Origin of the sequence: Dyadobacter jiangsuensis, assembly GCF_003014695.1 — a bacterium.
Taxonomy (GTDB): domain Bacteria; phylum Bacteroidota; class Bacteroidia; order Cytophagales; family Spirosomataceae; genus Dyadobacter; species Dyadobacter jiangsuensis.
The window spans coordinates 1-49,886 of the sequence record NZ_PYAS01000028.1 but is presented as its reverse complement, the minus strand read 5'-3'; the positions used below and the strand labels follow the sequence as shown (position 1 = coordinate 49,886).

49 protein-coding genes and 1 rRNA gene are annotated in these 49,886 nt (G+C 49.0%); 20 read left to right on the top strand and 30 right to left on the bottom strand.

Annotation, left to right across the window (positions count from 1 at the left end):
- The 4 genes from rrf to CLV60_RS35175 form a co-directional block, all read left to right on the top strand.
- Window positions 1-95: ribosomal RNA gene (rrf, locus tag CLV60_RS32885) — 5S ribosomal RNA — on the top strand; the annotation flags it as partial.
- A 139-nt stretch (window positions 96-234) separates the two neighbouring features.
- A complete protein-coding gene (locus CLV60_RS32880) occupies window positions 235-594 on the top strand; it encodes an ISAon1 family transposase N-terminal region protein (RefSeq protein WP_106599638.1) in 360 nt (119 codons plus the stop codon).
- Window positions 590-1,483, top strand: a complete 894-nt coding sequence (locus CLV60_RS32875; RefSeq protein WP_445438698.1) for an ISAon1 family transposase — start codon at window positions 590-592, stop codon at window positions 1,481-1,483. The genes CLV60_RS32880 and CLV60_RS32875 overlap by 5 nt, the downstream gene beginning before the upstream one ends.
- Before the next feature lie 40 nt (window positions 1,484-1,523).
- A complete protein-coding gene (locus tag CLV60_RS35175; RefSeq protein WP_445438697.1) occupies window positions 1,524-1,604 on the top strand; it encodes a hypothetical protein in 81 nt (26 codons plus the stop codon).
- Between the two features lie 293 nt (window positions 1,605-1,897).
- Here the strand turns inward: CLV60_RS35175 and dxs are convergent, their stop codons facing one another.
- The 5 genes from dxs to nagB form a co-directional block, all read right to left on the bottom strand.
- Entirely contained in the window at window positions 1,898-3,841 is a 1,944-nt protein-coding gene (gene dxs, locus CLV60_RS32870; protein ID WP_106599637.1) for a 1-deoxy-D-xylulose-5-phosphate synthase, read from the bottom strand.
- A gap of 86 nt (window positions 3,842-3,927) precedes the next feature.
- A complete protein-coding gene (locus tag CLV60_RS32865; protein ID WP_106599636.1) occupies window positions 3,928-4,842 on the bottom strand; it encodes a rhomboid family intramembrane serine protease in 915 nt (304 codons plus the stop codon).
- 9 nt (window positions 4,843-4,851) lie between these two features.
- Entirely contained in the window at window positions 4,852-5,637 is a 786-nt protein-coding gene (locus tag CLV60_RS32860) for a rhomboid family intramembrane serine protease (protein ID WP_106599635.1), read from the bottom strand.
- A gap of 59 nt (window positions 5,638-5,696) precedes the next feature.
- Window positions 5,697-7,583 carry a DNA mismatch repair endonuclease MutL gene (gene mutL / locus CLV60_RS32855; protein ID WP_106599634.1) on the bottom strand — a complete coding sequence of 629 codons (1,887 nt, stop codon included), beginning with the start codon at window positions 7,581-7,583 and terminating at the stop codon, window positions 5,697-5,699.
- 502 nt (window positions 7,584-8,085) lie between these two features.
- On the bottom strand, window positions 8,086-10,026 hold the full coding sequence (gene nagB / locus CLV60_RS32850) for a glucosamine-6-phosphate deaminase (RefSeq protein WP_106599640.1): 1,941 nt from the start codon (window positions 10,024-10,026) through the stop codon (window positions 8,086-8,088).
- 353 nt (window positions 10,027-10,379) lie between these two features.
- On the opposite strand from nagB, the gene glyA reads away from it, so the two are divergent.
- The 5 genes from glyA (at window position 10,380) to serS (ending at window position 16,093) form a co-directional block, all read left to right on the top strand.
- Complete coding sequence (gene glyA, locus CLV60_RS32845; protein WP_015813262.1) at window positions 10,380-11,681, top strand: serine hydroxymethyltransferase; 1,302 nt, start codon at window positions 10,380-10,382, stop codon at window positions 11,679-11,681.
- 236 nt (window positions 11,682-11,917) lie between these two features.
- Window positions 11,918-12,619: a tetratricopeptide repeat protein gene (locus tag CLV60_RS32840; protein ID WP_106599633.1), complete on the top strand. Its 702-nt coding sequence runs from the start codon at window positions 11,918-11,920 to the stop codon at window positions 12,617-12,619.
- A 117-nt stretch (window positions 12,620-12,736) separates the two neighbouring features.
- Window positions 12,737-13,240 carry a 6,7-dimethyl-8-ribityllumazine synthase gene (gene ribH / locus CLV60_RS32835; protein WP_106599632.1) on the top strand — a complete coding sequence of 168 codons (504 nt, stop codon included), beginning with the start codon at window positions 12,737-12,739 and terminating at the stop codon, window positions 13,238-13,240.
- 189 nt (window positions 13,241-13,429) lie between these two features.
- A complete protein-coding gene (locus tag CLV60_RS32830; RefSeq protein ID WP_015813265.1) occupies window positions 13,430-14,788 on the top strand; it encodes an aspartate kinase in 1,359 nt (452 codons plus the stop codon).
- Window positions 14,789-14,800: 12 nt separating this feature from the next.
- Window positions 14,801-16,093 carry a serine--tRNA ligase gene (gene serS, locus CLV60_RS32825; protein WP_106599631.1) on the top strand — a complete coding sequence of 431 codons (1,293 nt, stop codon included), beginning with the start codon at window positions 14,801-14,803 and terminating at the stop codon, window positions 16,091-16,093.
- Window positions 16,094-16,124: 31 nt separating this feature from the next.
- Here the strand turns inward: serS and CLV60_RS32820 are convergent, their stop codons facing one another.
- From CLV60_RS32820 to CLV60_RS32810, 3 genes are all read right to left on the bottom strand, one after another.
- Window positions 16,125-17,468, bottom strand: a complete 1,344-nt coding sequence (locus tag CLV60_RS32820) for a MutS-related protein (RefSeq protein ID WP_106599630.1) — start codon at window positions 17,466-17,468, stop codon at window positions 16,125-16,127.
- A gap of 63 nt (window positions 17,469-17,531) precedes the next feature.
- Window positions 17,532-18,773: a hypothetical protein gene (locus CLV60_RS32815; protein WP_106599629.1), complete on the bottom strand. Its 1,242-nt coding sequence runs from the start codon at window positions 18,771-18,773 to the stop codon at window positions 17,532-17,534.
- The gene (locus tag CLV60_RS32810; protein ID WP_106599628.1) at window positions 18,770-20,041 is read right to left on the bottom strand and encodes a hypothetical protein; all 1,272 of its coding nucleotides are present in this window, start codon (window positions 20,039-20,041) and stop codon (window positions 18,770-18,772) included. The genes CLV60_RS32815 and CLV60_RS32810 overlap by 4 nt, the downstream gene beginning before the upstream one ends.
- A gap of 186 nt (window positions 20,042-20,227) precedes the next feature.
- Between CLV60_RS32810 and CLV60_RS32805 the strand changes: the two genes are divergently transcribed.
- Both CLV60_RS32805 and CLV60_RS32800 read left to right on the top strand, forming a co-directional pair.
- Window positions 20,228-21,367, top strand: a complete 1,140-nt coding sequence (locus CLV60_RS32805; protein WP_106599627.1) for an acyl-CoA dehydrogenase — start codon at window positions 20,228-20,230, stop codon at window positions 21,365-21,367.
- Between the two features lie 172 nt (window positions 21,368-21,539).
- Window positions 21,540-22,469, top strand: coding sequence for a helix-turn-helix domain-containing protein (locus CLV60_RS32800; protein ID WP_090376150.1), 930 nt, complete (start codon window positions 21,540-21,542; stop codon window positions 22,467-22,469).
- Between the two features lie 86 nt (window positions 22,470-22,555).
- Here CLV60_RS32800 and CLV60_RS32795 read toward each other — a convergent pair whose 3' ends face one another.
- The gene (locus tag CLV60_RS32795) at window positions 22,556-22,978 is read right to left on the bottom strand and encodes a nuclear transport factor 2 family protein (RefSeq protein ID WP_106599626.1); all 423 of its coding nucleotides are present in this window, start codon (window positions 22,976-22,978) and stop codon (window positions 22,556-22,558) included.
- Window positions 22,979-23,097: 119 nt separating this feature from the next.
- Here CLV60_RS32795 and CLV60_RS32790 point away from each other — a divergent pair, with 119 nt between their 5' ends.
- A complete protein-coding gene (locus CLV60_RS32790; protein WP_106599625.1) occupies window positions 23,098-23,487 on the top strand; it encodes a hypothetical protein in 390 nt (129 codons plus the stop codon).
- Between the two features lie 21 nt (window positions 23,488-23,508).
- Here CLV60_RS32790 and nadD read toward each other — a convergent pair whose 3' ends face one another.
- From nadD to CLV60_RS32755, 7 genes are all read right to left on the bottom strand, one after another.
- A complete protein-coding gene (nadD, locus tag CLV60_RS32785; RefSeq protein WP_106599624.1) occupies window positions 23,509-24,081 on the bottom strand; it encodes a nicotinate (nicotinamide) nucleotide adenylyltransferase in 573 nt (190 codons plus the stop codon).
- Window positions 24,082-24,096: 15 nt separating this feature from the next.
- Complete coding sequence (gmk, locus tag CLV60_RS32780; protein WP_106599623.1) at window positions 24,097-24,666, bottom strand: guanylate kinase; 570 nt, start codon at window positions 24,664-24,666, stop codon at window positions 24,097-24,099.
- A gap of 9 nt (window positions 24,667-24,675) precedes the next feature.
- A complete protein-coding gene (locus tag CLV60_RS32775) occupies window positions 24,676-24,879 on the bottom strand; it encodes a phosphohydrolase (protein WP_229211240.1) in 204 nt (67 codons plus the stop codon).
- Window positions 24,880-25,046: 167 nt separating this feature from the next.
- Window positions 25,047-25,646, bottom strand: coding sequence for a sigma-70 family RNA polymerase sigma factor (locus CLV60_RS32770; RefSeq protein ID WP_015813277.1), 600 nt, complete (start codon window positions 25,644-25,646; stop codon window positions 25,047-25,049).
- A 221-nt stretch (window positions 25,647-25,867) separates the two neighbouring features.
- On the bottom strand, window positions 25,868-26,371 hold the full coding sequence (locus CLV60_RS32765) for a hypothetical protein (protein WP_090376140.1): 504 nt from the start codon (window positions 26,369-26,371) through the stop codon (window positions 25,868-25,870).
- Entirely contained in the window at window positions 26,368-27,210 is an 843-nt protein-coding gene (gene mreC, locus CLV60_RS32760) for a rod shape-determining protein MreC (RefSeq protein WP_106599621.1), read from the bottom strand. Before mreC ends, CLV60_RS32765 begins: the two co-directional genes overlap by 4 nt.
- 101 nt (window positions 27,211-27,311) lie before the next feature.
- Window positions 27,312-28,337 carry a rod shape-determining protein gene (locus CLV60_RS32755; RefSeq protein ID WP_019946014.1) on the bottom strand — a complete coding sequence of 342 codons (1,026 nt, stop codon included), beginning with the start codon at window positions 28,335-28,337 and terminating at the stop codon, window positions 27,312-27,314.
- Window positions 28,338-28,573: 236 nt separating this feature from the next.
- Between CLV60_RS32755 and CLV60_RS32750 the strand changes: the two genes are divergently transcribed.
- From CLV60_RS32750 to CLV60_RS32740, 3 genes are read left to right on the top strand one after another with little or no spacing between them, the layout of a single operon-like run.
- Window positions 28,574-30,076, top strand: a complete 1,503-nt coding sequence (locus tag CLV60_RS32750; RefSeq protein ID WP_106599620.1) for a GH3 auxin-responsive promoter family protein — start codon at window positions 28,574-28,576, stop codon at window positions 30,074-30,076.
- Window positions 30,077-30,099: 23 nt separating this feature from the next.
- On the top strand, window positions 30,100-31,260 hold the full coding sequence (locus CLV60_RS32745) for a 1-deoxy-D-xylulose-5-phosphate reductoisomerase (RefSeq protein ID WP_106599619.1): 1,161 nt from the start codon (window positions 30,100-30,102) through the stop codon (window positions 31,258-31,260).
- The gene (locus CLV60_RS32740; RefSeq protein WP_106599618.1) at window positions 31,261-31,710 is read left to right on the top strand and encodes a hypothetical protein; all 450 of its coding nucleotides are present in this window, start codon (window positions 31,261-31,263) and stop codon (window positions 31,708-31,710) included.
- Between the two features lie 6 nt (window positions 31,711-31,716).
- On the opposite strand, the gene CLV60_RS32735 is transcribed toward CLV60_RS32740, so the two are convergent.
- The 5 genes from CLV60_RS32735 to CLV60_RS32715 all read right to left on the bottom strand — a co-directional run bounded on the left by CLV60_RS32735 (window position 31,717) and on the right by CLV60_RS32715 (window position 36,130).
- Window positions 31,717-32,481 (bottom strand): glycosyltransferase family 2 protein, encoded by a 765-nt coding sequence (locus CLV60_RS32735; protein ID WP_106599617.1) that lies wholly within the window; start codon window positions 32,479-32,481, stop codon window positions 31,717-31,719.
- A gap of 38 nt (window positions 32,482-32,519) precedes the next feature.
- The gene (locus tag CLV60_RS32730; protein ID WP_106599616.1) at window positions 32,520-33,350 is read right to left on the bottom strand and encodes a glycosyltransferase family 2 protein; all 831 of its coding nucleotides are present in this window, start codon (window positions 33,348-33,350) and stop codon (window positions 32,520-32,522) included.
- Between the two features lie 7 nt (window positions 33,351-33,357).
- Window positions 33,358-34,176: a phytanoyl-CoA dioxygenase family protein gene (locus CLV60_RS32725; RefSeq protein ID WP_106599615.1), complete on the bottom strand. Its 819-nt coding sequence runs from the start codon at window positions 34,174-34,176 to the stop codon at window positions 33,358-33,360.
- Window positions 34,177-34,272: 96 nt separating this feature from the next.
- Window positions 34,273-35,208, bottom strand: coding sequence for a glycoside hydrolase family protein (locus CLV60_RS32720; protein WP_106599614.1), 936 nt, complete (start codon window positions 35,206-35,208; stop codon window positions 34,273-34,275).
- 40 nt (window positions 35,209-35,248) lie between these two features.
- Window positions 35,249-36,130, bottom strand: coding sequence for a class I SAM-dependent methyltransferase (locus CLV60_RS32715; protein WP_106599613.1), 882 nt, complete (start codon window positions 36,128-36,130; stop codon window positions 35,249-35,251).
- A gap of 185 nt (window positions 36,131-36,315) precedes the next feature.
- Between CLV60_RS32715 and CLV60_RS32710 the strand changes: the two genes are divergently transcribed.
- Window positions 36,316-37,509 (top strand): M20 metallopeptidase family protein, encoded by a 1,194-nt coding sequence (locus CLV60_RS32710; RefSeq protein ID WP_106599612.1) that lies wholly within the window; start codon window positions 36,316-36,318, stop codon window positions 37,507-37,509.
- Here the strand turns inward: CLV60_RS32710 and CLV60_RS32705 are convergent.
- Both CLV60_RS32705 and CLV60_RS32700 read right to left on the bottom strand, forming a co-directional pair.
- Window positions 37,472-38,233, bottom strand: a complete 762-nt coding sequence (locus tag CLV60_RS32705; protein ID WP_106599611.1) for a polyprenol monophosphomannose synthase — start codon at window positions 38,231-38,233, stop codon at window positions 37,472-37,474. The genes CLV60_RS32710 and CLV60_RS32705 overlap by 38 nt on opposite strands.
- A 55-nt stretch (window positions 38,234-38,288) precedes the next feature.
- On the bottom strand, window positions 38,289-38,648 hold the full coding sequence (locus CLV60_RS32700) for a DUF4296 domain-containing protein (protein ID WP_106599610.1): 360 nt from the start codon (window positions 38,646-38,648) through the stop codon (window positions 38,289-38,291).
- 84 nt (window positions 38,649-38,732) lie between these two features.
- Between CLV60_RS32700 and CLV60_RS32695 the strand changes: the two genes are divergently transcribed.
- The 4 genes from CLV60_RS32695 to rnhB are packed head-to-tail and all read left to right on the top strand — an operon-like array spanning window position 38,733 to window position 42,203.
- Entirely contained in the window at window positions 38,733-39,626 is an 894-nt protein-coding gene (locus CLV60_RS32695) for a DUF58 domain-containing protein (protein ID WP_106599609.1), read from the top strand.
- Complete coding sequence (locus CLV60_RS32690; RefSeq protein ID WP_106599608.1) at window positions 39,619-40,545, top strand: hypothetical protein; 927 nt, start codon at window positions 39,619-39,621, stop codon at window positions 40,543-40,545. The genes CLV60_RS32695 and CLV60_RS32690 overlap by 8 nt, the downstream gene beginning before the upstream one ends.
- Before the next feature lie 12 nt (window positions 40,546-40,557).
- Window positions 40,558-41,577, top strand: a complete 1,020-nt coding sequence (locus CLV60_RS32685) for a vWA domain-containing protein (RefSeq protein ID WP_106599607.1) — start codon at window positions 40,558-40,560, stop codon at window positions 41,575-41,577.
- Complete coding sequence (gene rnhB / locus CLV60_RS32680) at window positions 41,577-42,203, top strand: ribonuclease HII (RefSeq protein ID WP_106599606.1); 627 nt, start codon at window positions 41,577-41,579, stop codon at window positions 42,201-42,203. The genes CLV60_RS32685 and rnhB overlap by 1 nt, the downstream gene beginning before the upstream one ends.
- Here rnhB and CLV60_RS32675 read toward each other — a convergent pair.
- The 7 genes from CLV60_RS32675 to CLV60_RS32645 form a co-directional block, all read right to left on the bottom strand.
- Window positions 42,164-42,697 carry a DUF2480 family protein gene (locus CLV60_RS32675; RefSeq protein WP_106599605.1) on the bottom strand — a complete coding sequence of 178 codons (534 nt, stop codon included), beginning with the start codon at window positions 42,695-42,697 and terminating at the stop codon, window positions 42,164-42,166. The two genes, rnhB and CLV60_RS32675, sit on opposite strands and share 40 nt — an antisense overlap.
- 75 nt (window positions 42,698-42,772) lie before the next feature.
- Window positions 42,773-43,468: a tRNA (adenosine(37)-N6)-threonylcarbamoyltransferase complex dimerization subunit type 1 TsaB gene (tsaB, locus tag CLV60_RS32670; RefSeq protein ID WP_106599639.1), complete on the bottom strand. Its 696-nt coding sequence runs from the start codon at window positions 43,466-43,468 to the stop codon at window positions 42,773-42,775.
- Between the two features lie 41 nt (window positions 43,469-43,509).
- Complete coding sequence (locus CLV60_RS32665) at window positions 43,510-45,162, bottom strand: S41 family peptidase (RefSeq protein ID WP_106599604.1); 1,653 nt, start codon at window positions 45,160-45,162, stop codon at window positions 43,510-43,512.
- Between the two features lie 6 nt (window positions 45,163-45,168).
- On the bottom strand, window positions 45,169-45,585 hold the full coding sequence (locus CLV60_RS32660) for a ribonuclease P protein component (protein WP_170118928.1): 417 nt from the start codon (window positions 45,583-45,585) through the stop codon (window positions 45,169-45,171).
- A gap of 97 nt (window positions 45,586-45,682) precedes the next feature.
- Complete coding sequence (rpmH, locus tag CLV60_RS32655) at window positions 45,683-45,841, bottom strand: 50S ribosomal protein L34 (RefSeq protein WP_015813300.1); 159 nt, start codon at window positions 45,839-45,841, stop codon at window positions 45,683-45,685.
- Window positions 45,842-46,193: 352 nt separating this feature from the next.
- Window positions 46,194-46,418 carry a hypothetical protein gene (locus CLV60_RS32650; protein WP_229211238.1) on the bottom strand — a complete coding sequence of 75 codons (225 nt, stop codon included), beginning with the start codon at window positions 46,416-46,418 and terminating at the stop codon, window positions 46,194-46,196.
- Window positions 46,419-46,650: 232 nt separating this feature from the next.
- On the bottom strand, window positions 46,651-49,827 hold the full coding sequence (locus tag CLV60_RS32645) for a sensor histidine kinase (protein ID WP_106599601.1): 3,177 nt from the start codon (window positions 49,825-49,827) through the stop codon (window positions 46,651-46,653).
- Window positions 49,828-49,886 lie beyond the last annotated feature (59 nt).

The window sequence follows — 49,886 nt, the reverse complement described above, 5'->3', positions numbered from 1 at the left end:
TGGTGTTCACCTCTTCCCATCCCGAACAGAGAAGTTAAGCCCGGATCCGCCGATGATACTTGGTTCAAACCCGGTAAAGTAGGTAGCCGCCACAATTATTAAAACAATAAAAGCATCCCCATAAAGGATGCTTTTTTGCGTTTACACGGGTGTTGTTTATTATTCAACTTTCGAGGATCAGTCCGAAAAGTTGGGGGGCTTTGAAAAAAGTAGTTGCTTTGCAATGAATCAACATTGAATGCATTGCAAGAGTCCTATTTAGCCCTAGTGCGCTTCCTGTTACCTGAGGGTATCCTTGATTATTTCGAACTTTCGAAAATCGTTGAAGGCCTCACTGGTCTGCATATCTACCTGGAAGAAAAGAATCTTCCTCCTTCCGAGTGCAAAGATCGAAAATTAGAGTCGAAGGGCTTCCTGCCCGAGATTTACATCCAAGATTTTCCCATTCGCAATCAGAAGGTTACACTTTGCATTAAGCGTCGGCGCTGGGAAGTCAAGGATACGGGTGAGATTATCAGCAGAGATTGGAATGTTGTGCAACAGGGGACTCGGATGACCAAAGAGTTCGCTGACTTTTTAAAAACAATGTATTGATAATAATCCTGTTAGTTGTTCTCAGTTAGGCAAATACTTTCATCTTGACAGCAAGCAGCTTCAACAGCAGTATAAAGACCATATAAGCGACTACAAAGACTGGGATCAACGCGAGCATGCTGCTGACTGGCTGTTGTACCCTGAGAACACCGGTCCGTATTTAAGCATTGACGAAATCTCTCTTTCCAACGGAGAGCTTTACACTATTGTGACCAATAAAGCCACCAAAGGGCGAAAAGGCTCATTGGTGGCTATGGTAAAAGGCACACAAGCCAGCTCGGTCATTGAAGTTTTGAGAAAAATCCCCAAGCGCATTCGCGGTAAGGGGCGAGAAGTTACGCTGGATATGGCTGCTAACATGGGCGGCCGCCGCTGCGGAATGATAGTTAGCCGATGTTTCCCGAAGGCGTCAAAGGTTATCGACCGTTTTCACGTCCAAAAATTAGCATATGATGCTGTCCAGGAAATCAGGATACAACATCGTTGGCAGGCGCTGGATCAAGAGAATCAGGCTATTGAAACCGCCAGGCAGTCCGACTTGGTTTACCAGCCCGAAATTCTGGCCAACGGTGATACATTAAAACAGTTGCTTGTCAGAAGCAGGTACTTACTTTTCAAGCACCATGATAAGTGGACCGTCTCGCAGGTTCAGCGTTCCAGACTGCTTTTCGAGCGTTACCCCGTTATCGAGCAGGCATACAAGCTCGCAACAGGTTTAGGAGCCGTTTTTCGGGTTTGCAAGTCCAAAGAACAAGCATTTAAAAGGCTCGCACTATGGTACAATACAGTCGAAGATTGCGGTCTGGACTCCTTCAAAACCGTCGCCAAGTCGATCCATACGCATTATCTGGATATTCTAAACCGCGGCGGCGGACCGCTTCTTTCATAACAGAAGCACGAATGCTTCGGCTGAGTCATTCAATGCCAAGATAAAGGCATTTAGGTCGTCGTCCAGAGGTGTGAGAGATACTCCATTCTTCCTATTCAGGCTTACCAAACTTTATGCTTAATTGCCCCCAGAAATTTAGCTTGATCCAAATTCTGATAAGTTCAACTCCTCGATAATGCATTGCTCGGAATGGGTGACGCTAAGTTGCCATAGCTGGAGCGAAGTTATATCGAGAGATATCGATCCTATGCCATTTTTTGCGTTTTGAGCCTATATTGAATATTAGGATGTATTCGGCTTCATTCGTGGACATTGGTGCTCTTAAATCAAAATTTTGATAAAAGTCTTCTAATTATGGGCAAACAAAAAAGCCGATCTCCGGACCGGCTTTTTCCACGATATAAATGTCTATTCTTAATGCAAAACAGAAGCGACCTTGGATTGGCGCTGGATGAATTCTATTGAAGCAGCAATGATGCCGACAGTGTCTATACCGCATTCCTGATACAGCTCTGCTGGTTCGCCATGCTCAACAATTGCGTCCGGTATTCCGAGGCGTTTAACTTGACTTGTGTATCCGTTGTCAATCATAAATTCCAGCACAGCACTGCCAAATCCGCCCTGTAAGCAGCCATCCTCCAATGTCATGACTCTGTCATAGGAAGAGAAAATTTCGTGCAGCAGAGCTTCATCCAGTGGCTTTGCAAAACGCATGTCGAAAAGGCCCGCGCTGATACCCTGCTTTTCCAGCTCTTCGCAAGCCTTCAACGCAAAGTTGCCGAGTGGCCCGAATGAAAGTATCGCCAGGTCAGATCCGCCTCTAACTTTTCTTCCCTTACCAATCTGAATTTCTTCGAATGTTGTTTTCCAATCCGGCATAACCCCATTGCCTCTCGGGTAACGGATGGTAAATGCATTCTTACCCGATTGAAAAGATTCGAGCTGGGCAGTGTACATCATATTCCGGAGTTCCTGCTCATTCATGGGAGAAGCAACAACCATATTTGGAATACAGCGCATGAAAGCGATGTCATACACGCCATGGTGCGTTGGACCATCCGCACCAACCAAGCCTGCCCTGTCGAGACAGAAAATGACCGGAAGCTCCTGTATGCAGACATCATGCACGACCTGATCGTATGCGCGCTGCATAAATGTGGAGTAGATGTTGCAGTAGACCACGTCGCCACGTGTTGCCATACCGGCAGAGAAAGTAACGGCGTGCTGTTCGGCAATGCCTACGTCGAACGCCCTTTCAGGAATGGCTTCCATCATAATGTTCAGAGATGAACCGGATGGCATTGCGGGTGTGATACCTACGATTTTCGGATTTTGTCTGGCTAGTTCCACAATGGTATGGCCAAACACATCCTGATATTTCGGTGCCTGAGGCGTATTATAGACTTTCTTCTGAATCTCACCAGTGATCTTGTCAAAGACGCCGGGAGCGTGCCATTTCGTCTGGTCCTTTTCAGCCGGGCCGTAGCCTTTTCCTTTTACAGTAAGGCAGTGCAAAAGCTTGGGACCAGGAATGTTTTTGAGGTCTTTCAATACCTCAGTCAGATGGCTGATATCATTTCCGTCGATAGGACCGAAATAGCGCAATCCGAGGGATTCGAACAGGTTGCTCTGGCGAAGAATAGCCGTTTTCATGGCCGTTTCGACTTTGGAAACGATTTCCTGGGCACTTTTACCAAAGTTGCTCATTTTACCGAGCAGGTTCCATACTTCGTCTTTGAACTTGTTGTAAGTCTGCGAAGTAGTAATGTCGGTCAGGTATTCTTTCAGCGCACCAACGTTCGGGTCGATGGCCATGCAGTTGTCATTGAGGATAATCAGCAGGTTGGAGTCCGTTGCGCCTGCGTGGTTCATGCCCTCGAAGGCCAGACCGGCCGTCATAGCACCGTCTCCGATGATGGCAATGTGCTGGCGTTCGAAATTCTTTTCCAATGCGGATGCTACCGCCATGCCGAGTGCCGATGAAATGGACGTAGACGAGTGGCCTACCCCAAATGCATCATAAATGCTCTCTTTTCTTTTCGGAAAACCGGAAAGTCCGCCGTAAACGCGGTTGGAATGGAATTCATCGCGCCGACCGGTGAGTATCTTATGTCCGTAAGCCTGGTGACCCACGTCCCATACGAGCTGATCGTCGGGCGTATTGAACACATAATGCAGGGCCACACTCAATTCCACAACACCCAGGCTTGCGCCGAAGTGCCCGCCGTATACCGACACATTATCAATGATAAATTGCCTTAACTCGTTGCAAACCTGCGGAAGCTGAGAACTATCCAGTTTTCGGAGATCTTCGGGAGAATTAATTGTTGCTAATAATTTTCCTGGCGTTATAAGCATACCGTAGGGCTATTGAATCAAATTTACTAGCTGTCCGCTTTATTAAATAGTCACAAAATTAAGCAAATACGCATTAAGTCTGACTATTATTTTTGCTGGCTCGCCTTGAACAACTTCTGCTTCTCCTCACGCGTCAGGCTTTCGTAGCCTGATTTCGAGATCTTGTCCAGAATCGAATCGATCTCCATCTGATCTGGCATTTCGATAGTACCTGATGATGACGACGAATATACACTTGTGCTGCGGTACACCTGCCGCTCACGGTAGGTTACCTGCATGGATGGACGTTTACGGAAAATGCGTGACCATATCGACAGCAGTCCGTAAATAGGTTTGCCCAGATCTGTCCCGTTTTGCAGCAGTTTGATGAATATATAACCTGTGAACGCCCCACCCAAATGGGCGAGGTTTCCGCCGGCATTAGGACCAACGGTTTGTGCAAGCGACAGAATGATGTAGAACAGCGCGATAAATTTAATGCGTACAGGCCCGAGAAAGATCAGATTGAAGGTGTAGTTAGGCAACAGTGTAGAAGCACCTACTGCCACTGAAAATGCGGCCGCAGATGCGCCCAGCATTCTCGAACCTTCAATGTGTGCCTGGAAATAAGGCAATAGATTATATAAAACAATATAAATCAGCCCGCCGGCGATCCCGCCCAGCATATACAGCGCCACGACTCTCTTTGCGCCCAGGTATTCGTCTACCAGTTTCCCGAACCAGTAGAGAAAGAGCATATTGAAGAGAATGTGAAAGATATCATCGTGTGTGAAGAAATACGTGATGAGCGTCCAGGGCTTGTATATGAATTCTTCCGTAGCGGCCGGAAGTTGTAACATATTGATCACCAATGCGTATACGTTCGAAGATTGAGAGAGGGTAAGCACAATCTTCATGAGCAGCAGAATCAGAAATACTGCCGTGTTTATCAGAATAATCTTTACAAGTGCATTCTCGGATTTCGCGAATTCCCTTTTAACGTCGTCAACAATATTGCTCATCTTCTTCTTCTAATAGAAATTTGACTTTTGCGTACCCCAGTAACGCAACAATATATATGCAAATAGCATTCCTCCAATGTGCGCGAAGTGGGCAACATTATCGGACTGAGCATTTTGTATTCCTGAGTACAATTCAAAAAGCCCATAAAAAGCAACGAAATACTTTGCTTTTATAGGGAACGGTACGAACAGGAGAAAAAGCTCCGTATTCGGAAACAACAAACCAAAAGCCATCAGGATCCCGAAAATGGCTCCCGAAGCGCCGACCATCGGTATGCTGAGCGCGTTCGCGTAAACATCTCCTACATCCTTAATACTCTGTTGAATATACATGGAATTAGTCGGATTTGCTTCAAAATCATTGACAAATTGGAGACGGTATTCATAATACGCCTCGGCATGCTTGCTCAGGAAGTCGGCGAACCCGTCGGGTGTGGGATTTTGGGTATATATCTCAACAGCCTTTGCCAATTGCCAGTTTTCGTAGAAGCCTATTCCCGAGAACAAAAGGCCTGCGCCAATGCCTGTTACGAAGTAAAATATCAGAAAACGCTTCTGCCCCCAGATCCTTTCCAGCAGTGGTCCGAACATGATCAAACCAAACATGTTACTGAAAAGGTGGCCGATGCCGCCATGCAGGAACATGTAAGAGACAAACTGGAAAATATGGAAATCCGGCGACATCACCGGCCTGAGCGCAAAGTCGGCTTTCAGACTGAAAACAGAGGAATCTATAAAATAGAATAGAATGTTCAGAATGAGTAAATTCCTTACCGTGGGGGTTATGGCTAACATATTTGATTCAAATTCAAAGATTTATCTCCAATTAACTTCACAAATCCGGTTTTTGTTTCTCAACCCCGGAATATGTTGGCCAGCTTATCCATCGTCAATAAAACGATGATCGGATCCCCGCCCGGCGTCCGGTTCGGGTCCGAGGACGAAAACAGCTGGTTCATCAATGTGTGTATCTCCATATGCGAAAGCTTGACGGCGTAACGCACCGAAAAACGCTTCGCCAGTGATCTTGACAGGCTTTCCGGCTTGTTCAGTTTAAGGTCGGAATAACTCTGTTTAAGTTGCTCGATCAACTCTTCGAACAAATCCTGCTCGCTTTCCTCCGGTAAATCGGCCGGAATACCCCGTATGATCAGTTCGTTCGATCCAAACTCATCAAATTCAAATCCCAGGCTGCGTATCTCCTTTTTCGTCTCATGCACGAGCTGCATGTCCGAATGCGTCAGCCGGATGGTTTTCGGGAAAAGCAATTGCTGACAGGCGCCATTGCGGTTAATCAGCATTTTACGATACCGTTCGTAGAGAATGCGCTCGTAGGCGGCCTTCTGGTCGATGAGCATGATGCCGTCCTTCACCTGCGACAATATGTAGCGGTTATGGAGCTGGAATAGCAGCGCATCGGCCTCGGGAGCGGCAACTACCTCGGATGCCATCCGGTTCACCTTGCTGGCCACGGTCTTGGCTTGTTCCTGGTACACGGGCCGGGAAGGAGTGGTAGTCCCCATTTCAAATGCGGCCAGCTCACGGTGCCGGTCTTCGGTATTTTGCAATCCCTCAAATAGCTTGTTCCAGTTGGTCAGATTCGATTTGGACGCACTACCCTCGCTCTTGCGCGGCTGCGCAGCCCAATCGGGCATGACCGTGCGTGGGATCAGGTTATTGTTGGGTTCGGCAGACGTCGGATTGAGAAAATTGATGTTTTCCTCGAAATCGATCGATTGCGACAGATTGTAAACTCCTACCGCCTTTTTCACTGCCGCCATGATGATCGCATACACCGAGCGCTCGTCGTCGAATTTGATTTCCGTTTTAGTGGGGTGGATATTGATATCGATATGCGACGGGTCGATTTCAATAAACAAAACATAAAACGGGTGACTGCCCTCGGGAATGGTGCCGTCGAATGCGCTGATTACCGCGTGGTGCATGTAGTTATGCTTGATGAAGCGGTCGTTCACGAAAAAGAACTGCTCCCCACGCGTTTTGCGGGCAAACTCGGGCTTGCCGATGTAGCCGCGCACATTGATGTATGAAGTGTCTTCCTGGCAATAAGCCAGCTGCTCGCGGTAGCTTTTGCCGTAAATATCGATGATCCTTCTCACCAGCTTCACCGGTTGCAGGTTGAACACCTCGGTATCATTGTGATGGAGCGTAAAGCCGACTTCCGGATGCGCCAATGCTACCCGCTGGAACTCGTCGAGCACGTGACGCATTTCTACTGAATTGGATTTCAGGAAGTTACGGCGGGCTGGTACATTGAAAAACAGGTTGCGGATCGAAAAGTTGGTGCCTTTCGGACAAGCCACCGCCTCCTGCGTTTTGATTTCCGAGCCGTCGATACGGATCAGCGTGCCCAGCTCATCCGATTCCTGGCGCGTCCGCATTTCGACCTGCGCCACCGCCGCGATCGACGCCAGCGCCTCCCCGCGGAAACCCATCGTCTTGATCCTGAACAAATCTTCCGATTGGCGGATCTTCGAAGTCGCATGCCTTTCGAAACTCATGCGTGCGTCGGTTTCGGACATGCCCGTACCATTGTCGATCACCTGGATGAGCGTCCGGCCGGCTTCACGAAGTATCACCTGCACCTGAGTCGCCTTCGCATCAATCGCATTTTCCATCAGCTCCTTTACCACCGAAGCGGGTCGCTGAACGACCTCTCCCGCGGCAATCTGGTTGGCTATGGAATCGGGTAATAGTTGGATGATGTCGGATGAAGGCATGTCGGAGCTGGCAGTTAACTTTACTATAACAAATAAACAAAAATTTTTTTTACTGCCCGGCGAATATCGGCGGGTAACAAATAGGGTGATTTTGCTTTATCAAGAATCCCAATTGAAATAATTACATTAATAATTCAAATTTTACAGAAATTAGAAGCGTTAGTATCGTAAAAAGTTGTTGACTATTAATTAATTGTATAACTTGGGATACTAAACCTATGTTATTTAGCACCTGATCCTGTTATGAAAACGCCAATTATCAAGAGATTTAACTTTACCATGGCATTGCAATGGCTCATTTTTTTACCAGTCATTCTGCCTCTTTGTATCATTTTTGGCGCCGTGCAAGGCGTTATGAATATGGTTGAAAAAATGGCGCACAGGATGTGGGTTGACATGGAATTGTAACACCCAGGACCGACGCATTTAGTCAGCGTATCAGGTAGATATAAAATGAAAAGAGCCCGGAATTTTCCGGGCTCTTTTCATTTACAGTTATTGCTTAGAACTTCCAGCGTACGAATGCTTCCATTGCTTCGTATTCGGCCAGGCCGAGTGAATCGTAGAGCTGCGCGGTTCCCGCATTGCGCTCTTCGGCACGTTGCCAGAACTCGCGGGAATCTTCGCCCTGGAACACCACCCCGTCTTTCTGCGACTGGTGTTTGAAGATTCCCTGGCGTTTTTTCAGCACCTGGTCAGGGCTCATCGGTACCGCCATTTCGATTTCATAAATATCCCACTCAGCCCATGCGCCGCGGTACAACCATACCCAGCAGTCTTTCATGAAATTCTTATGTTTCGAACGCTGCAATGCAGCTTCGATAGCATCCCAGCACACTTTGTGCGTTCCGTGCGGATCGGCGAAGTCGCCGGCAGCGTAGATCTGATGCGGCTTGATCTCCTCGATCAGGTTTTCGATGATCTTGATGTCTTCTTCTCCGATCGGCTTTTTCTGAACAGTACCGGTTTCGTAGAAAGGCATATCGAGGAAGTGCGCCTGGCTGGTAGGGATACCTACGAAACGGCAGGTAGCCTTTGCTTCGCCGCGACGGATCAGACCTTTCACCTTACGAACCTCAGGGCTGTCGATTTCGCTGTTTTTGGTATGTCTCAAAAATTCTTTTGCATCCAGGAACAATTTGTTGGCATCCGGGCTGTCGATATCGAAGCCATTGTTGAAGTCGACCACGAAATCGATGAAACGCAATGCTTCGTCGTCAGCAACCGCGATGTTACCAGAGGTCTGGTAAGCAACGTGTACTTCGTGGCCCTGATCAACCAGGCGCTGGAAAGTACCACCCATTGAAATGATGTCGTCATCCGGGTGCGGGCTGAAAATGAGTACGCGTTTTTTCGCAGGCTGAGCGCGCTCCGGACGGTGCGTGTCATCTGCATTGGGCTTACCACCCGGCCAACCGGTGATGGTATGCTGCAATTGGTTGAATACATTGATATTGATCTCGTAGCAAGCACCATATTGTGCCAGCAAATCGCTCATACCATTGTCGTTGTAATCCTTGTCGATCAGTTTCAGGATTGGTTTTTTCAAGGTTTGCGACAAATGCGTTACCGCTTTCTTGATCATTTTGTTATCCCAAATCACTGAATCAACCGCCCAAGGCGTTTTGATGCGGGTCAGTTCGGAAGCGGCGCTTTCGTCGACAACGAAAGTAACGTCTGCATGTGCTTGCAGGTATGAAGCCGGATTAAGCTCGGTTACCGGGCCTTCCACGGCGTTTTTGATGACCGAAGCTTTTCTTTCACCCCAGGCCAGCAGCACCACGCGGCGTGCATTCAGGATAGGAGCAACACCCAATGTGATCGCTTTGCGCGGTACATTGTGCAATCCACCGAACTCCATGCTCGCAGCTGCGCGTGTGGAGTGGTCGAGTGTAATGAGGCGTGTATGCGAGTTGATAAGTGAGCCCGGTTCGTTGAAACCAATGTGGCCGTTACCCCCGATACCCAGCAACTGGAAATCCAGCCCGCCTACCGCATTGATTTTATTCTCGTAAGACGTGCAGTAGTCGCGCAGCAATGCAGCGGGTACTGTTCCGTCCGGCAGGAAATAGTTTTCTTTTGGAATATCTACATGGTCGAACAGTTGCTCTTTCATGAACCGGTGGTAACTGTAGATGGAGTCAGGCTCCATTTGGTAGTACTCATCCAGGTTGAAAGAAATCACATTCTTGAAGCTCAAACCTTCTTCACGGTGCATACGCACGAGGATCGCGTAAACGGTCTTCGGCGAAGAACCGGTTGCAAGTCCCAAAACGCAAGGTTTACCTTCCTTTTGTTTCTGACGGATCAGGTCCGCGATCTCTTTTGCAACTGCATAGGACGCTTCTTTGGAATCGGCAAAAATCTGCGTCGGGATTTTTTCATAGGTGATGGGTTGCCCTATGGTGCCGGTAGTGCCTTTTCCATTGCTGGAAGCTTGCATCAGGATTGTTTGTGGACTTACCGTTTGTTGGCTCATAACTAAATGTTAAATTATTTAAGAGTTTCGTGAATAGACTTCGAATTAAACTGCAAGTTACTCATGTGTTCGATCACGCACGAACGATTTGACCACAAAAGTACAACGGAAAACAATTATTCTTAAAATAATTTAAGAAATAACTTATACTTAAAATTACGCTTGCCGCCTCAGTACGGGCTATCCGGTCCCATTCGTTGCTCCGGCCGCTTCGCACTTTAAATATAAAGTAAGTGTTAATATTTTATTCCAAAATAATTGCTTGTATTTTTGCGGCTTATTCCACGAGTATCACACCATTTTTTCTGACAAATCCCATGTCTACACTCACCAGCGTTGAACGCGACACCGCCATTTTTGATCTGATCAACAGAGAAAAACATCGCCAGGAGTCTGGTATCGAACTGATCGCATCTGAAAACTTCACGTCACGCCAGGTGATGGAGGCGTCAGGCAGTGTGTTGACCAACAAATATGCGGAAGGTCTTCCGGGCAAGCGTTACTACGGCGGTTGCGAGGTCGTTGACGAAATCGAACAGATTGCGATCGACCGTTTGAAAGAGCTTTTCGGTGCTACCTGGGCTAACGTACAGCCACATTCGGGAGCACAAGCCAATACGGCTGTTTTCCTTGCTTGTTTGAACCCCGGCGACAAGATCATGGGCTTCAACCTGGCGCACGGCGGCCACCTTACACACGGTTCGCCTGTGAACATTTCAGGTAAATATTTCCAGCCTGTATTTTATGGTGTGGAGGCAGAAACTGGTCTGATCGACTGGGATAAAGTAGAAGAAACTGCATTGAAAGAGCGTCCGAAGCTTTTGATCTGCGGAGCATCTGCATATAGCCGCGACTGGGATTACGAGCGCCTGCGTGCAGTGGCCGACAAAATCGGTGCATTGCTGATGGCGGATATCTCCCACCCTGCCGGTTTGATCGCGAAAGGTCTTTTGAAAGATCCGTTCGATCACTGCCACATTGTTACTACTACAACTCATAAGACACTTCGAGGCCCACGCGGCGGTGTGATCATGATGCGCAACGATTTCGAAAATCCTTTCGGCATCAAAACTCCGAAAGGCGCACTGCGTACCATGTCGTCGCTTTTGGATTCGGGCGTATTCCCGGGCACACAAGGCGGACCGTTGGAGCACATTATCGCTGCCAAAGCCGTTGCATTCGGTGAAGCATTGAGCGAAGGATACTATAACTACGCTACCCAGGTTGCGAAAAACGCCCAGGCAATGGCTAAGGCATTCGTTGACAAAGGTTACCGCATTATCTCAGGTGGTACCGACAACCACCTGATGCTGATCGACCTCCGCACTAAAAATGGTGTAGAATCAGGTTTGACTGGTAAATTGGCTGAGAACACATTGATCAAAGCGGACATCACCATCAACAAAAACATGGTGCCTTTCGACGACAAATCACCGATGGTAACCTCGGGTATGCGCGTAGGTACTGCCGCGATGACCACCCGCGGATTGGTTGAGGCGGATATGGAACGTATCGTTGACCTCGTTGATACCGTTCTGGTAAACAACGACAACGACGCGAAAATCGCCGCTGTGAAAACAGAAGTGAACGAATGGATGAAACAATACCCATTGTATTAATATAAAATAGTAATAAAAAAATGCCGCGCGGTGACACTGTTACCGCGCAGTTTTTGTTTTTGGGGTGGCATAATATATTGACTTACAAATCGAAGGGCCTGAAATGCATTTGTCACCGTAAGCCTTTCGTTAACTAACGGTTGGCGGGAAATATATAACTTAAAGAATTGTGACCTAACTTGTTTTGACTTAACAAGTTTTTCATAACTTTGCACTCCAAAATCGAATTATTTGATATGAGCAAGAAAAATACGGGCGAATCCGGGATTGAAATCATTGAATCTCCGGAGGCATTAGCAGGCCAGATCAATAAAGCTGAGGTTTTTTTCCTTAAAAACCGTAAGGTTGTTCTTGGAATCGGGGTGGCGGTTGTGGTTGCTATTGCTGGTTTCGCGGGTTACCGTTTTTATATAGATGGTCAGGAAGGCACTGCCCAGAATGCACTTGCCAGTGTCGTGTACGATTTTGAAGCGGATTCATTGCAAAAAGCATTGAACGGAGCCGGTGGTAACGAAGGCCTTTTGTCTATCGCTGACAATTACAAAGGAACCGACGCCAGCAACCTTGCAAGCTTCTACGCAGGTGTGGCTTTGCTGAAACAAGGCAAATATGACGAGGCTATCAGCCGTCTGCAATCATTCAGCTCTTCCGATCTGTTGATCCACGCACGTGCTCAGTCATTGATCGGTGACGCCTATCTTGAAAAAAATCAAGCCGCTGAGGCTATCTCATACTATCAAAAAGCTGCTGATTATGAGAAGAACGAATATTTTACACCCGTTTATCTGATGAAACTCGCACTCGCGCAGGAGAAGGCTAACCAGCCTGCTGACGCTGTGGCTACGTATAAACGTGTTGTTGACGAGTTCCCACTTTCCTCGGAAGTGGTGAATGCCAAGAAATATATGGGATTATTAGAGGGACAGGTCGGCAAATAATGGTTAACCATTCTGTTTCTGAAAAAGGATAAAGCCGACTACGGTTTTATCCTTTTTTTATTCATTTAATCCAAAACCTTAAATCATACCTGTTTTTCATAAACCCATTGAAAATCAATGTCAAGTGCCGATAAAAATCTAAGCGTATTCACAACGGAAGGACTTCCGGATATCAGTAATAAAAAATTCGCGATCGCGGTAGCCGAATGGAACAGCGAAGTGACCGAAAAGCTGTTCGAGGGAGCTTATCAAACCCTGATCACCTACGGGGCACTGCCTGCGAATATCGTCAGAGGCAATGTGCCGGGCAGCTTCGAGCTGACCATGGCCTCGCAGTGGTTCGCTCAACGCGCTGATATCGATGCGGTGATCGCATTGGGTGTAGTAATCCAGGGCGAAACCAAGCACAACGATTACATCAACCACGCGGTAGCGCAAGGCATTACCAATGTGAGCCTTAAATACGACAAACCAGTAATCTTCGGGGTTCTGACGCCTAACAATATGGAACAAGCACTGGAACGTTCAGGTGGCGTGCACGGCAACAAAGGCGACGAGGCGGCCATTACGGCGATCAAGATGATCGGGCTTAAGGCACAAGCTGTTAACGGTCAGGCGTAGTCAGGTGTCGTCAGGAATTGTCAAGTGTGGTCAAGAATTGTCAGGTGTGGTTATTGGGTCATTAGAATGTAGTTTTATTAAAACAATCAATGACAACTAATGACCATCCATGACAACCTCTTGACCATTCCTGACCACACCTGACAAAAATCATTCAATCATTCAAAATTCAACCATTCAAAATTAGTTATGCAAGTCTGGAAATTTGGCGGTACTTCGGTAGGGAAGCCTGAGCGTATGCACTCAATCCGCGAACTCCTCAACAATGATCCTAATCGTAAAATTGTGGTATTGTCGGCTTTGTCCGGTTCTACCAATGCGCTGATCGCTATCGGAGAAGCGGCCAAATCGTATGACGATGCCAAGGCTGCGGCTTTGATTGAAGAGTTGAAAAATCATTATGATCTGTTTATCAAGGAACTGTACTCGACACCTGAGGGTCTTGCGGCTGGTCAGCAGATCGTGGATTCTGAATTCGGGTTTATCAAATCCGTGGTAAGCGTGAAGCCATTCACTATCAAGCAGGAGAAAGAACTTGTTGCGGAAGGTGAGATATTGAGTACTAAAATGTTCCAGGCTTATCTGGAAGAAAAAGGTGAAAGCTCGGTATTGTTGCCTGCATTGGATTTCATGCGCATCGACGCCGACGGCGAGCCCGAACTGGCGACGATCGAGGAGAAATTGGTAACGATTCTGAACCAATATACCGATAAGCAGACGATTGTAACGCAAGGTTTCATTTGCCGCAACCCGCGCGAAGAAGTGGATAACCTGAAAAGAGGTGGTTCGGACTACACGGCTTCATTGATCGGCGGTGCCATCCGTGCGGACGAAATCCAGATCTGGACCGATATCGACGGAATGCATAACAACGACCCACGCATTGTGAAGCGTACCTTCCCGATCCGCGAGCTGACGTTCGAAGAGGCGGCTGAACTGGCGTACTTCGGTGCGAAAATTTTGCACCCAAGCACCATTACCCCTGCCAAATTGCGCGGTGTACCGGTTCGCTTGAAAAACACCATGCAGCCCGAAGCGCCCGGAACGCTTATCGCGACCCAAACTTCCGATCGCGACATCAAGGCTATTGCCGCGAAAGACAATATCACGGCGATCTACATCCACTCGACCCGTATGCTGAATGCTTACGGCTTCCTTCGGAGAGTGTTTGAGATCTTCGAAAAATATAAAACTCCGGTGGATATGATCACGACTTCCGAAGTATCGGTGTCGGTAACGATCGATAACTCCGAAAACCTGGAACAGATCAGTGCCGAATTGCGCGAATTCGCTGATTTGGAGGAGCATGACCGCGATCAGAACATCATTTGTATCGTAGGTAATTTCAGCGCCGACAAAGAGGGTATCGCCCTGAAAGTGCTCGATGCGATGAAAAACATTCCAATACGAATGATTTCGTACGGTGCTTCGGAACACAACCTGTCGTTGCTGATCCATTCAAAATACAAAGCGGAAGCGTTGAATGTCCTCAACGAGCGCCTGTTCTTTTACGAGGATGCGATGAAGGACATTTTCACTGCTCCCTGATCACACAGCATTATGTTACAAACCAATTTTATCCGCGAAAACCGGGAACTGACCATCGCGGGATTGACCAAAAAGCATTTCAAAGATGCCGAGCAGGCGGTAGACCGCATTATTGAGCTCGATGGCAAGCGCCGCCAGATCCAGCAGGACCTGGACGATGTGCTGGCTGCATCCAACAACAAGGCCAAGGAAATTGGCGCTTTGATGAAAGCCGGCCAGAAAGCCGAGGCGGAAGCCGCCAAGGCCGACACCGCCGTGTTGAAAGAGCGTTCCAAAGCATTGGAAGAGGAACACAAGGCGTTTGAAGAGACGTTGCTGCAAGAGCTCGTGAAGCTGCCGAACCTTCCGCACGAAAGCGTTCCGGAAGGCCGCACCGCCGACGACAACGTAACTGTTCTCGAAGCTGGTGCCAAACCGGAATTGCACGAGGGCGCATTACCGCATTGGGACCTGATCAAGAAACTGGGTGGTAACCTGGCCCCGATCATCGATTTTGAACTCGGCAACAAAATTACCGGCGCTGGTTTTCCCATATACAAAGGCAAAGCCGCCCGTTTGCAGCGCGCTATGATCGCATTCTTCCTCAATGAGGCAGGCAATGCAGGTTATAACGAAGTGCAGCCGCCGATCGTGGTGAATGCGGATTCTGGTTTTGCGACAGGCCAGTTGCCGGATAAGGAAGGCCAGATGTACCACGCTACGGTGGATGATCTGTACCTGATCCCGACCGCCGAAGTGCCGGTTACCAACCTCTACCGCGATGTGATCGTGGCTGAAAGCGAGCTGCCTGTGAAAAACGTAGCATTCACGCCGTGCTTCCGTCGTGAGGCGGGTAGCTGGGGCGCGCACGTACGCGGGCTGAACCGGTTGCATCAGTTTGATAAGGTGGAAATTGTACAGATCAACAAGCCGGAGGAATCGTACAAAGCGCTAGACGAAATGGTGGAGCATGTGAAAAGCCTGCTCGAAAAGCTGGAATTGCCTTACCGCATTCTGCGCTTGTGCGGCGGCGATATGGGTTTCACGTCCGCATTGACCTACGATTTTGAAGTATGGTCGGCCGGGCAGCAGCGTTGGCTCGAATGTAGTTCTGTTTCCAACTTTGAAACCTACCAGGCCAACCGTCTGAAACTCCGCTACAAGAATGCGGATAAGAAAACACAGCTCCTTCATACATTGAACGGATCTGCATTGGCATTGCCGCGTATTCTGGCCGCATTGCTGGAAAACAACCAGCAAGCCGATGGGACCGTGAAAGTACCTGCCGTACTCGTGCCGTTCTGCGGTTTCGATGTGATCGAATAATGCATTTGAAATGCTGACGCAAAAAGGGCTCTCATTTCGATGAGGGCCTTTTTGCTTTTTGAAGCAATGCAGTTACGCCGGTTTGATCCATGATCAGCCTGCCTACTTTTTCAAATGCGGCGCCTTCTTCGATCTTAAATGTGTTTTGAAACTGATTGTCGGTAATATGAGTCCGGAAGCAGCGGAAGCTGAGCTTGGAATGGCCGGAGTAATGCGTGATCAACTCATGAATGTGGGTCGATACCAGAAAACCGGAGCCGTCGAAGTTTGCAAAACCATCGAGCACCGTTTTGGAACAATGCAAAGCATCTTCCTGATTAGTCCCGCGGAATAATTCATCCACGATCACAAAGCATTGTTCTCCGTTGCTCAATGCTTCGGAAATCTGTTTGATACGCATCATTTCATTGTAAAAATGGCTGAAACCCTGGTCAAGATCGTCGGATAGGTGAATGGAGGTGAAGAGCCGGTCGATAAATGGTAAATGCAGTGATTTCGCAGGTACCGGCCAGCCCAGATGAGCGAGATAGACAAGAATGCCGCAGGTTTTGAGAAATGTCGTCTTGCCGCTGGTATTCGCGCCGGTGAGGATGCACACGGGATTATTACCGGCCAGGCTCAGATCGTTGGCGATTGCGCCGGTAATGAGCGGGTGCCAGGCTTCACGGGCATCGAAATCTTTGGAATGTGAATCAAAAACCGGAAAGGTAAGCTGATGACGTTTGGCTGCCTTGACGATCGCCAGGCAGGCATCCAGCTTGTAAAGTGTGTCGAGCATTTGCCGGAATTCCTTCCTGTGACTGATCCGCAAATGGTAGTCAAGGTAAAAGATCGATCTGTCGGATAGTCGCTGATCATTTTTCCTCAAAAACATAGACAGAATGGGGGAGAAGATAAACTTTCTGAGTTCGCAGATGTCTTCGGAAATTTCCTCGGGAATAGCAGTCTCCGCGAGATGATCCAAAGTAGATTGAACCGCCCTGACCAGCCGCAGCGTTGCCAGCACGCCGCTTTGAATGCGGTAATATTCCCCCTTGTTTTTAACCGAATACAACCAGGTATCAAACCAATGCTTGATCACATCCTGCGACATCGAATGCGCTACGCTCAATGCATAGTAGCTTTCGGCTGCGGCGGCATATGCTTTGGCAATATTAACCTGCCAGGCCGTCGGGCGCCGCGCAATGGCTTTTAGCAAGTCCTGAAAACGAATGACGTCTTCGGGCGTTTCCTTGGGCCTGGTGATAATGCTTTTGAGATAATCGCCGCCGCCGAGCGTTTCGGTGCGGTTGTAGAAGGCGAAAATACTGGCTGTCCGGCTGTTTTCGGGCAGGAGTTGTAGTTCGTGTAGGGTATGCCGGTCTACGGGCTGCATTCGGGCGATTTTGGGTATGCCCAAATGTAGAAACCCGTGCCGAATGCAGCCCGTTAAAGAAAGTTAAACTTCGTGCTTTTTCGGGAATGCGAGCCAGATGAAATAGCCCGTGAGGATAACGATCGCGGTTTGCATGCTGTAATCGATGAGCAGTTCTGTAGATGCCGCGGTGTCCGAAGGCGTCATGTAGCAAGGCATCCCGAGCCGCCACCAGTACGAAGGATGCACGACGCAAAGCAGATTGAATACGAAAAGGATCGTAATTTGTGTTTTATTCTTCCAGTCAATCACATAGAATACCAGTGGGAGCAAGAAGAGGAAGATATAGTTGCTGTAAGCGCTCTGCTGTACGATCATCATCGTAGCGTACAAAACCACCCATACTTTCGAGAGCATTACCCGGAAATCGGCATTGCGGAGGCGCCACGCCGAAATGCAGGCCAGCCCTACCGATGCCACTAGCCCTATCCAGTTCCAGATCTTTTCACCAACGCCTATTGAATTGTTGAACCACGGATTCAGTACCGACGGGATGTTCGGGGCGCGCAATGTCTTAGCCTCATCGAGCGGTTGCATGAATTCCAGCCCGACGAGCGGATAGAGGACAGCGAGCGAGATGATGCCGATAATAGCAATGGGAATGACGAAGCGGATCTTTTGTTTTTCCAGTAGAAACAACGGCACCATGATGAGCACGAAAATCGCCTTGGTCATCAGCAAACCAATAGCCAGAATGATCGCATACCATTCCACGCGCAACGTGCGCTCACGCACCAGGTAGGCGAGCGTAACGAACAGCCACATCCAGACATCCTCCTGTGCGCCTATCACGCATAGCACGAGTGAGCCGGGCAACAGCAGGTAGATGAGTGCCCGGAACAGAAACGTACCCCGGGATTGGAATGGCCTGAAAAAATGGTAGGACACCAGCAATGCAATACCGTCCATCGCAGCCATTGTAAGCACGATCATTTTCGGGCTATACCAAAGTTTCAGCCAAATGCCGAGGAAGTAGGCGTAAAGCGGTGAATACGGCGACCAGAAATCACGGTACACTACTTGCCCCAATGAAGCCTTGCTACCCTCGTCCCAGAAGCCGTTTACGTCCGAGGTTGGTTCCATATTCGCGACGAGGTACACGGCAATGAATGGCAGCAGGCGGAGGAATACCCACGCGACGGCCATTACCGCATTGGCGGATTTCTTTTCCAGCCAGTCGGTCAGCTCGTCCTTTTTGAATAGTAATGCAGCAGTAACCAGCAATGCGGCTACGCTGATGGCGGTTTTGGCAAGGACTATATTCATGCCGTTGCCAAAGTTTGGGTATGAACCACCTTGCGATAGGTTTCCCGGAGAACCCACAGGAAGCAGAGCACATTCAGGATTTGCAGCACGTACTCGAACAGGTAGGAAGCATTGGCAAACAGGCTCAGCGATGTATACGCGGGCTGTTTGATATACACCCATACAAACGGCTGCACGACCGTAAGCCAGTTCAATGCGAGCAGCACCACCACATGGACGGTCTTGCGGATATCGATAATTTCAAACAAAACGGCCATCAGGTATGCGATCACATAAGCACCCATGGCGCTGGCCTGGAAGAGCATCATGCACACGAAAACGGCGATGAAAAGGCCGGGTAATACTTCGCTGATATGCCTGTGCCTCGCTTTGAATGCCATGTAAACCGGGATGAAAACGGTAAACAGCAAGCCGAACCAGTTGATCAGGGTCGATTTCTTTTCATCGACATGGAAGAGGATTTCTACAAACGGCCTTAGTACCGAGAAGAGGTTGGGCGTCATGAGCTGCTCGGTGTGCCGGATAGGCATCAGGAACAGGTCGCCGATTTGCCAGTAGAGGAAACCTACGGCAGGGAGACCGATAGCCGCCATGACCAACAACATTTTAATAGGCTTTTTCACCATCACCAGCATTGCGGGCAACAGAAATATGAACGTGACTTTGATGGTCAGCAATGTCATGGCATACAAAAGGCCAATACCGACCTCGTAGTTGCTCCTGTTCTTAATGGTATAGCGCCAGATCAGCAGCGCCGCGCCCCAGAACCACACTTCCTCCTGCCCGTCCACGAGAATGTACATGAATGCGGCTGGCAGCATATAATAAATCGAAGCCAGTTGCAGGGCTTTCGGGCTTTTGCTTTTGTAAGTGTCGTAAGTAAGCCAGAGAATAGCCGTTTCCATCAAAACCATGAAAAGGACGATCGCCCGGGCATTATGCCAGATCCAGACCGGAATGCTGATAATGTAAGCATACAGTGGTGCGTGGTACGACCAGAAATCACGGTAAACGAAACCGCCGGCCTTGGCCCCCTCGGCTTTATAAAAAAAGAAAGGAATATCGCCTCGCGGTTCCTCGTTGATGATGAGGAAAATGCCGATCCAGGGAATGAGCCGGAAAAGCACGAAACCCAATGTGAAGATCAGTTTATCGTTTTCCCGCTGCCATTTTGAAAACAGATCCGAACGGCTGATGGTCCAGATGATTCCGATTGTCAATGCAAGGTTGATGAGCAGCTTAATGTAAAAAACGGTAAGAATGGGCATGTGTAATCTGTCGTGATCAGGGCGCAAACTTAAGACAACTTTTCTTCAAAACGGCCTTCAAAACCCAAAGTTTTAATCGGTTAGGAAATTGTATGCTTGCATACTGTTTTGGTAAATCCTATTTTTGAAAATCTTCATCCTCAAAAATCAACGTCTTCTATGTCAGCTTCCCAACCACTAACCGGAATGGATTTCAACCTCAGTGAGGAGCACCTGGCGGTGCAAGCCGCTGCACGCGATTTTGCGCAATCCGAATTACTACCCGGTGTGATCGAACGAGATACAGCCCAGCATTTTGACCCAACATTATTACGAAAAATGGCAGAAATGGGGTTCCTGGGCATGATGGTGGCGCCCGAATACGGCGGCGGGGGCATGGATACGCTTGCATATGTGATTGCGATGGAAGAAATATCGAAGGTGGATGCCTCGGCCGGAGTAATCATGTCGGTGAATAATTCGCTGGTATGCTGGGGGCTCGAAAAGTATGGTACGGAGGAGCAAAAGCAGCAATATCTGACACGGCTCGCGTCGGGAGAAATCGTCGGCGCGTTCTGCCTGTCGGAGCCGGAGGCCGGCTCGGATGCCACCTCACAGCACACGACAGCCTTTCTGAACGGCGACCATTATTTATTGAACGGTACGAAGAACTGGATCACCAGTGGGAATACTTCGTCGGTTTGCCTGGTGATTGCGCAGACGCACCCCGAGGCGAAGCATAAGGGCATTAACGTATTCATCGTCGAGAAAGGCTGGCATGGCTTTTCCGTAGGCCGTAAGGAAGATAAAATGGGTATAAGAGCCTCAGATACACACACTTTGATGTTCTCGGATGTGAAGGTGCCGGCTGTGAACCGGATCGGTGACGATGGCTTTGGGTTCAAGTTCGCGATGAATGTGCTGAATGGCGGCCGGATTGGTATTGCGGCGCAGGCATTGGGAATCGCCACGGGGGCTTTCGAGCTTTCCTTAAAATATTCCAAGGAGCGAAAGACATTCGGCAAACCGATTGCCGACCACCAGGCGATCCAGTTCAAATTGTCGGAAATGGCGACTAAAATTGAGGCGGCGAGGTTACTTGTTTACAAGGCTGCCCGGTTAAAAGATGAGGGTAAGGACTACATCCAGGCCGCGGCTATGGCAAAATTGTATGCATCCGAAGTGGCCATGTGGGTGACAACGGAAGCCGTCCAGGTGCACGGGGGCTACGGTTATGTGAAAGAATACCACGTGGAGCGCCTCATGCGGGATGCAAAAATCACACAGATTTATGAAGGTACCTCCGAAATCCAAAAACTTGTAATCGCCCGGGAGCTTCTTAAATAATTAGTAATTCTCCCAAAAGTCGATTTTATTCTGAATGTTGGATTAAAATAATATCAAAATATCACTTTTTTTTAAATTTTTGTGAAACTATACTTGTATTAGTTTTGTACAATTTATTAGATTTGTACAAAATTTGAAAAATCGGTCAAAACGGCCCTTAAATAGATCAAGTATGGAAGACTATAATAAGATTATTGAGTCGTTGGGGGTGAAATTTGTGAAGGCCCGTCATATCAGGATTTTACAGCCCATCACAATCAAAAACTTTTATGACGTACAGAACTCTTTGACCATTCTGTACGACGGTGAAGTTTCTTTCGGATCCGACGAGCCTCAGAGAGTTGAGGAAGGGGATATGCTCTTCATTCCGGGAGGTAAGCATGCAACCGTGACATACGGAAACGGCGCGTCAGCCAAAACCGTGTCGAACGAGGAGTTCATGACCAACCGTGACAATTATATCGAAGCAGGCCACGATCCGGCATTGATCGGAAAGCTGCCTAACTCTTTTGGTTTGATCTCTTTCGAAGCGAAAGTATTTGATACCGTAAACTTCTTCACGTCCCTGGACGTGCCTCCGTTCCTGATCAAGCGTGACGACCAGATTGCCGCGACGATCAACCAGATCCTGACGGAAGATATGCTCGATACCCCTGGAAAAGGCCGTATCATCAAGATCAAAACCGAAGAGGTAGTGATCGAGATCATCCGTTATATTTTGAAAAACAAACTGTTCGTAGAGCAGCTTGTTACCAACAGTACTTATTTCAAAGATCCTCGTCTGATCGATATTTTCGCTTACATCAAAGACAACCTGGGCGGCGACCTGTCGAACAAGGTGCTCGCGAACGTAGCGAACGTTTCAGAGGATTATGTAGGCCAGTATTTCAAAATGCTGACCGGTATTAACCCGCAGGATTATATCGAATACCAGCGCATGGAAAAGGCTGTGGATCTGCTCCGCACGTCGAAGAAAAGCATTCGCGCGATCGGTTCAGATGTGGGTTACAAAGACACCGCTTATTTCTGCCGCCGCTTCAAGATGATGTTCGGTATCCCGGCTGGAAAAATGCGTCGTCGCGAATCGCTGATGAATGTTTAGAATGTAATGTTAGACTATAATTGAAAAAGAGAACTGGTTCCGGTTCTCTTTTTTTATGTCCATACCTAATGTTTTAATGCATTACTTCATTGTGCGGGTGTCAGCTGCACGGTGGTAACCTTCCATTTCCCGCCCGAACGCACGCATACGCTCGTATACGCGACGTTGCCGTTGAAGCCGTTGTTCTGAATCCGCGCGCTCACATTCCAGAAGCCTTGTACCACGGCCACGTCCCCGTACGTACGCGTGCGCGTGCCTGCGAGCATGCCCGAGTCGACGATAATGTAGCCTTGGCCGATTGCCTGCTGCAAGGCACGGCCATCGATGGTCTGACCATTGTAATTGGTGACGGTGAAATCATTTGCAATTAGATTGCTTACGGCATTCGCATCTTCGTCGAGCAATGCTTTGAAAAACAGGTTGGAGCAGTCGGTTCCGTCCATTGGCTCCTGAGCGGATGCAACCAGAGGGACGAAAGTCAGGAGGAAGATAGTCAAGAGTTGTTTCATGTTGTAGTCAGGAATTGTCAGGTGTGGTCAGGTGTTGTTTTGGAATGGTGATCTGTTGTTTCATATTGTCGTGTTGTGTGGGTAGATTCGCCCTGATTTTGAATGAACGAATGAGTACAATGAAATTATCTATAAAAATCCTTTTGACAGCGTTGATCGGCTTTATTGTTGGCTGTTCGAGCGCACCTGATAAATTAGGTAACCTGGACCTTAAAAAATGGCGTGGTGATCGGGGAGGTTGCAACGACGTCCGTAAAGGCCTGGAAGGCGATTTTAAAAGCGCTGAAAAAGAATTGAAGGGGAAGTTTGCCGATACGATCGGGGAGTTGCTGGGCAGGCCGGATATTCACCAGCTCGGCGAGCGCAATACGAAGTTCTACGTTTACTACCTGAGCAAGGGTCCTCAATGCGAGAATATGCAAGCCAAATCGGCGTCCCGGAAGGTAATACTGAAATTCAATGCAGTAGGGTTGCTGTCGGAGATCACGTACCAGGACAGGCCGCTCTAATATCAGAACCGGCCATTCAGGCTATTGATAAAACTTCTTGATTTTGATCAGCTGCTCCACCGGCTCGGGCACCATGTAGCGGATTGATTGGCCCTTTTTAATGCACGCGCGGAGGAATGTGGCTGAAATATCCAGTAGTGGTGCTTCCACGAATTTTACATCCGGATGGTTGGCAAATATGTGCGGCTTTGCATTGGGGCGTGGGTAAACATAGAGCCCGGTGTATTCAAGGATCTTGTCGTAATTTTTCCAGTTCGGGAATTGCGCCAGGTTGTCTTCCCCCATAATCAGCTTGAACTGGTGCTGAGGAAATTTCTCCTGCAAGCGCACGAGCGTGTCGATCGTGTAGCTGGGCTTGGGCATGTGGAATTCGATGTCGTTGGCCCGTAGCAGCGTGTTATCCGAAATGGCACGCTGTACGAGGTCGAAGCGGTCGAATTCGTGCAGGAGACTGCTGTTTTTCTTGAACGGATTTTGCGGGCTCACGATAAACCAGACCTGTTCGAGGTCGGTAGTGGTGGCCATCGTGTTGGCAATGATCAAATGACCGACATGAATAGGATTGAACGATCCGAAAAACAGGCCGATCTTCATTGCTCAGATTAAATTTTAGGATTGGATGAATGCCTGAACGAGGTCTTCCGCTTTGGCCAGCGTTTCATTCAGTTCATCATTGACAAGGACCACGTCGAACTCGTGCTCGAAACTCTGCTCGTAACGCACTTTGGCTAGGCGTGTGGCCAGTGTTTCTTCCGTTTCCGTACCGCGGCCCGACAGGCGGCGTTTAATTTCTTCATCGGAGGTGACCTTCACGAATACGGCGAGTGCGGCGTCGCCATATGCTTCTTTCAGCTTCAATCCTCCTTTCACATCCACATCAAAGAGGACGTGCTTGCCTTCATCCCAAAGGCGCTGTATTTCTGATTTGAGCGTGCCGTAGTAATTGCCGGCGTAAACTTCCTCCCATTCCGCAAACTGCTGATCCGCTATCTTCTGACGAAAGTCCTGTAAGGTCAGGAAGTAGTAATCTTTGCCGTCTATCTCATAATCGCGGCGCGGGCGCGTACATGCAGAGACAGAAAATGCCAGTTGCTGTGTGTATTTATCTAAAAGATGCCTTACAATGGTGGTCTTTCCGGATCCGGAAGGGGCAGAAAATATGATAAGCTTACCTTTCACTCGAACAGATTAACTGTTAATTTTTGAAATAATCGTATTGAGAATGCTATCCGGGCAAGGTTTCTTGACAATTTTCATGTTGAGGGAATCCTTGATGCACTTTTCCAGGCGGTACGCCTCGATACAAGGGATGCATTTATCCATGTTTTCGCGGAAGTGGTCCTTCTCTGCTTCACTCGCCTCGTCATCCAGGATTGCCTGAATAATTTTCATACACTCAGCATGGTGCTCACAGGTATGCTTCATTTGTTTTTGCGCAACTTCTGTTACAGAAGGCGTCGTGGAAGATGCATTCATTAGTTAAAATGAAAATAAGAATAATGGAATATATGTACAGTTGTACCCTATAACCGAAGAGGTTGCAAAAAAAGTTTCACAACCTATGAATCATATCCCATTGAGCTCGCGTAGCTTCTGAGTTTTTCTTTCAGGAGGTTACGTGCGCGGTGCAATCTGGACCTCACTGTTCCGATAGGGATGTCCAGGATTTTGGCCATCTCTTCGTAGGTGAAACCCTCGATGTCGCAGAGAATGATGACCGTTCTGAAGTCGACAGGCAGGGCGTTGAGCGCGTTCGCAACTTCATCGCCGATCAGTTCCTGTACAGCATCGGCACGGAGGTCTACGGTATAAGTGGTATCAGATGCTTCCTCGGAATTATAGGTCGTTTCAACTTCCTGATAATCAACTTTGGAAGGTTCTTTACTTTTTTTACGGTAGTCGTTGATGAAGCTGTTTTTGAGGATCCTGAAAAGCCAGGCTTTTGCGTTGGTTCCCTGTTCGAATGAAGATATAAAACGGAACGCCTTCAGATATGTATCTTGAACCAGGTCATTTGCATCGTCCTCGTCCATGGTGAGTCGGAAGGCGAAGTTGTACATGGAGTCAATGTGTGGCATGAACTCGCGGTTAAATACTTCATAACGAAGATCGTCCGTGTATTCATTAGTCGTGAGCGTTTCTGACATGGCAACTAACATAGGAATGCTGAATTTACAAAGATTAATAACAGCTCCAATTCGTACAAATTAAAATTTGATAAATGGCTGAATGGAGCGTCCTAACTGCCCTTATTTTACGATAAAATTAAAAAGAGCCGGGATGAACAACTAGCCTCCCAAACGGTGTCGCCTCGTATCGTTAATTTAATGTTATTACATCAAATTCCGAGCCAAAAACGAGGCTCCGCCAAAATGTCATGCTAGCGTTTGGAGAAGAGTTCCAGCAGGATAATGAGGATAGTAGTGAAGAGGGTGCTGGCACCGATGCGGATCAATGTGTAAAGGATCATTCCAAAGTTGTTCATCTCCATCAGGAACAGCATGGAATGGTGGATCAGGATCAGCGGGAAAATGTAGGAAACAAATGCCCCGAGCCCCTGCGCACGTATGCCTACCTCCGCGCGCTCGGCCCCGCGCGATTTCATCTGGTAATGGATCAGGAATGGCCTCAGGTAGGCGATCAGCACCGTCGCCGAAGCGTGCATACCGAATGTATTCGAGAAGACATCCACGATAAAGCCTACCGCGAAGGCAATGAGCAGCGTATACATGCGGTCCATATCTGCGGGCAGCAGCAGGATAGCCGCGATGTAAATGAAACAGAACGCGTAGTTGAACAGCACGATATTCCGCATGAAGAAGATCTGCAAAAACAGGTAAAGCAGGATCATCAGGGAATATTGTATCGCCTCGCGTAAGCTCATTTTTTCAGTTCTATGGTTCTTGCTTTAAGATTTTCCTGTTCTACAAGTTGGTGATTTTGTACCACATACACGTACGACAGGTTCCGGAAGTCGGTCGCCAGCTTCAACACAATGTTGTAAAACGTCTGGTTCGGGTTCACGGCTACGCTCTGTACTTTTCCGACCATAATGTTGGGAGGAAAAACAGAGTTTTGGTCGGAAGTTACCGCCGAGTCTCCCTTGAAGACTTTGGTATACTTCGAAACATCGATCATGTCGATCAGGTTAGGATCTTTGCCGTCCCATTTGGCATAACCGATTTCCTTGCTGCGCACGAGTTTGGACGAAACCATGAAATTCGAATGTAGGATCGAGGTAATTACCGAGTAATGTTCGGAACAGAACCGCACCTTGCCCACTACACCCGTCGCAGAAATGACGCCCATGCCGGGTTTGATGCCGTGCGCAGTGCCTTTGTCGATCGTGATGACGTTGTTTGCCTTGTTGGTTTCGTTGTCCACCACTTTCGCCACGGTGTACGAAAATCTTGCAGCAAACGCCGAATCCGGCACATAACCTGCCGGCAGCTGGCTGGGGTTTGTTTGGCTCAGCTTCGCCACCAGCGCGTGTAAATGCGCGTTCTCGCTGGCGAGGTCTGCATTGATCTCGTCGAGCTTGGTATAATCCCGCACCGAGTTCGAAAACGCGAGCGTTTTGGCGACGTAGTAATTGGAAGTATTGAAATAGGTAGCCCCCCAGTAGGTATTGTTGCGCACGATCATCCACGCACTGAGCACTTCCAGCAACACAAATACCAAAAAGAAACGATTCCGGACAACGAAATCAACGAGTTGGAGCATGGGGCTAAATGTTCACGCGCAGTTCATTGCCGGCGCACTTCGCGCAAAAATAGAAAATTTTTACGCTCGGCGCATCGAACGACGAACTGCGCGCTCCGATCCTACGAAATCAGTACAGGCTTGTATAGTTCGAGGTTTTTGAGGACTTCCCCGGTACCTTTCACTACTGCCTTCAACGGATCGTCGGCGATATGTACGGGCAACTTGGTTTTCTGGGCGATACGTCTGTCGAGGCCGTGGATCAATGCGCCGCCGCCTGTGAGGTAAATACCGTTTTTGAAAATATCCGCAGAAAGCTCAGGAGGAGAAATTTCAAGGGCTTTCATCACGCCCTCTTCAATTTTGGAGATCGATTTATCGAGAGAATAAGCGATTTCGCTGTAAGTAACGCGGATTTCCTTTGGAATACCGGTCATCAGGTCACGGCCACGGATCTGGTAATCATCCAATGGGATTTCCAGCTCAGGTGAAGCAGAACCGATCGCCATTTTGATCAACTCCGCAGAACGCTCTCCGATCAAAAGGTTGTGCTCGCGGCGCATGTAATCGACGATATCCCGCGTGAAAACGTCGCCTGCAATGCGTACCGACTGCTCGCAGACGATACCCGACAACGCGATAACCGCAATTTCCGTCGTACCGCCGCCGATATCGACGATCATTACCCCGTTTGGCTGCGTAATGTCGATACCGATACCGATTGCCGCCGCGATGGGCTCGTGCACCATGTATACTTCCTTCGCGCCAGCGTGCTCGCAGGAGTCTTTTACCGCACGTTTCTCAACCTCGGTAATTCCCGAAGGAATACAAACCACCATGCGGTGAGAAGGAGTGAAGAAACGGCTGCCGGTATCGATCATTTTGATCATCCCCCGGATCATCATTTCCGCCGCGGTAAAGTCGGCAATCACCCCGTCTTTCAATGGACGGATCGTCTTTATATTCTCGTTCGTCTTCTCATGCATTTGCATTGCCGTATGGCCAATCGCCAGCACTTTGCCGGTGGTTTTGTCCATGGCAATGATCGACGGCTCATCAACAACAACAGTATCTTTATGGATGATCAAAGTATTGGCAGTACCTAAATCAATCGCTATATCGCTCGTCAAAAAATCAAACAATCCCATATATATTTTTAAAAACTTTTGCTCCCTTTGATTTCAGGATGGCAAAATTACAGATTATTAACCACAAACAAAGGCATTTAAAAAATTTCGGTAGGCGGTATCCGAAGGGCGTAAAATTAGTTGCAAAGGGCTTTCCGACAGGCGTTCCAAGCAGCTTTCCTACGGGCTTTCAAACCGGGTTTCCAACCGGTCTAAAATCATGGAATTTGTAATTCCTGCGTACATTTGTTTTCACTATGGGAATCAGATCAGTTTTAAGCAGGCCGCTGGCCCGTTACATTGTCAAACAGCAACAGGAATGGATCGCGCGAAGTGTTGAGGTCCAGGAAAAATGGAGGTCGGAGCTGGTAAAGAAGGCGGCTGACACGCAATTTGGGAAAGACCATTTCTTCAAAGACATTCATAGCTATTCCGATTTCAGGGAAGCTGTTTCCGTACATGATTATGAGGATCTGAAACCTTATATTGAGAAAATAAAATCCGGGGAAAGTGATATTTTGTGGCCGGGCAAGCCACTCTATTTTGCCAAAACATCCGGAACTACTTCGGGGACCAAATACATCCCGATTTCCCGGGACTCTATCTCCAATCACATCGACTCGGCACGTAATGCCATTTTGACGTATATTGAAGAGACTCAAAAGGCTGACTTTCTGGATAATAAACTGATTTTCCTTTCTGGCAGTCCGATACTGACAGACACCGGCGGGGTACTGACAGGCCGCCTGTCAGGGATTTCCAACCACCACGTGCCGGGTTACCTGCGCTCCAACCAGCTGCCGAGCTACGAAACCAACTGTATTGAAGACTGGGAAACCAAGCTCGACAAGATCATCGACGAGACGCTCGACCAGCGAATGTCGCTCATTTCGGGCATTCCTCCGTGGGTGCAAATGTACTTCGATCGCATTATCGAACGGACAGGCAAGAAGATCAAGGATGTTTTCCCGGATTTTTCGCTTTTTATCTACGGCGGCGTGAATTTCGAACCTTACCGTGCCAAATTGTTTGAATCCATTGGCAAGCGCATTGATTCCATTGAGCTGTACCCGGCCTCCGAAGGCTTCCTCGCTTATCAGGATAAGCAGGATGACGAAGGCTTGCTGCTGTTGCTCGATACCGGTATTTTCTTCGAATTCATTCCGGTTGAAAACTACTTCGATGAAAACCCGCGCCGATTATCGATCGGAGAAGTGGAAGTGGGCAAAAATTACGCGGTGATTGTCAATAATAATGCAGGACTTTGGGGCTACTCGCTCGGGGATACCGTTAAGTTTGTCTCTACGGATCCTTACAAAGTACTGGTAACAGGCCGCATCACGCATTTCATTTCCGCATTCGGTGAGCACGTGATCGGCGAGGAGATCGAAAAAGCATTGAAATACGCATTGGAAAGGCATCCTGAAACGGAAGTTATCGAACTGACCGTCGCGCCTATGGTAAATTCGACGGATGGAGGCCTTCCTTATCACGAATGGCTGGTAGAGTTCGCGACCCGACCGAACAATATGGAGCAGTTTGCGAACGACCTCGACCGTAGGCTAACCGAATTGAATATTTATTATAAAGACCTGATCACCGGAAGCATCCTGCGTCGCCTCGAACTCACGCCGCTGCGCAAGAACTCATTCATCGACTATATGCGTGCGAATGGCAAACTGGGCGGCCAAAACAAGGTGCCGCGCCTGTCCAACGACCGCAAGATCGCCGACGAACTGACCCGGCTGAACCAAAATTGACCGAACCTAACAGTGAGAATGCAATGAAAAAAAGAGTAGCCATTTTAGGTTCGACCGGGTCGATCGGTACCCAGGCCCTCGAAGTGATCGCGGCTAATCCCGAAATCTTCTCGGTTTCGGTGCTTACGGCCGGCGGCAATGCGGATCTGCTCATCGAGCAAGCCGTGAAATTCAAGCCGCAGGAGGTTGTTATTTGCAATGAAGCGCATTACGAAAGGGTCAAAGCAGCCCTTTTTCCTTTCAATATCAAAGTGTACAGCAGTGCCTCCGCATTGGTTTCGGTGGTGGAGTCGGATCACGTGGATGTGGTATTGACGGCCATGGTCGGATATGCGGGTCTTCTGCCGACCATTCATGCGATCAAAGCGGGAAAAGACATTGCACTAGCCAATAAGGAGACACTCGTGGTCGCCGGTGAGGTGATCACCGCGCTGGCAAAACAGCACGATGTCAGCATTTACCCTGTCGATTCGGAGCATTCGGCCATTTTCCAGTGCCTTGCGGGAGAGCAGGAGAATGCCATTGAAAAGATCATACTAACTGCCTCGGGCGGGCCGTTTCGGGGAAAAGACCGTGAATTCCTCGCGCACGTAACGAAGGCGCAAGCGCTCAAACACCCGAACTGGAGCATGGGCGCGAAAATCACGATCGATTCTGCGACGCTGATGAACAAGGGCCTGGAAGTGATCGAGGCGAAATGGTTGTTTGACCTGAATGCTTCGCAAATAGACGTGATTGTGCATCCGCAGAGCATCGTGCATTCGCTGGTACAGTTCGAGGATGGAAGCATTAAGGCGCAAATGGGCCTGCCGGATATGAAATTGCCGATTCAATACGCGCTGTACTATCCGCAGCGACTGAAATCGGATTTCCCTCGGTTCAATTTCATGGATTACCCGTCACTCACTTTCGAAAAGCCCGATCTGGAAACATTCCGCAACCTGGCGATCGCCTATGAGGCGCTGGAAAAGGGCGGAAATGCGGCTTGTATTGTCAATGCAGCCAATGAAATTGCCGTTGACGCATTCCTCCATGATAAGATAGGTTTTCTGGATATTTCGGACGTTATTGTCGAAAGCCTTGCCAAAATCGCGTTTGTGGGGAATCCTTCGATAGAGGATTACGTTCAGACGAACGAGGCAACAAGGCGTTTTGCTTCTGAAATGATACAGGTAAAAGTGTAAATGAAAACCACCTTGCTAAAATACTTGTCCGTTGCGCTTGCCAGTACATTGAAATTCTTCGGAGGGCCGATTGCGGGGGTCGTGCTTAAACTGACCTGGATCGAAACCGCCCTGTGCTCGGCTGTGGGCATGATGTTCACGGTGTTCGTGCTCACGTATCTGGGAGGAGCGATCCGCAACCTCATTCAGAAGAACCGCAAAACGCCGCCCAAAAAGTTCACCAAAACCAACCGAATTGCTGTCAATATCTGGCGCAAGTTCGGGATCGTAGGTATTGCATTCCTTACGCCGCCATTATTCACGCCGCTTTTCGGGCCCATTCTCGCGGTAGCCTTCCGGGTTCCGAAGGGATCGATATTCCTTTGGATGTCGGCCAGCGCGCTCGTGTGGGGCTTGGCGATCTCCTACATCGCCCACAAAATGACGTTTATCCAGGAGTGGATTAAATAGAAAGAACTACCTGCTGACTTCCTTCTTCGGTGCAGTGGTTTTCTTCATGAAATCGCCTTGCGAGAAGTACTTTTCGATGAGGCAATACATCAATATAAAGAAGTACCGGCTACCCATTTCCTTGATTTTCAGCTTTGACTCTCCGTATTTCCGGTTGGTCCAGCTATTAGGTACCACGGCGTAGTTGTAGCCGCGCACCATTGCTTTCAATGGAAGTTCGATCGTTAAATTGAAGTGAGGGGCCAAGAAAGGCTTGATACCTTCAATCGTTTCGCGCTTGTAGAGCTTGAATGCATTGGTTGTATCATTGTATTTAATGCCCATTACCGTGCGTACGATGGCGTTCGCCACGCGGTTGATCACCTTTTTCAATGCAGGGTAGTCGATCACCTTGCCGCCTTTTTCCCAGCGTGAGCCGAAAACGCAGTCGTAATCGCCTTCCAGCATTTTGTAATAGAACTTCACGAGGTCCTCGGGATCGTCGGACATATCGGCCATGAAAACGGCCACGCAATCGCCTTTGAAGCGTTCCAAACCGTAGCGTACCGCATAACCGAAGCCATTGGGGCCCGGATTGGTGTAATAAACCAGTGTAGGAATTTGAAGTGAAAGTTCGTCCAGCACACGCAATGTCCCGTCCTTCGAATTGTCGTTGGTGACGCAAATTTCGTGGGGGATATTGTACTTATTTAATGTATTGTGTAAAGATACAAGCGTGTGAGTGATCGATTCTTCTTCGTTATAGGCTGGTATTACGACGCTTAGCTTCATAAAGGTGTTATGTGTTAAACAGTACAAATTAAAGATTATTAATTCGAACTGCCAATTTTTTCAAGGCTGGTAAGGAGCTCGTCATAGCGTTGCAGGGTCTTGTTGACAGTCGCATCGTAGCGCCCATCAAGCCATTTACCTACATTTTGGAACATCTCCCTTCTGTTGTGTAAAAATTTAAAATTCGTGTGTGCGTGTACATTACTCAGGCCCGCGCTATGCTTGCGGTACACACCCATGACCTCATTTAGATAACCGATTTTTCCTTTTGCAGCCAACTGAAACATAATGGCCCAGTCACCTGCCGCGGCCGTGGCATGCCATTCGGCGAAATCTTCGGTCAGGAAATGGTTGCGGTAAACCCAGCTGGCGGTAGCCATAAACCATTTGTCTTCCAGCAGATCTTCCATCGTAGAAACCGCCTTCTGGTCGGCCGCATTGAAGAAATGCGATGGCGAGCCGTCTTCGTAAATGACTTCCATGTTGTGGTGGCAAACGGCGAAATCACGGTTTTGATCCAGGAAATCGACCTGCTTTTGCAGTTTTAACGGGTCGGTCCAGTAATCGTCGCCCTCGCACATGGCTACGTACTCGCCTTTGCAGGCTTTCAGCAATTGCAGCACATTATTTCTCCCGGCAAACTCGCGCGGCTCCTTGGGCCCCTGGTTTTCGGAATGCAGAAAGGCCCGGATAATGCCGGGCCTTTCTTGCGAATATTTGCGAATAATGTCCGGCGTAGCGTCGGTCGAAGCATCATCCCCGATGACAATTTCAAAGTCAAAGCTGGTTTGCTGCATGAATGCGCCTTCCAGCATCTGACCTATGTATTGCTCGTGGTTGTATGTCGGTACGCAAACGGAAAGTTTCATTCGAATTTTAGCTAAAAACCTCTTTCAGCTGCTCTACCGTTGGGAAGTTCGGCGTTACGAGCTCTGTTTCGGGTTTGTAAATGTACGCCATCGGGTAGCCGCGCTCGATGAAGGTTGGTTCGTCGAGGTTGTTGTAGCGGAGCTGCACCGACCAGCGGATGTTATTGGTAATGTTGTTGCCCGACTGGTGGATCAGGAATGCCGAGAAGATCAGGATATCACCGACTTTGAATTCCGTCTGAACAAAATCTTCATCTTTCAATTCAACAGTAATGCCTCCCTGATAACCGGAAGTCGACGAAGCCTGCAAGCCGACCTTGTGGCTGCCCGGGATCACCTGCAATGCGCCGATATCCGCGCCTGCATCCACCATCGGGAACCAGATCACCGCGCTGTCGAGCGAGCCCTGGCCGGTACGCCAGTCCTGGTGTGCATCCAGTTTCCAGTGTTTGCTGCCGTCTTTCGACAAAAAGCGGCTGTTGAACTGCATAGCGGCACGCGCACCGATAATCGGAGCCGAAAGGCCGACGTCTTTCAACAGATTTTCGATTACCGGATCGACGCCCAGGCGGTGCAGCGAGAATGAATGCTGAACCGTTTTACCCGTGCTGACAAAGCCTTCAAAATCCTTTTCGAAAAACTCGAACATCGCATTTTCGAAGGTATCACGGTCGTCGATATCGACGGTTTTGCCGGTTACACGCTTGATCTGCGTCGCGAAAATCTTGCGGGCTTCGCTGTATATTTCATTAATGACGCCCTTGTCGAGGTAATTTCTCAAAAGGACATAACCATCGCGGTTGAACTGCTCCTGAAGTGTACTCATTGTGCGATCACATTTGTGACATTTAATGGTGATTTCTTCAAAATTATCTCGCCATTGTTGCTGAGGTTATGACTAGCCTCAGTTTGATTCAGAATATTAATCTTCCCAAACCGCGTAGCCAAAGCCCGCCGCACCGAAGCCATTACCATTATAAAGCAGGTAACGCTTGCCGTTGTGCTGGTAGAAATTGGCATAATCGATCATTTCGTAGTCGAAATCCTCCGGGTTGTCGGATTTCGCGATGCCTACCAAATGGTCTTTGCGTTCCCAGGTGGTACCGTCGGCCGATTCGGCGTAACCCAGGCGGTAGCTCTGGTTGCGGTCGGTGCGGTAATCGCGGGAGTGGCGGTAGGAGTAGTACATTTTGTAAATACCGTCTTCCTTAAATACGCTCGGGCGGCCTACTGCATGCAGGAAATCGTCGAAATCCAATGTCGGAATGTCGCTGATTTCCCAGTGGATACCGTCTTTTGACGTTGCTGATTGAGCGCGGTAGTAAGGCTCCGGATAGTCATGGATCATCTCGCATTTGTGGCCCGAAATGTACCACATACGCCAGGTACCGTCGTCGTCGATCAGTACGGAAGGCTGCGCAGCCCAAAGCGGGTTTTGAATGCTGCGATCCATGATAGGGCCGCGGAACATCTTTTTGAACGTGAGACCACCATCCTGACTTACCGAAAGACCCATCGAAAGTCGGTAGGAATTCCAGGTGCGGTTCCAGCCGGTGTAGTAGAGCCAGATGTCGCCGTTTGGGCGGTCGACAAACCAGGCAGGCATAGCGCCGGTTTCGTCGTATTCACCCGGGCCGCCGAGTTCGAGCACGGGCTTGTCGTGTATGTAGAGGATCTTTTTGGGATCGTCGTAATCCACGTCGATGAACGTCGGCCGCGATTGCGTGCTGTTGTCCCTCGTCGAAAAGTAGATCCTTAGAAAATCCTTGTGTTTATAGGCAAATGGCACCTGCGCATGGCTCTGACTGTGCGCCAGACTGCCGTCAGGTTTATAAATAACTCCTTTTTTAACCCACATTGGAACGTTGAATTTTTGGTATTGAGTAATGGCGTAATGCTTAGTCGACTGCTTTTTCAGCACGCAGGCGCCAGTTATCAACGAAATCTTTGCCCGGGATCGGCAGATCGATATCCACTTCCGGAGCCTTCGCGGTTACGCGGTATTCCATCACATAAAACGCATTACCGAACACATAATGCAGCTTGAAGTTCTCGATATTGGCCGGAACATCTTCCAACGGCACTTCGGCGCGGAACAGCGGGTTAGCTTTCAGCAAAGTAGCGTAAGTAGGGGTATTCCGAAGCCACGGGGCTACGCTTTCATCACCTACTACCACTTTTCCACCCGGTTTCACGACGCGGGTCAGCTCATCGAATGCGCGTTTGCGCTCAGAGAAAGTGTTAATGCCGCCGAAATGGAACACAGCGTCGAAAGTATCGTCCGGGAAAGGCAGGTAAGAGCCGTTTCCGAGGAAATAATGCACGTTCAGGTCGTCGGTAACGAGCTTTTCCTGCGCCAGTTTCAGCATGTTAGGCGAAAGATCGGAGAGAACAGCGGTTCCGCCGGGTCTTACCTTGTCCAGAATCAATGCAGAATCCTTACCGGTTCCGGCACCTACTTCGAGAGCCTTCATACCGGGTTTCAGCTCCATCAGATCAATGAAAAAGCGGCGGGTAGCAGCCTCGTCGGAATGGTTCAGGGTTTCGAAAACCCAGGAAACGCCGCGGTCATAGCGAAGGAAAGCCTGGTCGTACAAATATTGTTCGCGGGCATCTTCGGGTAGCAATTCTTTGGGATACAGCATGTTGACGATGCCTGTATCGCCTACTTCATAAACTGTGCCGTCTTCGCTTTTGAGAGATTTGCCGTCTTCGGCTATGGTTAAAGGGGTTCCTGTGCGTGGACAAACCAATGATTCTAAAAACTCCTGTTGATTCATTTTTGCGTGTCTGATTGATTCATATCTGGTCAAAATTACCCTTTTTCTTTGGAACACCAGCCAAAGGCCGCCGCGTTCTTAGCAAATGGGCGATGTGTTTTTGGTTGTATGGTAACGATACCACGCCATTTTTTTATTATTACCTTTGAATGTTTTGTAAAGACAACCCGTAGTACTTCAATATCATGTCCCAGCTTCAGGAAAAAATCAAAGCGCTTGCCAAGGATCAGTCGCAAGACATCATTGCCCACCGCCATCATTTGCACAGCAACCCCGAGTTATCATTTGAAGAGTTCAAAACGGCGAAATACGTTGCATCGGAACTCACAGCAATTGGTCTTCAACCCGAAGAAGGCGTTGCCGGAACGGGCGTGGTCGCGATCATCGAAGGACGCAACCCGGGCAAAAAAATCGTCGGCCTGCGCGCCGATATGGATGCATTGCCGATCCTCGAAGCGAATGATGTTCCTTATAAATCGAAGGTTCCGGGCGTGATGCACGCTTGCGGGCACGACGTACACACGTCGTCGCTCCTGGGCACGGCGCGTATCCTGCACACGTTGCGCGAGGAATTCGAAGGGACAATCAAACTGGTGTTTCAACCGGCGGAGGAAAAAGCACCGGGCGGAGCTTCGTTGATGATCAAGGAAGGGGTATTGGAAAACCCGCGCCCTGCGAGTATGGTAGGCCAGCACGTGGCACCGAATATTCCGGTGGGCAAAATCGGCTTCCGCGAGGGCATGTATATGGCGAGCACAGATGAGCTGTATTTAACAGTGAAAGGTAAAGGGGGCCACGCGGCAGCACCACATCAGCTGGTAGACCCAGTGCTGATGGCATCGCATATTATCGTGGCATTGCAGCAGATCATCAGCCGCAACCGCAACCCGGCGAACCCTTCGGTACTGTCATTCGGTCGTTTTATTGCCGATGGCGTTACCAATGTGATTCCAAACGAGGTAACCATTCAGGGAACCTGGCGTTGCATGGACGAGGAATGGCGTGAGGACGGCCTGCGCCGCATGAAGAAAATGGCTGAAAGCATTGCTGAAGGCATGGGCGGAAGCTGCGAATTCGAGATCGTGAAAGGTTATCCATTCCTGAAAAACCATCCGGAACTTACACGCCGTACCAGAACAGCCGCCGTAGGCTACATGGGTGCCGAAAACGTCATCGACCTCGACCTCTGGATGGCCGGCGAAGATTTCGCATTCTACTCACAGGTAGTCGACTCTTGCTTCTACCGCCTGGGAACGCGCAATGAGGCACGCGGCATTATCTCCGGCGTGCACACACCTACATTCGATATCGACGAAAGCGCACTCGAAATTTCGACCGGCCTTATGAGTTGGCTGGCAATTTCTGAGCTGAATGCTTAGGAATATACCTTTTGAAATAACTGTTGAGTTTCAACGTGATCACACCAAAGATGGCTTCCTTGAAAATGCCTTTCGACATTTTTGAGGCGCCTTTGGTGCGGTCGGTGAAGATGATAGGCACCTCGGTAATGCTGAAACCGTATTTCCAGGAGTTGAACTTCATCTCGATCTGGAATGCGTAACCGATGAAACGGATATTGTCGAGGTTAATCGTGTTCAGCACTTTGGCGGTGTAGCAAATGAAGCCGGCCGTAGGGTCCATGATCGGCATTCCGGTGATCATCCGCACATAGTACCCCGCGAAATAGGACATCAGTACACGGTTGATCGGCCAGTTCACCACATTTACCCCAGTAATATACCGTGAGCCGATCGCTACATCGTGGCCTTCGTTCGCACACGCATTGTACAAGCGCACCAGGTCCTCGGGCGGATGCGAGAAGTCGGCATCCATTTCAAAAATATAATTATATCCTTTTTCGAGCGCCCATTTGAAGCCGTGGATGTAAGCCGTACCCAGGCCCAGTTTTCCCTTTCTTTCTACAAGGTGAAGGCCCGAAAATTCCTTCATTAACTCCTTGACAACCCCTGCGGTGCCATCCGGCGACCCGTCGTCTATGATCAACAGATCAAACGGATGATTGAGGCTAAAAACCTTCCGGATGATGGCTTCAACATTTTCAAGTTCGTTGTAGGTAGGGATAACTACAATGCAATCGTTCACAGAAATTGTCCAGTTTAGAAGTTAAATGCGTAGTATAGAGCGCGATACGAAATTTTCAGAGCTTAATATTGTTATTTTTCTCCCGATCCTCAATTTTCTTATTCACTTTTTCGTAAATGGTCGTCATGCGTTCGGGATGGCTCATGTAGTAAGAGTAGCTTTCACGGTACGCTGTCGTATCAACCTGGTGTTTTTTCCAGATATCACTTTTCAAACGGTTGAAAATCATGAGCGACGAATCGAGCGATTTCAGCTGCAAGCGGTTCACGCGCGACTCAGCCAGGTGGATGTCGGTCAGAATCGTGGCCATTTTCTCCTCGGATAATGTCCCTTTAGGTGGCGTCTCGTCTTCGGAACAGGCCGAAAACAGAAGCATAAAAAGGGCCAGGAGGCTTATACCGGTCGTGAATTTCATCGCAGGGCGTAGCTTACTATCAAAATACCTATCTTTGTTTTAGGTACACCAGACGACAAAGGTGGTGATTTTTTTGCAAAACTTATGTTTGAGCAGTTCCTGGGAAAGTTAAGGAAGTATGAAATCCGGATGCGAAAAGCGGTGACGAGTGAACGTCACGGCAATTTCCATTCGGTGTTCAAAGGGTCCGGCCTGGAATTCGATGACCTGCGCCTGTACCAGTACGGTGACGACGTGCGCGCCATCGACTGGAACACTTCTGCGAAAGGCCACGGTACGTTTGTCAAGATTTTCAAAGAGGATAAGGAGCAGACGGCCTTCTTCATGCTCGACGTGAGCGCGTCGCAGCAGGTAGGGGAGATCAAGAAGCTCAAAATCGATATTGCGAAGGAAATATGCGGAGTGCTCACGCTTTCTGCCATTCAGGAAGCTAGTCGTGTGGGTTTGCTCTGTTTTTCGGATAAAAACGAGCGCTACATTCGCCCGTCGGACGGTATGAAGCACGGCTACGGCCTCATTTCGGAGCTTTACAAGCTCGTTCCCGAATCCACCAAAACCAATATTGCCGAGGCTATTCTGGTAGCGTTGAACGTGCTCCGCCGCCGCAGCCTGATATTCCTGATCTCCGATTTTATCGACAACAACTACCAGCATAACCTCAAAGCCCTCGCCCGCAAGCACGATCTGATCGTGATCCATTTGTACGATTCGAGGGAGGTGAATCTGCCCGGATTAGGCATTATCCCGCTTTACGATGCCGAGAAGAAAACTACCGTGTGGGTCAATACTTCGTCGCGCCAGTACCGAGAGGAAATGGCCAATCGCTTCGGAAAAAGAAGTGCCGAGCTCCAACGGCTGTGCCACCAGAACCGCGCCGACTATATTTCCATCAATACCCAGGAGGATTATGTGCCGGCATTGATCCATTTGTTTAAGGTGAGGCGTTACACCAAAAGTTCGGCACCATCCAATGGCTAGGGTTTTTCAGGTAATCTTTTCGGTAGCAATAGGGTTTTTGCTGTGTTTTTCGGGCATCGCAAGAGACGCGCGCAAACAGCGGATCGCTCCCAAAGGCATTTTCCAGACGGACAGCGTGGAAGTAGGCAAGCCCGTTTATTTCTCTCTCAGCGTGCGCCACAGCCCCGAATCCGAGATTTTCTTCCCGGATAGCACCTACGATTTCTCACCTTTTGAACTGGTATCTCAAAGAACCTTCGTGTCGAGTACCGATAGCCGGGGCACGCTCGATAGCGCGGTTTACCACCTCATTTCTTTCGACGTATCCAAGGTGCAGAAGCTGCGGTTGCCTGTTTTTGTATTCCAAAAAAAGGATTGCACGGCCGTTTTCACTACGCCCGACTCCGTTTTACTTATTAAGAGCAATAATATAGATCTGAGTAAAAAGCCCGTCTTGAAGGAAGAAACGACGCTGGCCGCGCTGAGCCGTGAGTTCAATTTTTCCATGCTGATCGGGTCTGTCGCTTTGATTATCGGCGTGGTGGGAAGCATTTACTGGGTTTTCGGGCGTGATATTTACAAGCAATGGCAGCTGCTCAAATTGCAGCGCCGGCATTTGGAATACGTGCGGTCCTTCAACCGTCTCATGCGCAGCGCACGGGAGAAAGGGAATATCAAGGATGCCGAAAAGGCGATTATTATTTGGAAAAACTATCTCGAAAGATTGGAGAAAAAGCCGTTTGCGACTTACACCACAAGAGAAATTATTGATAATATGCCCGACGACGAACTGGCTGATGCATTGAAAAACATGGACAGTATCGTGTACGGACAAGGCCGTTCGGGGAATATGGAGACATACCTGGAAGTGCTCAAAACGGGCGCCACGCGTTTGTACCGGGCCAAAAGAAAGTTTGTATTGGACAGCCCCGTCGCATAACCCGGACATTGAATGGAAAACTGGTTTTCACTGGAATGGTTTGGGTACAGCACGCTGAGGTCGTATGAGTGGGTATATCCCTATTTCCTCTATTTGCTGCCGCTGGTACCTTTCCTGTTTTGGCTGAGGAACGCATTGCACCGCAAGCATAAGCAGCGATTGACGATTACGTACACGTCGGTCACAGGTTTTCGCAGCTGGCTCACATTGCTGCGGTTTGTACAGCCTATCTGCGTGGGCCTGGCGATTTGCCTTATTCTGGTCGCTTTGGCAAGGCCGCAAGTGGTTTCGGAGCGGAAAGACCAGTATTCCGAAGGCATCGACATTGTGCTGCTGCTGGATATTTCGGATTCGATGATTGAAAAGGACCTGAGCCCTAACCGCCTCGAAGCGGCCAAGCGAATGGCACGGCAGTTTATCAAAGGCAGGTTGCAGGACCGTATTGGGCTGATCGTGTTCGCAGGGGAAGCCGTATCGCTCTGCCCGCTCACGACTGACTACGAACTATTATATGGTTTTCTCGACGAGGTTAACCCAAGCCTCATTCCCACGCCCGGAACGGCGATTGGCAGTGCATTGGCGGTGGCCGTGAACCGCATGCGCGATACGCCCGGCGAGAGCAAAGTGGCGATTCTGATTAGCGATGGAGATAATACATCCGGTAACCTCGGCCCGACGACCTCCGCGCAGCTCGCGAATGCATTCGGGGTGAAGGTTTACACGATTTCAGTGGGAAGGCCGAAAAAAATATCGAAAGCAGATACCACAGCCAATGCAGGAGCATTAATGGATGAAGGCGAACTGCAAAATATTGCGGGAATCGGTAACGGGAAGTATTTTCGTGCTACCGATAACACGACGCTGGAAACGGTTTTCAAACAGATCGACCAGCTCGAAAAAGTAAAATCGCGTGATGTACTGTCGCGTGATGTGAAGGATTACTACCGCGTTTATCTCTACTGGGCGGTTACCTTGCTGCTTGTGGCGATCGGGACGAAGAGTACATTTATGGCCAATATTCTGGAAGATTAATGCTGAAAGCTTATTACAATATCGACGCCATCGAGGCAGGGCTGGATGAAGTGGGGAGAGGCTGCCTGGCCGGGCCGGTAGTAGCCGCGGCGGTGATTCTGCCGCGCGATTACAAGCATTCATTCCTCAATGACTCCAAGCAGCTTACCAAAACGCAGCGCCTGGAACTGGAAAAGGAAATCATCCGCGAATCTGTTTCCTGGGCGGTGGCTGAGGTAGATAATATTGAAATTGATAAAATCAATATCCTGAAAGCGAGTTTTCTGGCCATGCACCGGGCGGTGGACAAGCTGAGGGTGCGCCCCGAGCATTTGCTCGTCGACGGAAACCGCTTCACGCCTTACCCGATGATCCCGCATACCTGCATTATCAAAGGCGATGCGCATTACCTGTCGATTGCAGCAGCTTCGGTTTTGGCTAAAAATTACCGGGATGAGCTGATGTCTAACCTGTCCCGGCAATTCCCGCATTATGGCTGGGAACAAAATGTTGGCTATCCTACGATCCACCACCGTAAAGCAATAGTGCTCCACGGCCCGTGTTCGTATCATCGGATGTCCTTCAAATTAATTAAGGAAGAGCAGGATCAGTCGGTAGAGGAAACCGAAGATTTAGGCTTTTTGTAAAGCGGCACCGTACTGCAAGGCTCGCCGAACATCAGGCTTTGCACAACGGGTTTCAGCAATTTGCTCACTGCCACGTAAGCAGATACCGGTACATCTACCTTACTGCAACCTTTTACGACCACCCGTTTACCAGCAAATTCTTCTGCATTGAGCTTGCCGATCGCGTCGGCGAAGAGTTTGTCCTCCAATGCATTCAAATCACCGAAAACAAATGCATTCGCATACGGTTCTAGCTGCACGGCGAGCAGCATGTAGGCCCAGGTGGGTACAATGGCGTCCTCTGAGCAGATAATCGCCACATTTTTGCCCTGGTACTGTGCCCAGTCGTGGCTTTTGAGAAAGTCGCGGAAATCCTTTTCACGCAGGATCATTCCCTGCCAGAGGTTGTCTTTGATATCGTAAACAATGCGTTCGCCGGGGTGGTAAAGCTCTTCCAGATCCAGTGAGATAATGCCGCTGGTAGCAACCCGGTTTACTATTTCGTCAGTTTCCATTGTAAAAATGCTGTTACAAATAGGCTAACACCAAAATGCGGCCGATTGTTTGACTAACCTGTTAAAATCCGCCCGTTATTGCACGAGGGTGCTGGCCTTCCGCGGCGCCGGCGACATGAAATCTTTCAGGTAATAGGGCTCAAAAGAAGCCACATCCTCGAATTGACCTTTTTCGAATGCGATAGCACCTAGCTGGCCGACCGTACGTGCGGAGGGCTTAATATCAATCGCGGGAAAAACAGCGTTCGAATGCTTTTCCAATATCGGCTTGCATTTAGCCGCGCCATCGCCGAAGAATACCACTTTATGATGGGCGAGCAGATCTTCAAACGAATGCTCATTCATAATCACGGCCTGTGTTTCCTGAACGAATGCATTGTTTTCATCCAAAACCGCGGCGTAAACCTCCATTCGGCGCGCGTCGATCATCGGGCAAAACAAATGCCCCGGAAAGAACGGCGCCAGCTGTAATGCCATTGCCTGCAGGGTATTGATGGCAACCAGCGGCTTGTCGAGCGCGTAGCACAGGCCCTTGGCCGTGGACACGCCTACGCGTAAGCCCGTATACGAGCCCGGGCCTTTGGCGACCGCAATCGCGTCGATGTCCGAAAGTTCGAATCCCGCGTGCGTGATGCTATCCCGCATGAGCGTGGTGAGCATGGCAGACGAAGATTTGTCCGTGAAAAGATCATAAGCTGCCAGCAGGCCGGTCTCATTGTGAACGGCTACGGAACATCCGCGGATCGAGGTGTCGATACTGAGTAAGAGCATATAAAACAAAAAGCCCGCCGCGAGCGACGGGCCGGATGATATTATTTCTTTTTCAAAATCTGGCTGTAACGGGCCGGGTCTTTGAAGAGCGCCAGCGCCGCTTTTACTTCGGGATCTTCGTTGAAAGAAGCTTCCCGCATGCCTTTTTCCAGATAGTAATGCTTGATGATCTCTTCTTCCAGGATCTTTTTGATCTCCGGCTTGAAGATTTGGAGGTCATTGTCCTTGCTATGCGACAGCTTGGATTTCAATGCTTTCAGTTGATCTTCAATTACTTCCAGTGATTTTTCCTTTTTGGCAGAAGCTTCCAGATCTTTCAGGTCACGTTCCACCTGGGTAGTATAGTCGTATTCCTTATCGCCCAGCCATTTGGTGAATGCGGCATAGTCAGCGTCGGTCAGGTGAAACTCTCTGGCAGGCTTGATAGTCGGGTGCTCGAAATGGAATTTCACCGCGTAGTCGAAGAACAACCGGTTGCGACCCAGCGAAACGGCTAATGGCGAATAGTTTTCTTTTTCAGTAATAATATCAGGTAAAATACCGCCGCCGTCGAAAACAATACGGCCGTTTTTCGTCTTGAACTCGGTCATCAGCGAATCGGGGATCTTGCCTACGCTGCCGTCGTCGTTGCGATGGCTGTAATCGATCGCCTGGATACACCGGCCGCTTGGAATGTAGTATTTGGCAGTGGTGATCTTCATTTTGGTATTGAATGAAAGGTCACGTGTGGTTTGCACGAGGCCCTTTCCATAAGTCCGCTGGCCGATCAGCACGCCGCGGTCATAGTCTTGAATGACTCCTGAAACAATTTCAGCGGCGGAAGCGCTGCGGTTATTGGTCAGCACCACAACGGGTATTTCGGTATCGAGTGCCGGGTTGTAAGCGGTGTAGGTTTTGTTCCATTCGCTCACTTTTCCTTTGGTCGAAACTACTTCTTCGCCCTTCGGAATGAATATGTTCGAGATTTCGATCGCCATATTCAGCAATCCGCCCGGATTATCGCGCAGGTCGAGCACGACGGATTTCATGCCTTTGCCTTTCAGTTCCTGGAATGCATTGCGGACTTCCCTGGACGCGGTGGCTGTGAAATCTTTCAAATCAATATAGCCCACCTCCTCGTTCAGCATGCCGTAGTAAGGCACGTTGGTCACCTTCACAATGTCGCGGTTCAATGTAATTTCGAGTGGCTTGGTAATGCCGTAGCGTTTTACAGTGAGTTTAACAGCGGTTTGAGTCTGGCCTTTAAGCAATTTGCCGGTGTCGAAATCCTCGCGGGTGGAAAGGTCGATATCGTTGATTTTCGTGATCTCGTCACCGAGCTGCAAGCCTGCTTTCTGCGCCGGCGTGTCTTCATACACCATCATTACCGTATGCTTGCCGTCGGCAGAGTTCACCATAGCCCCGATACCGTTGTACTTGCCCGTGGTCATGGTCATGTAATCCTCAATGTCGTCCTCGGCATAATATACGGTGTACGGGTCGAGCGACCGGAGCATATTATCGATGCTGGTCTTGATCAGCTGATTGGGATTGATCTCATCGACATAATACGCGTTCAATTCCTTGAAAAGCGTGGCATAGATGTCCAGATTTCGCGCGATTTCGAAAAGGCGGTCGTCCTGACGGAACGAAACGAATGCCAGTCCGCCTACGACAGGAGCGGCCAGCAAAATGGAACGAAGATACTTTTTCATCTATGTTCAGGAATTGGATTGTTCTTTGAGAAAGGCGGGCGGCAGCTTTTCAAGCTTTTTGAGCGACTGCTTCATGGCCGTTTCAATAACGTCGTACGAGGTTATTTCTTTTGCAAGATACAAAAAAGCAATGTAGGAAGGGCGTGTTTCGGCGGGTAATGCCAGGAGCGCGGACTTGTGCAGCCGGTAAGTTTCACGGCAGCGGCGGCGGATCAGATTGCGGTCAACCGCTTTCTTGAAATTCCTTTTGGAAATAGAGAAAAGTACTTGCGGAAGCGGAGAGGGTGCTTCGGGGGTGCAAATGTACAGCACCCTGAATGGATAAAGGTAGAACGTTTGAACCTCCGGATTGCCCTTTTTGAAGAGCCTGCCGATGATACGGAGGTTACACAACCGCTCGTTCTTACCAAATGTCTGTTTCAAGTTCTTGTAGAAAAAAATGTCTGATAAGTTTGTGATTTTCAAACTTATCAGACTATGGAAGACTAAGGCGTCCTCTACTCAAACCTTCAAGCACTAATTATTGCTTGTGACGTTTTTCGTCAGAAACAGTCAGTTTCCAACGGCCTTTTTTACGACGGCCAGCAACTACTTTGCGTCCGTTTGCCGTTGACATTCTCTCACGGAATCCGTGCTTGTTTCTCCTCTTGCGATTCGATGGTTGAAAGGTACGTTTCATCTCAGTATCAAATTATTGCGATATAAATCTCTGTCTACCCGTAATTTTGGCTTGCAAAGGTAGATAAAAAAATTAATCAAGTCAAAATTTCTGTATTTTTTTCAGAAATAGTCGGTTAGCAAGACTATTTTCAGCTGAACTTCTTTCCCAAAAAGGTCTGGAAAACCGGTATTTGCAACGGCGGAACCCCGGCGTCTGTTATTCATCGTTCATGCAAAGACACGACTATGCGTATTTTTCAATGTGCTCGGCATGTCGCCGGTGGCAGGAACGCGAAAAAGGAAAATGTTAGGAATGAGAAGGGTGAGGCAACAAATGCCTGAATGTGGAATTGTCTGCAAAGTTTGCTGGCTCAGGCCGACATCAGGTTATAGGCGGAATAATTTTTGGTAAACGATTCGCGCACGTCTTCAATCTGATGTGTCAGAAGCCAGGTTCTGAAACGAATGGCATCTTCCGCCTCGTGGTGAACGATACTTCCTCCCGACAGCAGAAGGGTAAAGGTTTTGTGTGTTTGCAGAAAGCGACGAATTTGCGCTGCACTGTGTTCGAAGCCGGAGAAATAAGGGTTGGTCATAATCATATTCGCATGGCATCATGAGTAAATCAACGGCAAGATACAAAAGTGTAGGTATTGTTGTATGAAAATGTAGAATAAATTTAGATTTTGTCCTTAATTCCTTCAAAAATAGTGGAAATACTGTAAAATAATATGTCACCGATGATAAATAATTTTTCATCTGAAATATTTGCTGCTGGTGTTGAAGGAGTTGATAATGATAGCGATACAGCCTAATCCGGTACATCGGTTATTGTAACTGCTCGCCCTGGTGAAGCGTGTCGAACACCAGGTGAAATTCGCAGCCGTTGTAGTTGTCTACAAAAACGGAAAGGTTGATCAGCCGCGCCACTTCCTTGACGATCACAAGGCCGAAGCCTTTTGGGGATGCATTGCCGTATGATTCGGAATGCGCCGAATCCGGATTGTTGAACCATTCGCGGATTTCCTCATCGATACCCTTGCCCGAATCGGCTATGACCAGATGCACCGCATGGCCGGTTACATTCGAAAATATGCGAATCTGTCCATTGCGGGCATATTTGCTGGCATTGTCGATGAGGTTATGAATCACGACCGACAGAAGCTCCGGGTTGGAGCGGACGATAAGGCCAGGCGGTACGTCGTTTGAAACATGGTTGTTGTATAGCTGAAATACTTTTTCAAACAATTCGAGTTTCTGTGAGATCAACTCCGAAAGTTCTGTTTCCGACATTTCAACTTTATTGTGGTAAAGGGTCGTCCGCACATAGCTTAGCAGGTTGTCGAGGAAGTTGGTCATTTGCACAAGGCTTTGTTCCAATGCATTGCCCACCTGGTTGAGCATTTCGCGCTGGCCCATTTCGTTGAGTTTCGGAATTTGCCGTGATGCCTGGGTAACGTATTTCAGCGGCGCGCGTACATCGTGCGTAATGGATGCGATCAGGTGCGCCTGAATGTTCAGCTGGCGACTCAGCTCATTCTGCGACGCTTTCAGGGCGGAGGTGCGCTCGGTAACAGCGCGTTCGAGATCTTCATTCTGCCGCTGGATCGTTTCAGTACGCCATTTGGAAAAAGCGTAAGTCCCTAGCAAGAGCAGGCCCAGAAGCACTACCCGGAACCACCACGTTTCGTACCATTTCGGGGCAACCACGAGGATCAGCCCCTTCGTGACATAGTTGTTCCTGCCGAACCCATTGGGTTTCCTTATGGAAAGCACATACCTCCCGCTGCTGAGGCCATTGAATGCGACCTCTCCTGTCTCGGCGACCGGCAGCCAGGAACCGGTTTGATGGCTGCTCGATAGCTGATAATCGATCTGCACATTATCCGAAGTGCCGAAATAGGGCGTTGATGTCGAAAGTTTGATGAACTCGAAATCTCCGTCGAGCCTGAGTGTATCCGAATAGTCGAGCCGTTTTCCATTGTACTCTACCCGGTCGATCAGCAGTGTTTTGTTGGGCAGCTCGGGCCGGATGGCGGAAGGGTCGAAATACACCAGCCCATTGATGGAGGGAAGCGAAAATAATCCGTTGGGTAATGTCAGCGAGCAGGGAATACACCCTCCGTTGAATTCATTGGTGTGGAAGCCGTTTTTGTAATCATAATACATATAATACGGGCTTTCGGAGGTGTGCGGCGAATAGGCACGCAGGTCACTCATGCGAATCTGAAACAACCCTTTATTGGTTGGTACCCAGAAAAAACCGTTCTTATCCTCTGTAATGCAGTGGGCCGATGCCAGGTGCTCTTTCCGGTCGAGCGGGAAAATGGTGACGTGGTTGTCTTTAAGCAGGAAAAGACCTTTCTTCCAGATCGTTCCCCAAATTTCCGTTGCGCCGGACACCCTTCTTATCATGAGTGAGCGAATATGACGGCCAGCAAAATTTCTGATCTTTTCGACGCGGTAGCCCGGGAGAGAAAGGCGAAACAGGCCGTTGTGTGTTCCGATCCAAAAAATCTTTTCACTGGATCCGGGTAATTTTTCCTGCTGGATGTAGGAAATGGCAGAGGAAAGCCCCTCGATCCGGATTGCCGTCCATTTGAATGTCCTGATGTCGAACTTGCGCAGTTCCCCGTGGCGGTACCCCGACCAGAGGTTTCCATCCAGGTCGGTATAAGAAATGGAGACCTCTTTCCCGACATGCCATTTTCCCAGATTCCTTGTCCCCTCTCTGTCGAACAGGTAGCGCATTCCGTGCGAGCTGGTCCAGATATAACCGTTTTTCGTCAGGAATGGGCCCAGGTTGCTAATCTTTTGGATGGACGGAAGTGTTACAGCTGCTTTTGAGGAAATGTCGAAAGTGCCGAAAGTGGTGAACACGTAACGGTCCTTGTACAGGCTTTGTTCGTGAAAGGAAAAGCCCTCGCTTCCTTTGAAAGCGGCAAACTGCTTTTTTGTAAAAACGAATAGCCCTTTGGTGTGGCTGCCCAGAAGCATTAGTCCGGTGTTTTTGTCATAAAACGAACTGATGATATTCTGCTCGCCGGTATCAAACCCTTCGATCAGCATCCGGGTGGTGAAAAGATCTTTTGCAGATACGGATACGTCGTAAATCTTATCTCCGAGCGCGATCAGGGGTGTTTGGGCAAAGGTATTCCACAAGACCTCCATACCGGGATAAGGCAGCCCGTTGCCGCCGATTCCGGTGATGATGACGGGGTGGGCGCCGTCTCCGTCGATACGCGAAATACGGCTGTTCAAACGGTCAAACAAGTAAAGGTCGCGGCCAATGGTGAAGTAATCGGCTACCTTTTGAGACGGGTTTCGAACCCGGTATGCTTGTTTTCCATTTTGAAAATAAGCCACCGTACCCGTATCGCAGCGGAAATAGGAATTCGGGCCGACCGTCAGAAGGGCATTCTTCCAATGGTCGTTGTAAATATGCCGGTTGGATAATTCAAATGCCAGGAGCGTACCTTTCTCCGGAGCATTGTACATGTCCATGGCACCGAATTTCTTTTCGTATGGGACGGTTTCGGTTATTTTTCCGTTCGCTATCCGGTGCGCTGTTTTCGCGTCGTCAAGAAAGTAGAGTTTAAAATCTGCCGGCCCCCGAAAGCTTTGGTGGAGGTGGTTGGATGTGAGGTTTGAGTTGGAATTGGTAAAAGTGTGGAAGTGCCGGCCGTCGAAGCGTACCAGCCCGTCTTCGGTCGCGAGCCAGAAAAACCCTGCCTCGTCGCGCGCAATGGATTTAATGCTGTTTTGTGGTAAGCCGGTTTCGGCTGTATAATGTGTAAGCCAGTAATTGTCGGATTTGAAAGCGATTTCCTGTGCCTTGGCAGTGGGGAGGAGGTAGCTTAATGAAAGAGCCATGCACAGCAACAGCTGCGCAAAGAGGGTGCCGTTGAGAAATTTCAGGCGGAAATTGCGGCTCATCAATTCTTTATTGTGCAGGGATGGTGCAAAATAGGGATCAAGCAGAAAATCTGGGGGGAAATTAAGCATAAAGTTTCGAGAGCCTGAATAGGAAGAACGGAATATCCCTTACACCTCTGGAAGATGAC

Excerpts from the sequence above, each read along its gene's own strand:
- dxs (WP_106599637.1), bottom strand. The coding sequence starts at position 3,841 with ATGCTTATAACGCCAGGAAAATTATTAGCAACAATTAATTCTCCCGAA.
- CLV60_RS32865 (WP_106599636.1), bottom strand. The coding sequence starts at position 4,842 with ATGAGCAATATTGTTGACGACGTTAAAAGGGAATTCGCGAAATCCGAG.
- CLV60_RS32860 (WP_106599635.1), bottom strand. The coding sequence starts at position 5,637 with ATGTTAGCCATAACCCCCACGGTAAGGAATTTACTCATTCTGAACATT.
- mutL (WP_106599634.1), bottom strand. The coding sequence starts at position 7,583 with ATGCCTTCATCCGACATCATCCAACTATTACCCGATTCCATAGCCAAC.
- nagB (WP_106599640.1), bottom strand. The coding sequence starts at position 10,026 with ATGCAAGCTTCCAGCAATGGAAAAGGCACTACCGGCACCATAGGGCAA.
- glyA (WP_015813262.1), top strand. The coding sequence starts at position 10,380 with ATGTCTACACTCACCAGCGTTGAACGCGACACCGCCATTTTTGATCTG.
- CLV60_RS32840 (WP_106599633.1), top strand. The coding sequence starts at position 11,918 with ATGAGCAAGAAAAATACGGGCGAATCCGGGATTGAAATCATTGAATCT.
- ribH (WP_106599632.1), top strand. The coding sequence starts at position 12,737 with ATGTCAAGTGCCGATAAAAATCTAAGCGTATTCACAACGGAAGGACTT.
- CLV60_RS32830 (WP_015813265.1), top strand. The coding sequence starts at position 13,430 with ATGCAAGTCTGGAAATTTGGCGGTACTTCGGTAGGGAAGCCTGAGCGT.
- serS (WP_106599631.1), top strand. The coding sequence starts at position 14,801 with ATGTTACAAACCAATTTTATCCGCGAAAACCGGGAACTGACCATCGCG.
- CLV60_RS32820 (WP_106599630.1), bottom strand. The coding sequence starts at position 17,468 with ATGCAGCCCGTAGACCGGCATACCCTACACGAACTACAACTCCTGCCC.
- CLV60_RS32815 (WP_106599629.1), bottom strand. The coding sequence starts at position 18,773 with ATGAATATAGTCCTTGCCAAAACCGCCATCAGCGTAGCCGCATTGCTG.
- CLV60_RS32810 (WP_106599628.1), bottom strand. The coding sequence starts at position 20,041 with ATGCCCATTCTTACCGTTTTTTACATTAAGCTGCTCATCAACCTTGCA.
- CLV60_RS32805 (WP_106599627.1), top strand. The coding sequence starts at position 20,228 with ATGGATTTCAACCTCAGTGAGGAGCACCTGGCGGTGCAAGCCGCTGCA.
- CLV60_RS32800 (WP_090376150.1), top strand. The coding sequence starts at position 21,540 with ATGGAAGACTATAATAAGATTATTGAGTCGTTGGGGGTGAAATTTGTG.
- CLV60_RS32795 (WP_106599626.1), bottom strand. The coding sequence starts at position 22,978 with ATGAAACAACTCTTGACTATCTTCCTCCTGACTTTCGTCCCTCTGGTT.
- CLV60_RS32790 (WP_106599625.1), top strand. The coding sequence starts at position 23,098 with ATGAAATTATCTATAAAAATCCTTTTGACAGCGTTGATCGGCTTTATT.
- nadD (WP_106599624.1), bottom strand. The coding sequence starts at position 24,081 with ATGAAGATCGGCCTGTTTTTCGGATCGTTCAATCCTATTCATGTCGGT.
- CLV60_RS32775 (WP_229211240.1), bottom strand. The coding sequence starts at position 24,879 with ATGAAAATTATTCAGGCAATCCTGGATGACGAGGCGAGTGAAGCAGAG.
- CLV60_RS32770 (WP_015813277.1), bottom strand. The coding sequence starts at position 25,646 with ATGTTAGTTGCCATGTCAGAAACGCTCACGACTAATGAATACACGGAC.
- CLV60_RS32765 (WP_090376140.1), bottom strand. The coding sequence starts at position 26,371 with ATGAGCTTACGCGAGGCGATACAATATTCCCTGATGATCCTGCTTTAC.
- mreC (WP_106599621.1), bottom strand. The coding sequence starts at position 27,210 with ATGCTCCAACTCGTTGATTTCGTTGTCCGGAATCGTTTCTTTTTGGTA.
- CLV60_RS32755 (WP_019946014.1), bottom strand. The coding sequence starts at position 28,337 with ATGGGATTGTTTGATTTTTTGACGAGCGATATAGCGATTGATTTAGGT.
- CLV60_RS32750 (WP_106599620.1), top strand. The coding sequence starts at position 28,574 with ATGGGAATCAGATCAGTTTTAAGCAGGCCGCTGGCCCGTTACATTGTC.
- CLV60_RS32745 (WP_106599619.1), top strand. The coding sequence starts at position 30,100 with ATGAAAAAAAGAGTAGCCATTTTAGGTTCGACCGGGTCGATCGGTACC.
- CLV60_RS32740 (WP_106599618.1), top strand. The coding sequence starts at position 31,261 with ATGAAAACCACCTTGCTAAAATACTTGTCCGTTGCGCTTGCCAGTACA.
- CLV60_RS32735 (WP_106599617.1), bottom strand. The coding sequence starts at position 32,481 with ATGAAGCTAAGCGTCGTAATACCAGCCTATAACGAAGAAGAATCGATC.
- CLV60_RS32730 (WP_106599616.1), bottom strand. The coding sequence starts at position 33,350 with ATGAAACTTTCCGTTTGCGTACCGACATACAACCACGAGCAATACATA.
- CLV60_RS32725 (WP_106599615.1), bottom strand. The coding sequence starts at position 34,176 with ATGAGTACACTTCAGGAGCAGTTCAACCGCGATGGTTATGTCCTTTTG.
- CLV60_RS32720 (WP_106599614.1), bottom strand. The coding sequence starts at position 35,208 with ATGTGGGTTAAAAAAGGAGTTATTTATAAACCTGACGGCAGTCTGGCG.
- CLV60_RS32715 (WP_106599613.1), bottom strand. The coding sequence starts at position 36,130 with ATGAATCAACAGGAGTTTTTAGAATCATTGGTTTGTCCACGCACAGGA.
- CLV60_RS32710 (WP_106599612.1), top strand. The coding sequence starts at position 36,316 with ATGTCCCAGCTTCAGGAAAAAATCAAAGCGCTTGCCAAGGATCAGTCG.
- CLV60_RS32700 (WP_106599610.1), bottom strand. The coding sequence starts at position 38,648 with ATGAAATTCACGACCGGTATAAGCCTCCTGGCCCTTTTTATGCTTCTG.
- CLV60_RS32695 (WP_106599609.1), top strand. The coding sequence starts at position 38,733 with ATGTTTGAGCAGTTCCTGGGAAAGTTAAGGAAGTATGAAATCCGGATG.
- CLV60_RS32690 (WP_106599608.1), top strand. The coding sequence starts at position 39,619 with ATGGCTAGGGTTTTTCAGGTAATCTTTTCGGTAGCAATAGGGTTTTTG.
- CLV60_RS32685 (WP_106599607.1), top strand. The coding sequence starts at position 40,558 with ATGGAAAACTGGTTTTCACTGGAATGGTTTGGGTACAGCACGCTGAGG.
- rnhB (WP_106599606.1), top strand. The coding sequence starts at position 41,577 with ATGCTGAAAGCTTATTACAATATCGACGCCATCGAGGCAGGGCTGGAT.
- CLV60_RS32675 (WP_106599605.1), bottom strand. The coding sequence starts at position 42,697 with ATGGAAACTGACGAAATAGTAAACCGGGTTGCTACCAGCGGCATTATC.
- tsaB (WP_106599639.1), bottom strand. The coding sequence starts at position 43,468 with ATGCTCTTACTCAGTATCGACACCTCGATCCGCGGATGTTCCGTAGCC.
- CLV60_RS32665 (WP_106599604.1), bottom strand. The coding sequence starts at position 45,162 with ATGAAAAAGTATCTTCGTTCCATTTTGCTGGCCGCTCCTGTCGTAGGC.
- rpmH (WP_015813300.1), bottom strand. The coding sequence starts at position 45,841 with ATGAAACGTACCTTTCAACCATCGAATCGCAAGAGGAGAAACAAGCAC.
- CLV60_RS32650 (WP_229211238.1), bottom strand. The coding sequence starts at position 46,418 with ATGACCAACCCTTATTTCTCCGGCTTCGAACACAGTGCAGCGCAAATT.
- CLV60_RS32645 (WP_106599601.1), bottom strand. The coding sequence starts at position 49,827 with ATGCTTAATTTCCCCCCAGATTTTCTGCTTGATCCCTATTTTGCACCA.